The organism is Croceicoccus pelagius (genome assembly GCF_001661915.1).
GTDB classification, from domain to species: Bacteria; Pseudomonadota; Alphaproteobacteria; order Sphingomonadales; family Sphingomonadaceae; genus Croceicoccus; species Croceicoccus pelagius.
In genome coordinates, this window is the sequence record NZ_LYWY01000040.1 from 284093 (window position 1) to 339841 (window position 55749).

A 55749-nucleotide genomic window follows, 5' to 3' on the forward strand; every position below is an offset into this window, starting at 1 on the left:
AATTGTTGCCATCTGTCCGCGCCTTCGCCGCCGAACAGGGCGCCAATCCGCTGACTGTGGCCAAGGCCTACCAGCAGTTCCAGGACGATGGTCTTCTGGAGGTCCGCCGCGGGATCGGTATCGCGGTCGTGCCGGGTGCGCGATCGCGCCTGGTGAAGGCAGAGAGGGACCAGTTCCTGACCGAAGAATGGCCTGCGGTCGCCGAACGGATCCGCTTGCTCGACCTCGATCTCGACATGCTGATGGCGCGTTCGGAATGACCGGTCTGTATCGGACAGCACCGCAAACTGTCCCGAAATCTTATCATATGTAATAGATATTGCGACTTTCCCGCCGGGATGGCACACTTATTCAAGTGGTTGCGGGCAGGGGATGATCTTTTTTCCGGCTTCGCAGTCGCTGACCTCCCGTGGTGAAGGGGTGCCACGGGTTCTGGCAATGTTACCGCCTTTGCCGGCGGTATCTGTCGCAAGGGGGTCGCGAACTCTTCGACAGGCGGGGTAGACATGATTAGATCGGAACTCATCGAAGCGCTTGCGCAGGAAAATCCCGAACTTCGGCCCGAAGAGGTCGAGGCCGTGGTCACCTGCTTCTTCGACACGATCGCCGAACGGCTGGCCAGTGGCGGCCGGGTGGAACTTCGTGGTTTCGGTGCCTTCTCCACGCGCGAACGCGCCGCCCGCACGGGCCGCAACCCGCGCACCGGCGAGACCGTCGAGGTGCCCGGCAAGCGCGTGCCTTACTTCAAGGCCGGCAAGGACATGCGCGACCGCCTTAACGCGGACTGATCGCTGTTGCCCGCGCAATCGGGCACGTCTTTCACAACCTGCTGAAATCTCGCCATTGCGCGCCGCGGTCGCGCATCCTAACGCTGCGATCGCGTGCGGACGTGGCGGAATGGTAGACGCCGGGGACTTAAAATCCCCTGTACTTTGTACGTGCGGGTTCGAGTCCCGCCGTCCGCACCACGTTTTCCAAGCGTTCCGACCTGTTCCAAAGTTAACGTGTCGCACTGGCGATACGGGAAAACTACTCAGGTCCATCCTGCTGCTTTTCCACGCTAAATTAACGAATTGACTGCATCCTTCCGGGTAACAGGGCCCCGTGAAAAGCGCCGTTTTCGGGCCCCCGAAGACCGCAACTGGCGCGAATGAAAGAGCGGGCAGCGTGAATGACCTGAGTCCTTCGCAATTCAATGGCCATCGCGTCGTTGGTGAACCGTCGGTGCGCGATCCCCAGCGGATACCGATCATCCGGACGGCCAAGCTCGTCTTTTCCGATGCCGAATACCCTTGCGTACTGCGCGACATTTCCGGCAGCGCGCTTCGCGTGAAGCTCTACGGCGCGCCGGTCGAGGAAGGGGCGAGCAGCTTTCATCTCGAATTCGGCGACGGGGACCGGTTCGAGGTGAGCGCGATCTGGGTCAGGGATGACCAGGCCGGACTGTCCTTTGCCAAGGAGAACGACCTGATGGCGCTGATCGGAGAGCATGGCCCATTCCGCAAACGCGCGATCCGCATCTCGGTCGAGCTTCCTTCGTCGATCAAATCGCTGGGCCTCATGATCGACGTGCATATCCGCGACCTGTCGCACGAAGGCGCGCAGATCCTGAGCGAGACGATGTTCTCGATGGACCAGCAGGTCCGCATCCAGATACCCCGCTTGGGCGAAGTCTATGCCAAGGTCCGCTGGCGGCAGCACCCCTCATACGGTCTGGCCTTCGTGGAAACCTTCCGGTTCGACCAGATCGCGGCGGTGGCAAGCGACCTTCAGGCCCTTTCGCGCGAGTGGCGCAAGGAAGGCACGCCTGGCCCGCGACCGGACGACATGGCGGCCTGATTCACGCGGCCTGCCCGCCGCACATTCGAAAAGCTGCAAAAAGAGGCCGCGAAAGCACCGCGTTAACGTCCTCTTAGCCATTTTCCTGCACGAATTGCCTTGGGTCGCCGCTTGGCGACGGAAGTTTTGCACAAGGGGGCACCGTGCAGCAGGGCACCGAAATGAAGCAGGGCAATTCCGAACTGGACGTCGACGTCGTGATCGTCGGCGCGGGACCGGCCGGTCTGACGGCGGGGTACCTGCTGACGAAGGCCGGAAAATCGGTCGCCGTGATCGAGAAAGACGACACCTACGTCGGCGGCATCAGTCGCACGGTCGAGCACGAAGGCTATCGTTTCGACATCGGCGGGCACCGCTTCTTTTCGAAGTCCAAGGCGGTGGTCGACCTGTGGAACGAGATCCTGCCCGACGACTTCATCTCGCGCCCACGGATGAGCCGCATCTACTACGAGGGCAAGTTCTACTCCTACCCGCTGCGCGCTTTCGAGGCGCTGCGCAATCTCGGCATCTGGCGTTCGACCGTCTGCATGGCGAGCTTTGCCAAGGCGCAGATCTTCCCGCGCAAGCAGATCAAGAGCTTCGAGGACTGGACCGTGAACCAGTTCGGTGAAAAACTGTTCTCGATCTTCTTCAAGACCTACACCGAGAAGGTCTGGGGCATGCCGTGCGATGAAATGAGCGCGGACTGGGCCGCCCAGCGCATCAAGGGCCTTTCGCTCTGGGGCGCGGTGACCGACGGGCTCAAGCGTTCGCTCGGCCTCAACAAGCGTCCGAACGACGGGATGCAGGCCAAGACCCTGCTTGAGGAATTCCGCTATCCGCGCCTTGGCCCCGGCATGATGTGGGAAGCAGCCCGCGACAAGGTTCGCGAAGGCGGCAACCAGGTCCTGATGGGCCACGCCCTGCGCCAGCTCGCCGCCGACAGCAAGGGCGGCTGGCGCCTCAGTGCGACGCTGGCCGACGGCAGCGAACGGGTGATCCGCGCCCGCCACGCGATTTCCAGCGCCCCGATGCGCGAACTGGCGGCGCGCCTTGCCCCGGTTCCGGCCTCGGTCCTAGACGCCAGCGGGCTGAAGTACCGCGACTTCCTCACCGTGGCGCTGAAGGTCAAGTCGAAGGACCTGTTCCCAGACAACTGGATCTACATCCACGACAGCAAGGTTCAGGTCGGCCGTATTCAGAATTTCCGTTCGTGGTCGCCCGAAATGGTGCCCGACAGCGATGTCGCCTGTGTCGGCCTTGAATATTTCTGCTTCGAAGGCGACGGCCTCTGGGCATCGTCCGACGACGATCTCGTCGCTCTCGCCACGAAGGAAATGGAAATCCTCGGCCTGTGCGATCCGGCGGATGTCATCGGCGGTTCGGTCGTGCGCCAGGAAAAGGCCTACCCCGTCTATGACGAGGACTATGCCGAGCGCGTTAAGGTCATGCGGGAAGAACTGGAAGCCAAGCATCCCACCCTGCACCTTGTCGGACGCAACGGCATGCACCGCTACAACAACCAGGACCACGCGATGATGACCGCGATGCTGACGGTCGAGAATATCATGGCGGGCGAGCGCATCTACGACACGTGGTGCGTGAACGAGGACGCGGAATACCACGAGGCCGGCAACGAGGGCGACGAGATCGAACTGCCCCGCTACTCGGCAGAAGACCGCGCCGCCGCGCTGTCCTCGATGCGCGACGTTCCCGAGCCGGTCGCACCCGAGAAGAAGGACGCGGCATGACCGACGTCGCGGCCATCAGGCGCTTTGTCGCCTACGGCTTTGCCAGCGTCGCGGCGCTGGGCGTGGACCTTGCCTGCTTCTTCGCGCTGATGGCCATGCACGTCGCGGCTCCTGCCGCGGCAGCGGGCGGCTATGCGGCGGGCATCCTTGCCCACTGGTTCGCATCGAGCCGCTTTGTCTTTACCGGCCGCGTCGCCAGCGAAGGCAAGGCCCGCGCGGCCCAGCAAGGCCTGTTCGTTGGCTCCGCGCTTGTCGGCCTCGCGCTTACCTGGGCGATCGTCGCGGCCTGCACCGCGATGGGCATCGATGCGCGCGTCGCCAAGCTGATCGCCATCGGCGCCAGCTTCTTCGCCACCTTCCTTTTGCGCCTGCGCTTCGTGTTCACCGAAGACCAGGCCGCACCTGCCGGCACAAACTGACGCGGCGGTGGAGGGGATCATGATCGGAGAGCGCCGCCGCCACGGATTCGAAAAGGCAATGATTGCCCGGATTACGCTGATCTGGGCGATCGTTTCGGCGCTTCTTCTTGCCACGCAATTTCGCAACATTGCCGCCGTCATCTATCCCGACGGGGACGACATCCTGCGCCTCTTGCAGGTGCGCGACTGGCTGAACGGGCAGACCTGGTTCGATGTCACGCAATATCGCGTCGATCCGCCCGAAGGCACGCCGATGCACTGGACGCGGCTGGTGGATGTTCCGCTGGCTGCGATCATCGTATTGCTGACGCCGGTCATCGGAAACAGCGGTGCGGAAATCGCGGCGTCGGTCATCGTGCCGCTGGCGACGCTCTGGCTCGTGCTCATGCTGATCGGCCGCATCAGCTTCAAGATCTTCGACGAGGAAGCGACAGGGCTCGCCTGCCTCGTCGCCGCGATGTCCACCTCGCTCCTCAACCAGCTTCGCCCGATGCGGATCGACCACCACGGCTGGCAGGTCGTCTGCGCATTGGTCGCGGTCAATGCGCTGATGGCGCGCAATGCGCGGCAGGGCGGCTGGATCGCCGGATTCGCCATGGCGGCGTGGCTGGCGATCAGCCTAGAGGCAATCCCCATGGTCGCCGCCATCATGGCCGTGGGCCTGTGGCGCTGGATGCGCTGCTGGCATGAACGGACTTGGCTCGTCTCGATGCTGCAGTCGATCTTCGTCAGCTCGCTGGTGATCTATCTCGCTACCAAGGGGCTGCCGATGGGTGCTTCGGTCTGCGACGCGATGGCCCCTGCCCCGCTTGCCGCGATGGGCATTCTCGCCATCGGCGCGACGGGTCTCGACCGCGCCACGCACCGTCCGTTCAGCTTTGCGCTGATGGCCTTTGGCGCGCTTGGCGTCGCGGCTGTCGCGGTTGAATTCACACTGGCCCCGCAGTGCACCGGCGGGACATTCGCCGAACTCGATCCGCTGACCCGCTCGCTCTGGCTGGGCAATATCGCGGAAGGCCGTCCGATCTGGGAAGGCAGCATCAGCCTTGCCTTGCTCAAGGTCATTCCGCCGCTGATCGCGCTCGTCACGATGTGGAACCTTATCAGGCGGCACAACGACTGGCTGGGCCGCTGGCACCAGGAATATGCCTTTCTGCTGATCGTCGCGCTGGTCGTCGGCTGCCTTGTTGCACGCACCAGCGTCTATTCCGCCGCGCTCGCCGCCGTGCCGCTGGGCTGGCAGCTCAAAGTCTGGCTACGCTCGATCCGCACACTGAAGGAACCCGGCAAGCAGGCCGCGGCGGCGGCAGGCATCATCACGGCGCTGGCACCGGCGGTACCGATCTCGCTGCTCATGGCTGCTGCGCCGACGCAGGCCTCGACCATCACATCCGCGCCGGTGGTTGCGGTGGCCGACTGCGACATTCGCGCGGCCCTACCCGCGCTGGGCGCAACGCCCGCCCGTATCTTTGCGCCGATCGACCTTGGTCCGCGCATCTTGCTCGACAGCCCGCATTCGGTGCTCGCGACCGCGCATCACCGCGCCGATGTCGCGATTGCCGACACGATGCGCGCTTTCATGGATTCGCCTGACGAGGCCCGCGCCATGCTGGACCGCCGCGGCTATGACTACATGATGCTGTGCACCGGCATGAACGAAGTGAACGCCTATGCGACGATAAAGCCCGACGGCTTCGCCGCCGACTTGCAGAAGGGTGAAATTCCCGATTGGCTCGAACCGGTTGAGAATGAGAGCCAGAACGTCCTCGTCCTGAAAATCAGGGGCTGATCAACCGCGACAGGCGGCGCAGACCCCGCGCAGTTCGACCACGGTTTTCAGCTCCTCGAAACCCGCCGCACCCGCAGCGCCGCGCAGTCCTTCGGTCAGGCGATCGTCGTCGATGTGTTCTGCGATCCCGCACTTGTCGCAGATCAGGAAGATACAGTCGTGCCGGCACCCCGGATGGCGGTTCACCAGATAGGCGTTCGCGCTCTCGATCCGGTTGGCAAGGTTCGTCCGCACGAACAGGTCGAGGATGCGATAGACGCTGTTGGGCGCAACCCGCTTGCCTCGCTGCGCCGACAAGGCATCGGCAATGTCGTAGGCCGAGGCCGGAGCCTCGTTCACGGCCAGCGCATTGAACACGTCGGCGCGCATGTCTGTCCACTGCTCACCCGCATCGGTCAGCGCCCCGCGCGCCGCGCGCACAAGCGCTGCGCCTTCGTGTTCGGCGTGGGAATGGTCGTGCATGTCCGTGCAGGTCATGCCAGCGATATAGGGCCTGCCGGAGCGCAAGTCATCCCGCCCGTCACGCGGGCCGGAGTCACTCCCTGCGGAAACGGCATCAGTTCTTGCGGAAAGTCGCGGTATAATCCGCCGGGAACAGCGTCTTCAGCGCCTCGACCTTCGGGCGGTCCCAGCGGCGGATGTAGCCGTGGTTCGGGTTCTTCGCCATGAAATCCTGGTGATAGGCCTCTGCCCGATAGAAGGTGTCCTGCTTCTCGATCTTCGTGACGATCGGCTTGTCCCACAGCTTCGCCTTGCCCAGCTGCGCGATATAGGCCTTGGCCACCCGCGCCTGTTCCGCGCTGGTGGGGATCAGCGCGCTGCGATACTGGCTACCGTGGTCCGGCCCCTGCCGGTTCAGCGTGGTGGGATCGGCAACGACGGCAAAAAAGATGCGCAGCAATTCGTCATAGCGCACGACGCTGGGATCGTACGTGACCTTCACCGCCTCGGCATGGCCGGTCGAACCAGTCGTGACTCGCTTGTAGCTGGCATCGCGCTTGCTGCCGCCGTGATAGCCGCTGACCGCGCTGGTCACGCCCTTCACGTGGCTGAAAACGCCCTCGACGCCCCAGAAACAGCCACCTGCAAAGATTGCGGTCTTGAGCCCGCCTTCTTCCTTCGCACGGATCACTGCGGCCGGAGTCGCCACCGCCTCTTCGCCCGAGGCAGCAATCGCGGGTTGCTGGCACGCGCTTAACAGAGCGGCGCCAGCGAGCATCAGAAATGTGGAGCGGAAGGTGTTCAGCCCAGGACCGACGCGATGGCCTGCGCTTCGATCGGGAAGCCCGACACCGCGAAAAGCCCGGCTGCACCCAGCGCGAAGCCGATCGCGAAATTGCGGATAAGGCTGCTGTCGATGAGTGGCATGGCTTTGTCTTTCGTGACCGGTGTTTGCGTTTCTGAACTTGGTAAGCACGGTGTTAACCCGGGTCCGCTGAAGAAAGGATGAACTCTACCCCATCCTTTCGTTCAGGAACCTGAACCGGTTACAGCAGCGCCTACGAAAAATCAGTGCCGGAAGTGGCGCATCCCGGTGAAGACCATGGCAAGACCGGCATCGTCGGCGGCCTTGATGACGTCTTCATCGCGGATCGAACCGCCCGGTTGAATCACCGCCGTCGCGCCTGCTTCTGCTGCCGACAGCAGCCCGTCGGCAAACGGGAAGAACGCGTCGGAGGCGACCGCGCTGCCGACCGTCTTCGCCTCTGACCAGCCATAAGTCTCGGCAGCTTCGGCAGCCTTGGCGGCCGCGATGCGCGCCGAATCGCGGCGGTTCATCTGGCCCGCGCCGATACCGGCGGTCTGACCGTCCTTGGCGTAGACGATGGCGTTCGATTTCACGTGGCGGGCAACGGTCCAGGCGAACAGGCAATCCTTCAGCTCCTGTTCGGTCGGGGCGCGCTTGGTTACGACCTTGAGGTCGGCCTCGGTCACGGCGGCGCTGTCGCGGTCCTGAACCAGCAGGCCGCCTGCGATGACGACCTGATTGACGCCGGGACGGCGCGGATCGGGCAGGCCGTCGGACAGGAGCAGGAGGCGCAGGTTCTTCTTCTTGGCGAATATGGCCTTGGCCTCTTCCGTGGCATCGGGGGCGACGACGACTTCGGTGAAGATCTTGGTAATCGCCTCTGCCGTTCCGGCATCGAGCGGGCGGTTAACCGCGACGATACCGCCGAACGCGGAAACCGAATCGCAGGCGAGCGCCTTGTCCCACGCCTCTTCCAGCGAGTTCGCGGTGGCGACGCCGCAGGGGTTGGCGTGCTTGACGATCACCACGGTCGGCGGGCCGTCACGAAATTCGGCACACAGCTCCAGCGCGGCGTTCGCATCGTTGTAATTGTTGTAGGACAGCTCCTTGCCCTGCACCTGCATCGCCTGCGGCAGGCCAGATACGTGGGGACCTTCGGGCAGGTAGAGCGCCGCTTCCTGGTGCGGGTTTTCGCCGTAACGCAGGGTACCCGCGATCTTGCTGGCCATCGTGCGGCGCGGCGGGAATTTCTGGCCCTGGTCGGCATAGGCGAACCACTGGCTGATCGCGCTGTCATAAGCGGCGGTCGCGGCGAAGGCCTTGGCGGCGAGCATCTTGCGGAAATCGTATCCGGTCGCGCCGACGCCTGCGTCCATTTCGGTCACCAGCGCCGGATAATCGGCAGGGTCGGTGACGATGGCGACATATTCGTGGTTCTTCGCGGCAGAGCGCACCATCGACGGGCCGCCGATGTCGATATTCTCGATCACGTCGTCACGGCCAGCGCCGCTCATCACCGTCTGCACGAAGGGGTAGAGGTTGACGATGACGAGATCGATCGCGCCGATGCCGTGCTGTTCCATCGCGGCGGCGTGTTCGGGATTGTCGCGCACCGAAAGAAGCCCGCCGTGGACCATCGGGTGCAACGTCTTCACGCGGCCGTCCATCATCTCGGGGAAACCGGTGATGTCGGACACGTCCTTCACCTCAATGCCCGCTTCGCGAAGGGTGCGCGCAGTGCCGCCGGTCGAGACCAGTTCCACCTTGCGAGCGGCCAGTGCCTGACCCAGTTCGACGAGACCGGTCTTGTCCGACACGGACAGGAGGGCACGGCGAATCGTAACGGGTTTTTCCATGAAGGCGGCCTTTCGCGCAGGAACGGTTGGGAGTTCGCCCGTGCCTCTAGGCCGTGGCCCTGCGGTCCGCAAGCACCCGAGAGGCCGATATCGCGTGCTGGATGGCGGGTTTCAGCCCATCCGCTTGAAGGACCAGAAAACCTTCCCGCCATCGCGCCCGACCGAACCGGTCAGGACAAGCTGGTGAACGCCGCGCGGATGGCCGCCCGCATCGATCCAGAGCGATTCTTCGACCACGAGGCCCGGCGCACCGGTACGGAACTGCCAGTAGGACCCGTCGGGCATGGCGAGTGCAAAGCCCTTGCCCCCTTCGGATTCGAGCTGATGCCCGATCTCTATCCCCTGCCCAAGGTGGAAGCGGATGGCATAGCCGTGATCGCCGCGCTTCGCCTTGCGCCCGCGCGGCAGCAGCGCATCGGCCCCTTCGAGTAGCGTGCCATCGGCAGAAAGGGCAAGCCGGCGTTCGTGAAACAGGCCGTGGCGCGCGACATATCCGTCGTGCGATGCGGTCAGCACCGAGGCGCTGCCGTCCTTCGTGCGTTCGAAGGTCACTGCCTTCACGCCCGAACCCATCTTGCCGTTCGGTTCGACCGGCGTCGAATCGTGTTCGCCCAGCATCAGGGTCGAGTGAGCTGCCGTGCTGCGCAACCCGTCCTCGATCCGGCGCGGGACCGCAGCGCCAGCCAGCGCCGCGCCGCCGCAATTGACGACGATTCGCTGTTCCTTGTGGCTGAATTCGAACGCCAGCGTCGATGCACAGCCGCCATGCGCCTGACGGCCCGAAGGCGGCGGCGCTGCGTCAAACTGCACAACGGACTGACGCAGGGCCAGACGCTGGAACCCCCAGTGCTTTGCATCATGCAGCGGACGCGCGCGCGGGTCCGCTGCCTCTGTCAGCAGGGCCAGGCGGTCCGCCGAAAGCGGCGCGCTGCCCTGCCAACTGCCCAGCGTCCCGTCCGAATGGGTCAACGACAGCAGCGCGGGCATCATCAACGAGAGCATGACCTGAAACTGCGGAGGCGGATCGCGGCGGCAGGCGCGGTAACAGGCCGACAGGCGCAGCAGGATTGCGATCGTCTCGATCTGGTCCACGGGCGAGCGCGAGAGCATCCCGCCATCCTCGCCCACCGTATCGCCGAGCGCGGCGATCAGTCCCGCTTCGCCGAACAGGCGGCGCGGCTTGCCATCGGGCAGAAGCAGTCCTGCAGCGGTGATCGCGGCCCATGCGGGGATCACCTCGTGCGCAGCGCCGCCGCGCGGAGCCTGCTTGTCGAGCCAGAGCGCGGTCTTCGACAGATGGCGTAGAACTCTGGCGCGGAAGGAACGATCATTGCCCGACAGGATCAACGGCGCATGGATCAGCCAGTTGAGAACCCGCAGACCGACATGGCCGACACTCCACGCGGGGCCGGCCCCGATCTCGGCATTGGCCAGCATCCAGCGGCGCATGATGTCGTCCGCGACCGGCGCAACCTTGTCACGCGTGCCCGCCGCCTCGAGATCGGCCAGCCAGGTAAAGCCGTGTACCGTGCGCGCCACCGGTGGGGCATGCGACGCGCTGCCATAGTCGGCAGCCTCGACCCCCAGCCGCTTGCCCGCGATCAGGAAGTGCCCGGCGCGCAAGGCCATGCCCGCCGCACGTTCGCCCGGAAGCGGCTCGTCGACCGTGGCAAGAATGCGCAGGCGCGAGGGCTTATGGAATGGGCGTACAAGGTTGCGCGCCGAAACGCCGCGCGCATAGAGGAACCGCATTGCGCCATCGACGACACCCAGACGCGGTGGCGACAGGTCGGCAAGCTCCGGCTCACCCGAAAGCGTCGGCTCCGGCGTCAGCGGGGCGGGTTCGACCAGCCCGTTCTCGTTATCGCTGCCATTCAAGGGTAAAGCCCGGTTCCGGGGCTCGATCCGGACCGGCTCGTCAGGGAGGCGGGTCGGTTCGAAGCCCATGGAAGCATCAGCCTCCCGCCGCCTTGAGGGCAGCGATGTTCTCAGCGTACTTGTCAGGCCCGCCCTTGAACGTGGCCGATCCGGCGACCAGCACATCGGCCCCGGCATCGACGCAAAGCTTCGCGGTTTCCGCGTTCACGCCGCCGTCGACTTCAAGGTGGATGTCGCGGCCCGTCTTGTCGATCATCTTGCGCATCGCCTCGATCTTGCGAAGCTGCGAGTGGATGAAGCTCTGCCCGCCGAAACCGGGATTGACGCTCATCACCAGGACGAGGTCGATGTCGTCGATCAGGTAGTCGAGCATCTTGGCAGGCGTTGCGGGGTTCAGCGAAATGCCCGCCTTGCAGCCCAGCGCCTTGATCGCCTGCACCGTGCGGTGGACGTGGGGTCCGGCCTCGGGATGAACTGTAATGATGTCCGCGCCTGCCTTGGCGAAGTCTTCGAGGTACAGGTCCACCGGGCTGATCATGAGGTGGACGTCGAAGGTCTTGGCCGTATGCGGACGAAGCGCCTTCACCACGGCGGGGCCGATGGTGATGTTGGGAACGTAGTGGCCGTCCATGACGTCGACATGGATCCAGTCCGCGCCGGCTGCGTCGATGGCGCGCACTTCCTCGCCAAGTGCGGCGAAGTCTGCAGACAGGATGGAGGGCGAGATAAGCGGTGTTGGCATGGACATCGAATTACTCCAGCCGGGCAAAGCGCCACAAGGCGCAATCGCAGCTTTATTCACATAGCTGAACACGGGCAGAGGTTGAAAAGCGCAGTTAACCCGCACTTGTTCCGGATCGTGTCAGTACAAACGCATCCGCTTGAACGCGGCGAAGCGCATGGTTAAGCGCAGATATCCCGCACAAGAAGGCGCGCCCCGGCGCCGGTGACGGGACGGAACCCGAAAAAATGCGCCCAGCCGAAGCCATGTCCTTGATGCAGCGCGAAACCCGCGTCGCGCATGGCGTGGTAGATCCCGTGCTGGGCGGATACGCGGTGGCCGTCGGCCATAACCGGATCGTTGGCGACAGCTTCGTCCTCCGCGAGGAAGGCTTTGCGTGCAGCTATCGCAAGGGCGACTGCATCACGATCCAGATCGACGATCCTGCCAAGAAAGGTCTGCTGGACCTGTTTCTTGCAGGGTCGGTGCATAGCGCAATTGCCGCAATCAACGGCTTCACCGCGCTCCACGCCTCGGCCGTGGAAGTGGACGGCAAGGCCATCGCCTTTACCGGCCCGTCCGGCGCGGGAAAGTCGACCACGGCCGCAGCGCTGCGATCGCGCGGATTGCCCATCGTTGCGGACGATACGCTTGTCGTGGACATGGCCAGCGGCAAGCCGATGTGCCTTCCCGGCCACAAGCGGCTGAAGCTCTGGACCGATTCGGTCGAGATGACGGGAATGCCAGCCTTCGAGCTGGTGTCCGAAGACTACCGCAAGGTCTTCGCCGCCGAAGAGCCGAGCGAGATCGATCACCCTCTTCCGCTCGGCGCGATCGTCGTTGTCGAGGCGGGTGCTGCGCTGGCATTCGAACCTGTGCGCGGCGCAGCGCGGATCGCGCTGCTGGACGACGATCACTATACCTCGCAGCATCGCATCATGGCGCAAGGGCAGGATCGGGCAGGCCGCATGAAGGACCTTGCGCGGCTCGCCTGCGCGGTTCCGGTATTCCGCTTCACGCGTCCTCTGGACCCGGGTTGCTTCGCAAACACTCACGATTTTCTCGTGGGCACGTTATCAGGCATCTTTCGCATGGACAGACAGGGCGCAGATGATCAGCAAGTGTGAAGGCAGTTACGTAGAAACCGAAGTCGACGGGGAAGTCGTCCTCATGAACGTCGATACCGGCACGTTCTTCTCGCTCGAAGGGACGGCGCTCGACGTCTGGAAGGCCATCGACGGCGCGCATGACGAAGCGGGCATCGCGGCCCTTCTCGCGCCGCAATTCGACGAAAGCGAAGCGCAGATCGCACAGCACGTCGGCGAATTCATCGCCTCCTTGGCCGAGGCCGGACTGGTGCAGAAAACCGCACCATGACGCGCGTGCGCCTTCGCGCCTTGGAGGCAATGGCGCTTCTTCTGGCGGCGCGCATGATCGTGCGCTTCGTGCCTTTGCGCAGGCTAGGTCGCATCCTCGGCAAGTCCGAACCTTACGCCCTGCGACAAGACGTGGGTGCCGTTTCAGCAGAAGACGAACTTGCTGCGCGGCAATGTGCCGCCGCTGTCCGGCGGGCAGCATTTCGCCTTCCCGGAACGCTGTGCCTGCCGCAGGCCATCGGACTGCGCTGGATGATGGAACGGCGCGGCATGGACAGCACGGTCGTCGTCGGCATCCGTCCGGCGGGCGAGCGCGGAACCGCGCATGACCTTCACGCGTGGGTCGAATTGAACGGCCAGACAATACTTGGCGACAGCGATGGAATGCACGCCAGTTTATTACAATTCCGTAGTTAATTTCCTGATGGATTGCATTTGGGTGCAACGCAATATAGGCGGGGTTGGAACCATCATGACGGTTAACGGCCAAATCCGTAAAACTATGGCCGAAGTAACGGGAAGCAAAACGGACATGCAGCAGAACGACCGCACTTGGGTCAAGCCTGAACTGAAGTTCGTTGGCACGCTTCGCGATGTCGCAGGCTCGGCCAACCCCGCTGACCAGAGCGGCGGAAACCAGCAAGGCGTCGGCAACAGCAAGAGCTGATCGGGTGCCCTTCGAGGCACTCCGGCACTTCTGATTTCACCATGATCGCGGCAGGTATCGTCTGGGGAGATAATCCTCGGTTCGATCTGTCGCGTTTGTCGTTTGGCGATGCCGCAGCGGCTCGCGGCGACGAAACGCTGTCCCGCATGGGCGACAGCGCGGTCCTTCTGCGTCATCCGCCGCGGCAGGCCCACGGAAAGACCGCACGCACGCAGTCTGGCACCATCGTCGCCTTCAACGGCTGGATCGACAACGCGGACGAGATTTCGCGGGAACTCTCGCTCCCCGCCGACAGCAATGTCGCAGCGCTCTACGGCGCAGCGACCGAGACCTGGGGCATCGCCGCAGAACGCCGCATCGTGGGTGACTATGCCGCGATCATCATTCCTGCCGACGGGGTCATGCGGCTTTCCCGCGCGCCTTGGTCAAAGCACGGGCTTTTCTACACACTCGCCAATAGCTGCGCCGTTGCCGCCTCGGTCCCGCGCGTGCTGTTCGGCCTTGGCCTCGAACGCTCGGTCGATCCGGCGCGCTATGCCGAGCTGCTCTATGGTCTCGCGCCATCGTGGGGTGCACAGACTTATTTCGACGAAGTCAGCCAGGTCGAACAGGGCAGCGTCGTCACGATCGATCGCGGCAGCGTTCAGAAAGTGCAGTGGTATGACCCGCACGCCCTGTCCGCGACGAGGCTTGCGCGCGACGAGGACTACGTCGAACAAGCGAACGCTCTTCTGGCGGATTCGGTGCGCCATGCGCTGGGCCCGGCGGTGAGGCCCGGCATCCTTCTGTCGGGCGGACTCGATTCGCCGCTTGTCGCTGCCGAAATTCTCGACCAGTTACCGGAAGGGCGCCGGCTCAAGAGCTTTACGTTTGTGCCGCTGCAGGAAGGCAACGAGCCTGTCCTGCCCGCGCATTTCCATTCGGACGGGCCAGCGGTCGAGGCATTCGCCGCGCTATATCCGGCGCTCGATCCGCAGTTCATCGACAATCGCGGCATCGCATTCGGGCACATGCTGGACGATACTTTCCGCACAAGCGACGCAGCCTACCCATCGCTGATCGCATCCGAATTCCGTGGGCCGTGGCAGGCGGCATCAGACGCGGGATGCGACTGGCTGTTTACTGCCGACATGGGCAACCAGACATTTAGCTGCGAAGGCAACTGGGCCTTCGTCGAATTCCTGCGCACCGGGCGCTTTGGCGAACTGATGCGCCTCCTGCGCGCGGTGCCGGGCGATGATCGGCCGCTGTGGCGGCGTTTTGCCGCCCGCTCGATCCTGCCGAACCTGCCTGCCGCGATCAGGTCGGCGGTCCGCACACTGGTGCATGGTGATATGGCCCGCCCGCTCGTGCGCAGGGAGGTACGCGAAAGGCTCGACCTCGATGCCCGTTACCGCGCACAATATGGAGAGCGCGAATGGGTGCGGACGCGGCGCGATTTCGTCAGCGATGCCTGGTCGATGACCTCTGGCGGAACCGAGATGACCGCCGCGGCCGAAGACCTCTACGGGTTCCGCTTCCGTACGATTCCACAGTACCGGCCCCTTCTCGAATTCTGCCTGACGATCCCGACTGACCAATACGTGCGCCATGGCGAACAGCGTTACCTCGCCCGCCGTATGGCGATAGGGCGTTTGCCCGAGGCGCAACGCACCAACCGGCGCTATGGCCGCCACGGCGTCGACTGGTTCGAACGCGAAACGCCGCGCCTTGCCCTGATGCGCGAGGAGATCGAGCGTATCGCTGACGATCCGGTGATGAACGCGATCATCGACGTCGAAGGCGCGATGGAATTGCTCGACAACTGGCCCGACCGTCCCGACTACCGCGCCAAGCTCGAGGTATTCATGCCGCTTGCCGCCGCCGTCGTCGCGGGCCGCTTCGCCCGCTATGTCGACGGCCGCAATTGAGCCTGCACGCGCCCCTTGCAGCAGGTGACGCGGGCCGCACAGCCCATTAGGACGGATGCGATGAAGGGCACATCGGTCACTCTCCTGCGCAGCGTAGCCGCGCCCCGCCTGCTGGCGCTGCTCGCGCTCATGCTGGCGAGCGCGCTGACCGAAGGGGCCGGCATCATCGCGCTCGTCCCGATGCTATCGCTGCTGTCGGCGGACGCGGGCAACATTCCCGACTGGGCGCACCCTTTGGCGAGCCACGTCACGCTCAGCGCTCTCCTCGCCTTCTTCGTCGCGCTCGTCGCCTTGCGTGCGGTGCTGCAATATGCGGTGAGCGTGCTGCAGCGCCGGTTACAGCTTGAGGTGGTCGATCACTGGCGTAAGACAGTCTTTTCCGCGCTGGTCAGGGCCGATTGGCGCACGCTTTCGGCGCTGCGCAATTCGGATCACGCCAGCATGGTCGTCATGGGTGTGGACCGGCTCGGCTACGGGTTTGCCAACCTGCTGCTGCTGATTTCCGGCGCGGCGACGCTGGGGGCGATCTGGATCGCCGCGCTCTGGCTTTCGCCGGTGCTGGCGCTGGTCGCGGTGGGCGGCGGGCTGGTCGTCCTTGCCGGGTTCGCCCCGCTACGCCGTCGCGCACACCTTCTCGGCAAGCGGCTGGGCGAGGATTATCGCCGCGTACAGGCCGTGCTGGACGACACGATGCGCGCCATGCGGCTGGTAAAAAGCCACGGCCGCGAGCAGGCTGCGAGCGAGGAGATGACCCGCTCGACCAGCGACTTGCGCGACGCGCAGATCACATTCGAGAAAGCCGCAGGCCGCGCCCGCGTCCTGCTCCACGTGGGTGCGGCGCTCCTGCTGGCGGTGATCGTGGCGCTCGCCTCTTCCCGCGACATCGCCCCTGCCGTGCTCCTCCCGCTGATCGCTCTTTTCGCGCGCTCGGTGCCGCTGCTCGATTCACTGCAGCAGGCGGCCCAGCACTGGGTTCATGCGGTGCCTGCGCTGAAAGATGCCGAAGCGCTTATCGAAACCTTGCGCGAGGCCGAGGAACTGTCCCCGACCGGTTCCGCCCGCCTGCACCCGGCCAGCAGCATTTCCGTCAACGGTGTCGCCGTGCGCCATCCGGGGCGCGAGCAGGCAGCGGTCGAAGGCGTGACGCTTGATCTCGCGGTGGACGCGACAACCGTACTCGTCGGCCCGTCGGGTGCGGGCAAGAGCACGCTTGCCGACATCTTCGGCGGTCTTTTGCAACCGGACGAAGGCGTGGTGGAGATAGACGGCCAGGCTCTCTCTCCCGAAGGACTGATAGGCTGGCGCGCCTCGGTCGCCTATGTCCATCAGGAACCTGTGCTGTTCCACGGAACGGTGCGCGAAAACCTGCTCTGGGCAGAGCCCGAGGCCCGCGAGGATACGCTCGAACAGGCACTGCGTTCGGCAAGCGCGGGGTTCGTGTTCGACCTGCCCTGTGGGCTCGACACGGTGGTCGGCGATGCCGGACGCCAGCTTTCGGGCGGGGAGCGACAGAGGATCGCACTTGCCCGTGCGCTGCTTCGCGATCCGGCGTTGTTGATCCTCGACGAAGCGACAAGCGCGCTCGACTCCGCGAACGAGGCGGCGATCGGCGCCGCAATCGCAGGCATGGCGGGCACGCGCACGATCCTCGTCATCGCGCACCGCGGCAAGCTGGCAGAGACTGCAGACACGCTCGTTCATATGCGGGATGGACGGATCGAAGCGATCGAGAATCGATCGTGAACGAGGCGCTCGACAGGCAGAAGGCGGCGCTCCTCGACCTCATCGGACCGGCGCGAACACCGCCCGAATGGAACGCGCTGGAAGAGGCCGACTGGCAGGCGATCGCCGCCATGGCGCAGCAGCACCGGCTGGAGCCTTGGCTGCACCACCGTTTGCGTACATCAGGGGGGGACTGGCTGGTTCGCGCCGATCTCGCCGGGCAATGGAAAGAGGCCTATCGCACCGCGTCGTTCAGCGCGCTGACCGCGCAGGCCGCGCTCGTCCGGCTTGCCCGCGCCTTTTCCGATGTCCAGGTACCGATGGTGGCTCTGAAAGGCGCGCGGCTGGCCTTCTTCGACTACCCCGAAGCGGCCCTGCGCCCGATGCGCGACATCGATCTTCTGGTCGCGCCCCAAGACCTGCCCCGCGCGCTCGAAGCCATGGCGCAGGCGGGTTGTGACGTGCCGGCCAATCGCGAACGCGCTATCGCCAAGGCACTCGACGGGGACAAGCACCTCGACCCGATCCTGCTGACCGATTGCCAGCGCTACGTCGAACTCCACCATCGCATTGCAGAACCGGGGCTGCCCTCTATCGACACCGCGACGATCCTCGCGAGTGCCAAGGTCGAGCATCTGGCCGGCACGCCGATCGCCTTTCCGGGCGACGTGGAGATGCTCGGTCACCAGGTGCTTCACGCGGCCTACAACCACCGTTTCGACTGCGGCCCGCTCGCGCTGGTGGACATCGCGCAGTTGCTGGCACGCTCACCCGTCGATGCCGTGCGGTTTGCCGCCATAGCGCGGGAAGGCGGGTGGCTTGCCGGAGCACGGCTGGTCGTCGCACTGGTCGACAAGGTCATGGGCCCGACGGGGCTGAACATCGGGCAGCAAAATGTCCCTGCCGAAGTGCTGGCCGAGGGTGAACGCTTGCTGCTGCAAGACTTCGAACAGCGAGCGCAGGTGCTTCTTGCCTCGCAATCCGCGCGCAACGGTTTGTTCGCGACCCTGGCATCGCGCCTCAAGGGGGGCATCAAACGCGAACACGAGGAAGGCTTCGTCCGCTGGCTGGCCAGCCGCACGGTGCGCTCGGTTCGGCAAGGCGGCAACGCCCGCGCCCGTTCCGAAGCCGCATCGGGGGCCATCGTCGCGAGGTGGCTGGAGGAAACGTAACACGGCTGCGAACTCTTGGATTAAGAAGGAATTCAGCGGCTATTCACGGGTCGATAGCTAGTTCGACCTGCAAGACTGCCGGAAAAGCCGCGTTTGCATCAAACCGGCCGGAACGGCTTTCGGGGGCGAATAGTTGGGGTTGAAAGCGTCGCCAGACGCCTCCACCTTTACGCCTTCTCCCCCGCAGACATGAATTATTTACGTATCGGAGATACCGATGAGTGCACTTAAGTTCGGCCCAGGCAAGAAGAGCGTCCTCGCAGCGCCCGTGATGGCAATGGCGGGCCTTGGCGCGCTTGCTGCGGCTCCTGCCCCCGCGATGGCCGCACCGGCCCAGTGCCAGGGCGATCTTTCCGGCGCATCGTGGCTCAATGTCGAGGTCACGGGGGTCAAGAGTTCCTCGGGCCTGATGGCGGTCACAATCTATGCCGACGATTCCAGCCGCTTCCTCGCCAGCAAGGGTTCGCTCGACGTCGTGCGTTTCCCGGCCAAGGAGGGTACGTGGCGCGGCTGTGTGAAGCTGCCGAAGAACGGCGTCTATGCCATCGCGATCTATCACGACGAAGATGGCAGCCGTAAGATCAACCGCAGCGGCTTGGGTCTGCCGACCGAAGGGTTCGGCTTTTCGAACAACCCCAGCACGCTGGCCGGCATTCCCGCCTTCCGCTCGGTCCGCCTCAGCGTGCCGAAGCCGGGCCTGACCACGCGGATCAACATCACTTACCCTTAAGCTTTTCCGCAATAGGGCAATAACATGCGCCCCGGCCGCTCGACATGGCGGCCGGGGCGTTTATCTTGCGCCCTATGAACCGCATCACGAATGACGAACTGACCGCCGCTGCCGAAGCCATCGGGCCAGAGATCACGGCCTTGCGCCGTGCGATCCATGCAGAGCCCGAACTGGGCCTCGAAACCCCGAAGACGATGGCCAAAGTGCGCGAGGCACTGGCCGACCTGCCGCTCGAATGGCGCGAAGGCCCGCAAACGACGGGACAGGTCGCGATTCTGAAAGGCGGCGCGGACGAAGGACGGCGCGTCCTGCTGCGCGGCGACATGGATGCTTTGCCGATGGGCGAGGAAACGGGGCTCGATTTCTCCTCCACCATTCCGGGCCGGATGCATGCCTGCGGGCACGACACGCATACCGCCATGCTGGTCGGCGCGGTGAAGCTTCTGGCCGAACGCGTGAACAGCATCCGGGGCGAAGTCATGTTCATGTTCCAGCCGGGCGAGGAAGGTTTCGGCGGGGGCCGCATGATGATCGAGGACGGGCTGATCGATCCGCTGCCAGAGGCCGCATTTGCCTATCACATCATTCCCAACGCCCCGCACGGGCTGTTCGTGTGCCGCGAAGGCCCGCTAATGGCCGCGTCCGATGCTATCGAGATCCGCGTGAAAGGGCGCGGCGGCCATGCCTCCATGCCGCACTTCTCCGCCGACCCGCTGCCGGTTGCCTGCGAAATCGTGACCGCGTTGCAGGCCATGGTGACGCGGCGCTTCAACGCCGCCGAGCAGGTCGTCGTCACCGTCACCCAGTTCCGCGCCAGCGATGCCGACAACATCATCCCCGACGTCTGCACCTTGCGCGGCACGATCCGCACCCTGTCGCCCGAAACGCGCGAGCGGGTTCACGCGGCCTGCAAGGATCTGGTCGAAGGCATCGCCTCAGCCCACGGCATGGCGGGCGAATTTATTGTCGAGCATGGCTTCCCCGTGACCAACAACGATGCCCGCGCGGTCGCCCTTGCCCGCGAAGTCGTGAAGGATCGCTTTGGCGAGCAAGCCTGGTACGACCTGCCCGATCCGCTGATGACGGCAGAGGACTTCTCATACGTCCTCGACGCTGTGCCGGGCGCGATGATCCTGCTGGGCGTCGCCAAGCCCGATGCAGACTGGCAAAAAGCGCCGGGGCTCCACAGCCCGCGCATGCATGTCGACGAGAGCGTGTTGCCGCGCGGATCAGCACTGCTGGCGGCGCTGGCGATGGAAACGCTGGAGCGGGGATTGCCTGCCTAATCGCTGATCGGACAGGATTAAGGCAGTTTTCCTGAACATCGCTGGACCCTGACCGGCCCCTCCGTTAAGGCGGGCGCACAATGAGTCGCCCCCGCTTTCCCATCCCGATACCCAAGCGCCTGAGCGAGGAAATGGGGGACTGGCGGCGCCGCGTAGCGACCCTGATGGGCGCCGTTGCCATCGGCCTGGTCGCGCTGATCTTCGCCAAGGCCGGCGACATCGCACTAGACCTGTTTCACGCGATGGAAGCCCGCTGGTTCTGGCTACCCGCAATCCTCACACCCGCGATCTTCGTGATCTGCGCCTGGCTCACCCGCTTGCTGGCGGCAGAGGCGGCAGGATCCGGCATCCCGCAAGTCATCGCCGCCGTGCGGGATGAACGCGCGACGGAACGGCTGTTCTCGCTGAAGGCCGGTTTCGCCAAGATTTCGCTAACCGTGCTGGCGCTGCTGGGCGGCGCCTCGGTCGGGCGCGAAGGTCCGACGGTGCAGGTCGGCGCCGCGATCATGACCGCAACCCACCGCCTGACACAGGCCGCGGTGCGCCGCAGCGTCCTGATCGCGGGCGGCGCGGCGGGTGTTTCGGCCGCGTTCAACACGCCGCTTGCCGGGATCGCCTTCGCGATCGAGGAACTGGCCATCGCCTACGAACAGCGCATGGCAGCGCTCGTTATGGGTGCGGTCATCATTGCGGGTATGACCGCGCAGGGCATCGCGGGCGACTACACCTATTTCGGCTCGATCGACGCGACGCTGCCGTTGCACACAGTGCTGATTGCAGCTCCGGTCGCGGGCCTGCTGGGCGGCGCGCTGGGCGGACTGTTCGCGCGCACCCTTATCCGCTCGCGCCAGGTGGCAAGGCAAAGCCACTTGTTCGGCAAGCGTCCGATCCTCCTCGCTTTCGTCTGCGGCGCGGTCGTCGCGGCGGTCGGCATCGCCTCGGGCGGGCTGACATGGGGCACGGGCTACGAACCGGCGAAGATGGCGCTCGAAGGCCAGGTGATGAGCGAGTGGCTCGGCCCTGCGAAATTCGCCGCCACGCTGGCAACGTCGCTCAGCGGGATACCGGGCGGGATCTTCGCGCCTTCGCTGGCCGTCGGTGCAGGCTTCGGGCAGTGGCTGACGTGGCTCTTCCCCGGCGCGACGGCGGGCGCGATCGTCATGCTGGGCATGGTGTCCTACTTCACCGGCGTCGTTCGCGCGCCGCTGACAGCCGTGATCATCCTGACCGAGACGACCGGCAATATCGGCCTCCTGCTGCCTCTGTTCGCCGCGGCGCTCTTTGCCGACTGGGCCGGTGCGATGGTCTGCCGCGAGAGGCTCTACCACGCACTCGCCAAGGATTTCATGCCTCCGCCAGAGGACGACAAGGCCGAGTCCTCCAATTCCGACAAGCCTGTCTGAACGCTTTATCGCGGGCGTAGCCTCGCCTATGCGTGGCAGCCATGAAGGACAAATGGGTCATCGGGATAATCGGCGGGTCGGGTCTCTACGAGATCGACGCGATCGAGGATGCGCAGTGGATCGCGGTGCGATCGCCTTTCGGAACGCCGTCTGACGAAATCCTGTTCGGCAGGATCGGCGAAGTCGAGGTGCGCTTCCTGCCGCGCCATGGCAGGGGCCATCCGATCTCTCCGACCGAATTGAATGCGCGCGCCAATATTGATGCCCTGAAGCGCGCAGGATGTACCGACGTAATCGCGATCAGCGCCATTGGGTCGTTGCGCGAAGAGCTGGAGCCGGGGCGGTTCGTCGTCGTCGACCAGTTCATCGACCGCACCATGAACCGCGCCTCCACCTTCTTCACCAGCGGCATGGTCGCCCATGTCTCGATGGCCGATCCGGTGTGCGAAAGGCTGTCGGGCCTTGTCGGCGCAGCGGTCGAGAAAGCCGGCGGCAAAGTCGCGCATGGCGGCACATACCTCGCGATGGAAGGGCCGCAGTTCTCCAGCCGCGCGGAAAGCCATATGTACCGCCAATGGGGTGCAGACGTCATCGGTATGACCGCCATGCCAGAGGCAAAACTGGCGCGCGAGGCGGAGCTTCCCTACGCGCTTGTCGGCATGGTTACCGACTACGACTGCTGGCGCGAGGACGAAGCGGCGGTCGACGTCGCCACCGTGCTGCGACAAATGCGCGCAAATTCGGAAGTTGCGCGGCGCGCAGTCGTCGAATTGGCGCGATCGCTGCCCGGAGTACGCAGCGCCTCGCCTATCGACACGACGCTCGACACCGCGCTCATCACTGCACCTTCGGCGCGCGATCCGATGCTGCTGGCAAAGCTCGATGCCGTGGCCGGACGCATCCTGAACCGGTCATCGGGCGAGTCATGACAGGAAATGTCATCGTCGTAACGCCATCTTTGCCTGTGTCCGCGTTATATTTGGCGTAGCATCTGGCCGGGGCCCCGTGCGTACGCGCCGGGCGGTATAGGGGGAAAACGCATGGCAGGTGGCCTCGACATCCTGCACATCGAAGACGATTCGCGCACCGCATCGGACCTGCAGCAGCTGGTCCGCGCAACGGGCGACCGCATCACGTGGGAAGCCAACGGCGCAGACGGCCTGCGCCGCGCAGGGATCGGCGACTTCGACGTCATCATCCTCGACCGCATGTTGCCCGACATCGACGGGCTGACCGTGGTGAAGCGGATGCGCGAAAGCGGGATCGGCACGCCGGTCCTGATGCTTTCGGCGCTCGGTCGCACGATCGACCGGGCCGAGGGTCTGGACGCAGGCGCGGACGACTATCTGGCGAAGCCTTTCGAGGCGACCGAGCTGCTCGCCCGCCTTCGCGCCCTGCACCGCCGCGCCGCCGGTCATGCCCATAGCGCGGTCATCATCCACGGTGCTTTCGAGTGCCACGTAAAGGCCCGCACCGCCTTTCGCGGGTCCAAGCACCTTGCGCTCAGCCCCAAGGAATTCGAGCTTTTCCGCTACCTGATGGAAAACGCAGGCGAAGTCGTGACGCGCGAAATGCTGCTGCGTGACGTCTGGAAAATGAGCTTCGATCCGCAGACCAATGTCGTCGACGTCAACATCGGCCGCCTTCGCCGCAAGCTGGAGGACGGTTTCAACTCGCCCGCGCTGGAAACCATCTGGGGGACCGGCTATCGCCTGCTCGACGGCAAGTGATCGCGCCTGATGCGCGCGGCTTGCCGAGAACGGGGGCATAGCGCGGCGTGACACAGGTCAGACTGCTCGATTCGATTTTCACCAGGCTCGTCGCCTGGTCCATCGCGGTCTGCATCGTCGTCGTGCTGGTGCTGGGCGCGCTGGTCGGTGCGAAGTTCGAACAACTGTCGACCGCAACCCAGGAAGCGGCCGTCAACGCCGACGTGACGACACTGGCCGAGGCATACCGGGAGGACGGTGTCACCGGCCTTGCCCGCCGCATCAACGAACGCCTCGCCTTCAGCGCGCCTGCGGGCACGGCGCCGTACTACCTGCTGGTCGACAACGACGGCGCGATCATCACCGGCAACCTGCGCGGCTGGCCAGAGGGCTTTGACGTAGGGACAGAGCCCAGATCGATCGCCCTTCCGGATGGCACGCGCGTCTATGCTCGCGCGATGATGCTGGCCGAGGGCAAGCTGTTCGTGTCGCGCGAATCCAGCCTCGATGAGATGATCCTCAACGAGATCGGCTTTGCCTTCGTCGCAGGCGGCCTTTTCGTCGTCTTTGCGGTCGGCGTTGCCGGACGGCTGACGACGGTGCGCCTTTCGCGCCGCGTCGGCCGCGTCATCCAGGCCTTTCAGAACCCGGACGAGAAACGGCTGGAACAGCTGGCGAAAGACCGCGACGCCGAGGACGAGATCGGCGAACTGACACGGCAGACGAGCGAGACGCTGAACCGCCTCAACCATCTCGTCGATTCTCAGCGCGAGACGACCGACCTCATCGCGCACGAGATGCGCACCCCGCTGATGCATCTCGACAGCCGCATCCTGAAATCGCTGAAGACCGCACCTGACGATGCCACGGCGCAGGGGTTGAGCGAGGCACGCAGCGACATCCGCGGGGTCATTACCATGCTCGAATCGCTGCTAGACATCTCGCACAGCGAAGCACACCGCGGCGACCCGCGCGGGCTGCATCCCGTGGACCTTTCGGACCTGCTCGAACACGTCGCCGAAATCTATGAAGGCAGCGCCGAAGAAACCGGCCACCACTTCGAATGGGAAATCGCGCCGGGGGTGACCTTTCTTGGCGAGGAAATGCAGCTCACGCGCCTTGTCACCAACCTGCTCGACAACGCGTTCAAGTACGTGCCCAAGGGCGGAACCGTCATACTGACGCTGGCAGAAGGGCCGCTGATCACCGTCTCGGACTCCGGTCCCGGCATTCCCTATGAAGACCGCGACGCAATTTTCGACCGTTTTCGCAGAGCCAAGGGCAACGACGGCAGCAGCGGCGGCTCGGGCCTTGGCCTCGCGCTCGCCCGCGCCATTGCGCGCCGACACGGGCTCGACATCCGGCTCAAGCCGACGATGCGCGGCGCAACGTTCGAAGTCGGGCGCGAGAAGGCGAAAGCCGAAGAATCGGCCTGATCAGATCGGAAGCCGCGTCGTCCACTTGATGCGGCGCATGGCGAAGCTGGAATTGACCGAGGCGACGCCCGGCATGTGGACGAGCACTTTCTTCAGGAACCGCTCGTATTCCTCGATCGATCCGGCAACCACGCGCAGCAGGTAGTCGCTGTCCCCGCCGACGAGGAAGCACTCCACGATCTGCGGGTGGCTGTCGACCGCGCCGGCAAAGGCTTCCAACGTATCTTCATCGTGCCGCGTGATGCGAACGTTGGCGAAGACATCGACGCCAAGCCCGACCTTGCGCTGATCGAGCACGATCTCGCGGCTGGCGATCACGCCATCTTCTTCCAGCTTCTTGAGCCGCCGCCAGCAGGGCGTGTGGGACAGGCCCACTTTATCGGCCAGCGCATTGATCGAAAGTTCGGGTTCGGCCTGCATGGTGCGCAGGATCTTCCAGTCGGTATCGTCCATGCCATTTCGCATTTGCATCAAATAGTGAAATAGCTTTTACGCCAGAGAGCCGGAAAAGGAAAATTTTTCCTAACAGGGCGTGCGCGGCGGCAGATTCAGGGAAAACATTCCTCTCAAACTGCGTTAGACTGACGAGAGCGGCCCGCGAACATGCCGCAAGAGGATGCACGTGTGACGAAATCGAACCTTCCCCGCCTAGAGCTTCACATTCCGGAGCCGCCTTCCCGTCCCGATACGGAAGTCAGCTTCGCGCACGTCAATCGCGGCGAGGCTGGCGCGGTGCGCCGCCCCGACATTGCCGAGCACGAAAGCAACATGCGCGACCTGCCGTACGAGCTGATCCGCGTGCTAGACGACGACGACAGGGCCGTCGGTCCCTGGGACCCGAAGCTTGCGCCCGAAACGCTGATCAAGGGCCTGCGCGCCATGGTCCTGACCCGCGCGTTCGACGACCGGCTGTTCCGCGCCCATCGCCAGGGCAAGACCAGCTTCTACATGAAGTCCACCGGCGAGGAGGCGATCTCTGCCGCGCAATCTATGGCGCTGGACAAGGGGGACATGTTCTTTCCCACCTATCGCGCGATGGCTTGGCTTCACGCGCGCAACTATCCGCTCACCACGCTGTGCAACCAGATCTTCTCGAATGCGGAAGACCCGCTGGCGGGCAAGCAGCTGCCGATCCTGCACTCTGCGCGTGAGTACGATTTCTACTCGATCTCGGGCAACCTGGGCGTTCGTTTCGTCCATGCCGTGGGCTGGGCGATGGCGTCGGCCTACAAGAACGACACCAAGATTTCCCTCGCTTATGTCGGTGACGGCACGACTGCGGAAGGCGACTTCCACGAAGCGATGACCTTCGCCGCCGCCTACCGCGCGCCGACGATCCTGTGCGTTACGAACAACCAGTACGCGATTTCCAGCTTCGCCGGTTTCGCAGCGCCCGAACGTCTGCCGTTTGCGGCCAAGGCGCTGGCCTATGGCTTCCCCGGCATCAAGGTCGACGGCAACGATTTCCTTGCCGTCTGGGGCGCGACGCAGTGGGCGGCAGAACGTGCCCGCACCAACAACGGCCCGACCCTGATCGAGTTCTACACCTACCGCGCCGAAGGGCACTCCACCTCCGACGATCCCAGCGCATATCGCCCCAAGGACGAAGCGAAGCACTGGCCGCTGGGGGATCCGGTCGAGCGCCTGAAGGACCACCTGATCGCGCTGGGCGCATGGGACGAGGAGCGTCACGCCGCGCTGGAAGCCGAACTGAAGGAAAAGGTGAAGATCGCCGTGAAGGAAGCCGAGGCCATCGGCACTCTGGGCCAGTCGAAGCCCCCGATCGAGGAAATGTTCGAGGACGTCTTCGCCGAAAAGGACTGGAGGCTGAAAGAACAGCTGCGCGAGCTCAAGCGCCGCCGTGCCGGGGATTCTGCGGCAGGAGAAGGCGCATGACCGAAACGAAGCGCATGAACATGATCCAGGCGCTCAACAGCGCGCTGGACGTGAAGATGGGTCAGGACGAGGACGTTCTCGTCTTCGGCGAAGACGTCGGCTATTTCGGCGGCGTCTTCCGCGTTACCGAAGGGCTTCAGGCCAAGCACGGCCTGAAACGCTGTTTCGACGCGCCGCTGACCGAAGGCGGCATCATCGGCAGCGCCATCGGCATGGCGGCGTACGGCCTGAAGCCGGTGCCCGAGATCCAGTTCGCCGACTACATCCTGCCCGCTTACGACCAGCTCGTGTCCGAAGCCGCGCGCCTGCGTTACCGTTCAAACGGCGAGTTTTCGGCCCCCGTCACCGTACGCACTCCCTATGGCGGCGGCATCTTCGGCGGTCAGACCCACTCGCAGAGCCCCGAGGCGATCTTCGCCCACGTCACGGGCCTCAAGACGGTGATCCCGTCGAACCCCTATGACGCCAAGGGCCTGCTCATCGCCTCGATCGAGTGCGAGGATCCGGTCATTTTCCTTGAGCCCAAGCGCCTCTACAACGGCCCCTTTTATGGCCGCCCGGACGAGGAGCTGAAGACCTGGGCCAATTCGGGCCTTGCCACAGCGGACGTCCCCGTCGGGCATTACGAAGTCCCGCTGGGCCGCGCGTCGCTGGTGCGCGAAGGCAGCGAAGTCACCGTACTTGCCTATGGCACGATGGTTCACGTTGCAGAGGCCGGTATCGCCGATGCCGGTGTCGATGCCGAACTGATCGACCTTCGCTCCATCGTCCCGCTCGACATCGATGCGATCACCGCCTCGGTACGCAAGACGGGCCGCTGCGTCATCCTGCACGAGGCATCGCGCTTCGGCGGCTTCGGCGGCGAGCTTTCCGCGCTCGTCCAGGAACGCTGCTTCGACTACCTGCGCGCGCCGATCGAACGTGTCGCGGGCTACGACATGCCCTACCCTCACGCTTTCGAATGGGATTATTTCCCCGGGCCGATCCGGCTTGCCGAGGCGATAAAAGCAGCCGTGGAGTATCGCTGATGGGTACGTATAAGTTCCGCCTGCCCGACATCGGCGAAGGCGTCGCAGAGGCCGAGATCACCGCATGGCACGTCAAGGTCGGCGACACGATCGAGGAGGACGACGCGCTGTGCGACGTGATGACCGACAAGGCCACCGTCGACATGACGAGCCCCGTCGGCGGCACGATTCTGGCGATTCACGGCGAAGTAGGCGAGATGAAGGCCGTCGGTTCGGTCCTCGTAGAGCTTGAGGTCGAAGGTGCCGGAAACGATGGGGGCAATTCGGCCGACGAAGTCCCCGCCCCCGCAACGGCCCCGAACGAGGCGCCCGAAGGCCCCACCCCACCGCCTGCCGAGGACAAGCCCGCCGCTCCCAAGCCCGCCACGGCTCCGAAGCCTGCCCCGGCACCGGTTGCCAAGCGCCCCGCCCCTGCGCCGACGACGGAGGTCGATCACGCCGGCTTCCCGCTTGCTGCCCCCGCAACGCGTCGCCGCGCCGCCAAGCTGGGTATCGACCTGTCGAAAGTCCCAGGCACGGGCCGCAATGGCCGCGTCACGCCCGAAGATATCGAGAACTATCTTGGCGGCGGCGACCCGCGCTTCGCGACGCGCGGCGGTGTCGAGGAGATCAAGATCATCGGCCTTCGCCGCAAGATTGCGGAGCGCATGGAGGAGACGTGGTGCCGTATCCCACACATCACTTATGTCGAGGAATTCGACGTCACCGCGCTGGAAGACCTGCGTGCCGTGCTCAACGCATCGCGCGGGGAGGGCCAGCCCAAGCTGACCTTCCTGCCCTTCCTCGTGCGCGCCATCGTGAAGACGGTCCCCGACTTCCCGCACATCAACGCGCACTACGACGACGATTCAGGCGTGCTGCGCCAGCACGGCGCGGTCCATGTCGGCATCGCGACCGCCACCCCTGCGGGCCTGATGGTCCCCGTCGTCCGCCATGCCGAACAGATGGACGCATGGACCACGGCGGACGAGATCACGCGCCTGTCAAAAGCCGCACGCGATGGCGGGGCCAGCCGAGAGGAGCTGTCCGGCTCCACCATCACGATCACGTCGCTCGGCCCCATCGGCGGTGTCGCCACCACCCCGATCATCAATCGCCCTGAAACGGCCATAGTCGGCCCGAACAAGATCGTGGAGCGCCTGGAACGCCGCAATGGCGAGATCGTGACGCGAATGATCATGCCGGTCTCGTCCAGCTTCGATCACCGCATCGTCGACGGATACGAAGCCGCCCAATTCATGCAGGCCCTGAAACGCCTGATCGAGAACCCGGCGCTTCTCTACATGGACTGAACCTTGCGGGCGGGCCGCACTGGCCCGCCCTTTCGCGCTTGCGGCTTTCCAAACCGGCACGCCCGCGCTAGGGGCCGTGGCTTCCAGTCAAAGGGAGCCGCGTACCGAACATGTCCGCCACGAACCTTATCCTCGTCCGCCACGGCCAGTCGCAGTGGAACCTGGAGAACCGTTTTACCGGATGGTGGGACGTGGACCTCACCGAAAAGGGCGAGGCCGAAGCCAAGGCCGCAGGTGAACTTCTGGCCGCCAAGGGCATGCTTCCCGACGTCGCCTTCACCTCGTTCCAGACGCGCGCGATCCGCACGCTGCACTTTGCACTGCACGCCGCGAACCGGCTGTGGATTCCCGAAACGAAGGACTGGCGCCTGAACGAGCGTCACTATGGCGGCCTCACCGGTCTCGACAAGCAGGAGACCCGCGACAAGCACGGTGACGACCAGGTGCACATCTGGCGCCGCAGCTTCGACACGCCGCCGCCCGCCATGGAAAAGGGCAGCACTTTCGACCTGTCGGCCGACCCGCGCTATGCCGGGATCGACGTGCCGATGGCCGAGAGCCTGAAGGACACGATCATCCGCGTGCTTCCCTATTACGAGGCAGAGATCGAGCCGGTCCTCGCCTCGGGCAAGACGGTCATCGTCTCGGCCCACGGCAACTCGCTGCGCGCGCTGGTGAAGCACCTGTCGGGCATTTCCGACGACGACATCACCGGCCTCGAGATTCCGACCGGCCAGCCGATCGTCTATCCGTTCGAAGGCGGCAAGCCTTCGGGCGAGCGTTACTACCTCTCGGACGCGTAAGGAGCGATTGATGAGCGCACTTGTCGCGATCGTCATGGGCAGCCAGTCCGACTGGTCCACCATGCGCCATGCCAAGGATGTCCTTGCCGATCTGGGCGTGGAAACCGACTGCCGCATCGTGTCGGCGCATCGCACGCCCGAACGCATGTTCGATTTCGCCAAGGGCGCAGCGGATGAAGGCTTCAAGGTCATCATTGCGGGCGCAGGCGGTGCGGCGCACCTGCCCGGCATGATCGCATCGATGACGCACTTGCCGGTGCTGGGCGTGCCGGTGAAGTCCAAGGCGCTGTCGGGCAACGATTCGCTGCTTTCCATCGTCCAGATGCCGGGCGGGGTTCCGGTCGGCACGCTGGCCATCGGCGATGCCGGCGCGAAGAACGCAGGGCTTCTGGCCGCATCCATCCTTGCCACCAACGACGATACGCTTGCCGACCGACTGAAGGCGTGGCGCGCCGCGCAAAGCGCAAGTGTGGCCGAACGCCCCTCTGACGAGGCCTGAGGAAGACGTAAGATGAGCGACTTGCCGGTCATCCCCCCGGGCAGCACGATCGGTATTCTGGGCGGCGGACAGCTGGGCAGGATGCTGGCAATGGCCGCGGCGCAACTGGGCTATCGCTGCCACATCTACGCGCCTGAAGATCACTGCGTCGCTGCCGAAGTTTCCGCCGCCTTCACGCAGGCATCGTATGAGGACGAGGCTGCGCTGGCCGCATTCGCCGCCGATTGCGACGTCGTGACTTACGAGTTCGAGAACGTCCCCGTCGCGCCGCTGGCCGCGCTTGGCGACGTGCCACTTCGCGCCCCCGCCCGCGCGCTGGAAATCGCGCAGGACCGGCTCGCCGAAAAGGACTTCGTCTCCGAACTCGGTGGAAGTCCTGCGCCCTATTTCACGCTGGAGGACGAGGCCGGCCTTTGCGCCGCGATCGAGAAGATCGGCACGCCCGGCATCCTCAAGACCCGCCGCGACGGTTACGACGGCAAGGGCCAGTGGCGCATCAAGCGGCCAAGCGATGCCGACGAACTCACCGTACCGCCGCTGCCGCTGATCTACGAAGGCTTCGTGAAATTCGAGGCGGAGTTTTCCGTCATTCTCGTGCGCGCGCTCGACGGTCACATCCGCTTCTGGGACAGCGCGCAGAACGACCATTCCGGCGGCATCCTGTCGCGCTCCACCATCCCGGCCAGCGACACCGTGCTTGCCCAGGTACCCGAGGCCCGCAAGCTTGCCGCCAAGGTCGCGCAAGCATTGGACTATGTCGGTGCCCTCACGCTCGAATTCTTCGCGACAGCGGACGGTCCGGTCTTCAACGAGATGGCGCCCCGCGTGCACAATTCGGGCCACTGGACCATCGAAGGCGCGACCACCAGCCAGTTCGAGAACCACATCCGCGCCATCTGCGGACTGCCGCTGGGCGACTGCGGATTGCGCGTTCCGGGCGCGGTAATGGACAATCTCATCGGCACGACGGCGGAAGAATGCCTTCCCGTGCTTGACGACCCGAGCGCACACCTGCACCTCTACGGCAAAGGAGAGGCGCGCGAGGGGCGCAAGATGGGTCACGTGACCCGCCTTATCCTGCATGAGGGAACCGAATGAAGGGGCCGGAACTGTTCATCGTTGTCGCGCGGGCCGGAAACGGCACGATCGGCGCCGACAATCGCCTGCCCTGGCACATTCCGGCCGATCTTGCCCATTTCAAGCGCCTGACGATGGGATCGCCCATGATCATGGGGCGAAAGACATTCGAATCGCTGCCCGGCACGCTGCCGGGCCGCCGCCACATCGTGCTGACCCGCGATCCCGAATGGATGCCGTCCAAAAGCGACGACAACGACGACGAGGATGACGACATCGAAGTCGCCAACAGCCTCGACGATGCCATCCACCGTGCCAACGGCGCGCGTATCGCGGTGATCGGCGGTGCGGCCGTCTTTGCAGAGGCGCTGCCCCGCGCCCGCCGGATCGAATTGACCGAGATCCACCGCGACTACGACGGCGATGTCGCCATGCCCGCGATCGATCCCGCCGAATGGGAGGAGATCGCGCGCGAGGATCATCCCGAAAACGGAAAGCATCCCGCCTTCAGCTTCGTAACCCTGCGCCGCAAGGGTTGAGAGCCGCGCCGCACCGGGCCTAAGGCCAAGCCAACGATGATTCGCCTCACCTCTCTCGACCCCGTGCCCAAAGCCTTGCGCGGTGCCGTTCTGGCGCTGGGCAATTTCGATGGCGTGCACCGCGGACACCAGGCGGTGATCGGCAGGGCGGTCGACATTGGCCACCAGCAGAGCCGACCGGTCATCGTCGCGACGTTCGATCCGCACCCCGTCCGCTTTTTCAAGCCCGACGTGGCGCCGTTCCGCCTGACGACACTGGACCAGCGCGAAACGCTGTTCGAAGGACTGGGCGCGGATGCCATGATGGTCTTCGAATTCGGCGCGAAGCTTGCGGGTACGACGGCGCAGGAATTCGTGACCGACCTTCTGGTCCGCGATCTCGGCATCGCCGCTGTCGTCACCGGCAGCGACTTCACCTTCGGCAAGGGCAAACAGGGCAATGTCGCTCTGCTGAAATTGCTCGGAGCCGAAGTCGGGATCGAGGCGCACGCCGTCTCCCCCGTCGCGCAAGGGGACGGCATCGTCTCCTCCAGCCGTATCCGCGATGCGCTTTGGTCCGGCGATCCGCAGCAGGCCGCCGCCCTGCTCACGCGCCCGTTCGCGATTCGCGGAATGGTGCAGCATGGCGACAAGGTGGGCCGCACGATCGGCTATCCCACCGCGAATATCGATCTGGGCAGTTATATCCGCCCCAAATACGGGATCTACGCCGTCACCGGGCTGTTGCCCGACGGGCGCGTGCTGAAGGGCGCGGCAAACCTTGGCATTCGGCCCACATTCGATCCGCCCAAGGAACTGCTTGAGCCCTATTTCTTCGACTTTTCCGAGAATCTCTACGGGCAGGAGATCGAGGTCGCCTTCCACCACTTCATCCGGCCCGAGGCGAAGTTCGACGGTCTCGACGCGCTTGTCGCGCAGATGGAGAAGGATTGCGACGAGGCGCGCAGGCTGCTCGGCGCATAAGACATGCTTTATCCGCGCGCCGCTTTGTTCTAGGTGCGCGCGCTATGACTGAAAAGCGCGACTACAAGGACACGGTTTTCCTGCCGAAGACCGATTTTCCCATGAAGGCCGGACTCCCCCAGAAGGAACCGGGCATTCTGGCGCGCTGGCAGGAGATTAACCTCTACGAAAAACTGCGCGAGGCGCGCAGCGGGCGTGAGAAGTTCATCCTGCACGACGGCCCCCCGTACGCGAACGGCGACATGCACATCGGCCACGCGCTGAACCATGTGCTCAAGGACATGGTGGTTCGCACGCAGAGCCTGTTGGGCAAGAACGCGCCCTACGTTCCGGGCTGGGACTGCCACGGCCTTCCGATCGAGTGGAAGGTGGAAGAGCAGTACCGCAAGAAGAAGAAGAACAAGGACGAGGTTCCGGCAAAGGAATTCCGCGCCGAATGCCGCGCCTATGCGCAGCACTGGGTCGATACCCAGCGCGAGCAGCTGAAGCGGCTTGGCATCAACGGCGACTGGGACAACCCGTACCTGACGATGCAGTTCGAGAGCGAGGCGACGATCGTTGCCGAACTGCTGAAGTTTGCGACAAGCGGCCAGCTCTATCGCGGCGCGAAGCCGGTAATGTGGTCGCCGGTCGAAAAGACCGCGCTGGCCGAGGCCGAGGTCGAGTACGAGGACATCACCTCGACCCAGATCGACGTGGCGTTCGAGATCACGGAATCGCCGATTCCCGAACTGGTCGGCGCGCACGCGGTGATCTGGACGACGACGCCGTGGACAATCCCGGTGAACCAGGCGCTCGCCTATGGGCCGGATGTTGAGTATGTGTTGGCAACGATCGAATATGATTTCACGTCATCAATGCCCGAACCGGCCGACGCAATAGCCGCTGAGCTTATTGCCCAAATCAAAGCCGCCTCTAAGGGCTCAAGAGCGCACGCAGTGATAGCGGCTGACTTGGTCGAGCAGTTTCGAAGCCGACACGCCGGTTATGTCCAGTCGCAGGTCGCGGCGCGTAAAATGCCCCCTGGAACGAGCTTCTCGATCACGACTGGGCAAATATTCAAAGGCTCCGACCTAGCTGGCACCGTCGCCCGTCACCCGATGCACAAGCTCGGCGGGTTCTACGCCGCGCCGCGTCCGTTGCTGCCCGGCGATTTCGTCACCACCGATTCCGGCACCGGCCTCGTCCACATGGCACCCGATCATGGCGAGGACGACTTCGACCTTTGCAAGGCTCACGGCATCGAGCCCAAGTTCGTGGTCGAGGGCGATGGCAAGTACCGCGAGGACTGGCTCTGGCTCGGCGGGCAGGGATCGGTCATCAACCCCAAGTTCAACGCGCCCGACGGCCCGATCCTCACCGACCTCAAGGAAGTCGGCGCTCTCCTCAGCGCGTCCACCGACTATCAACACTCTTATCCACATAGCTGGCGTTCAAAGGCCAAGGTCATCTTCCGCTGCACGCCGCAGTGGTTCGTGCCGATGGATATGCCGAACGCGGTAGAGCACATCGACAACCGCGCCGAGGGTCGCTGGGAAAACGAAGGCGGCGCGCAGGAGCCGAAGCTGACGCTGCGCCAAGCGGCGATGCAGGCCATCGCCGACACCCGCTTCGTGCCCGCCAAGGGCCGCAACCGCATCGGTTCGATGGTCGAAGGCCGTCCCGACTGGGTCCTGTCGCGCCAGCGGGCGTGGGGCGTGCCGATCACGCTGTTCGTCGATCGCAAGACCGGCCAGTACCTAAACGATCCGGCGGTCAACGCGCGCATCGTCGAATCCATCCGCACGCACGGCGTGGACGGGTGGGACGAGGAATATGCCGCCGACATCCTCGGCCCCGATTACGATCTGGATGATTACGAGCGGGTCACCGACATTCTCGACGTCTGGTTCGATTCGGGTTCGACCCATGCCTTCGTGCTGGAATCGGGTCGCTGGCCCGATCTGCAGTGGCCTGCCGATCTTTACCTCGAAGGGTCCGACCAGCATCGCGGATGGTTCCAGTCGAGCCTGCTGGAATCCTGCGGCACGCGGGGCCGTGCGCCTTACAAGGCCGTCCTCACCCATGGCTTCACCATGGACGGCAAGGGCGAGAAGATGTCGAAGTCGAAGGGCAACACGATCAGCCCGCTCGATACGATGCGCGACTTCGGCGCGGACATCATCCGGCTCTGGGCACTGTCGGTCGACTATACCGAGGATCACCGCATCGGCCCCGAAATCCTGAAGGGCGTTGCCGACAATTACCGCAAGCTGCGCAACACTTTCCGCTACCTGCTGGGCGCGCTGGACGGCTTTACCGAGGCCGAGCGTCTGCCGGTCGCCGAAATGCCGGAGCTGGAGCGGTACGGGCTGTCCCTGCTTGGCGAGCTTGATGCCAAGCTGAAGGTCTGCGTCGACGATTTCGACTTCAACACCTACACCCGCGCGCTGTCAGATTTCTGCAACGAGGACCTGTCCGCGTTCTTCTTCGACATCCGCAAGGACAGCCTCTACTGCGACGCGCCCACCGACACGGGCCGCCGCGCCTATCGCACCGTCCTCGACACGCTGTTCCACGCGCTGGTCCGCTATGCCGCGCCGGTGCTGGTGTTCACGGCAGAAGAAGTGTGGGGCACGCGCTATCCCGACGGGGATTCGGTCCACCTGCTCGAATGGCCGGAAGTTCCGGCGGCAGATGCCAACAACGACCGCTGGGACGCCCTGCGCGCCCTGCGCGAACGCGTGACCGAGGCGATCGAGCCGTTCCGCCGCGAAAAGACCATCCGCTCCAGCCTGCAAGCCGAAGTCGAAGTGCCGGCAAGCGCCGTGCCCGAAGGCTTCAGCGACGAGGATCTGGCTGATCTGTTCATCACCGCGACAGTCACGCGCGGGCAAGGCGACGGGGTGATCGTGAAGCCCACCGACATGGCCAAGTGCGGCCGCTGCTGGCGCCATCTTCCCGAAGTGGAGGAAGACGGCGACGTGTGCGACCGCTGCGAAACCGTCGTCGAAGGCATGGAAGCGGCCTGATGGGTCTGTTCACGCCGAAACGGGTGCAGGGCCTGATCATCGCCGCCGTCGTGATGATCGTGGACCAGTTCGTGAAGTGGTTCGTCCTTGCCGTGCTGGAACTGCGCCATGTCGGCGTTGTCGACCTGCTGCCGTTCTTCGACCTGCGCTATGCCGAAAACCGCGGCATTTCGTACGGGTTGCTAACGGCGGACAGCCTTGAAGGGCGGATCGGCCTGTTCCTGCTGACCGGTATCATCGCGCTGGGCGTGCTGATCTGGATGTTCCGTGAGAACAAGATGGGCGATATCCTTGCGCTGGCACTGGTGCTGGGCGGCGCGCTGGGCAATATCATCGACCGGGTGCGGTTCACTTACGTAGTGGACTACGCCGACTTTCATCTGGGGACATGGCGACCTTTCGCCGTGTTCAACGTTGCCGATGCGGCGATCTCTGCGGGCGTCGTTTTGCTGCTTGCCCGTTCGCTGTTCATACGCGAAAAGCCTCTTCGCGACGAAGGCAAAGACTATCAGGCCGGTCCGGCCACGGAGAACAAATGATGCGTCTGAAATCCGCCATGCTCGTTCTGGCTTCCTCGGCGATGCTGGCCGGGTGCACCAGCGGGCTCAACATCTTTGGCCGCGACCGCCCCGACGAAATGGCCGTGTCGCGTCAGGCACCGCTCGCCGTTCCGCCCGATTTCGCGCTGACCCCGCCGGAACCGGGCGCTCCGCGCCCGCAGGAACCGACTGCCAGCCAGCAGGCACTGGAAGCCCTGTTCGGCGGCCCCGCTGCGCGTAGCGGCGTGGAAACCAGCGCGGTGATGAAGGCCGGCACGGCAGAAGCGGGCATCCGCACCGCCGTCGGCGATCCCGACACGCACACCGTCGACAAGGGTGTCGTCACCCGCGACATCGTGGCCGCGCCCGAAGGTGATGGCCGCAACGCACAGGCCGTGATCCCGGGCTGATCGCCCCGGCTCACCCGCCACAGATCCCGAAAATTCAGGCGGCGTCCGGGTCAGTCTCGGACGCCGCTTTTTCACGCATGGCCAGAAGCTTGTCGATGCGCCGGCCATCCATGTCGACGATCTCGATCCGCCAGCCCTGGTCGATGAAGTACTCTCCCTCCACCGGCAGTTTTTTCAGCACCCAGAGGACATAGCCCGCCGCCGTCGCGAATTCGCGCGTCTCTGGCATCTCGATGCCGAGGCCTTCGGTAAGGCGGTCCACCGGAAGCGCGCCCGACAAAAGCAGCGACCCGTCCTCTCGCTCCACGATCAGGGGATCGTCGCCATCGTCGCTATGCGCGGCGAACTGACCGACCAGCGCATCGAGCAGGTCTGCAGGCGTCACGATCCCTTCGAAGTGGCCGTATTCGTCGTGGACCAGCGCCATCGCCACGTCTCCGCCCCGCATGATTCGCAATGCGTCCAGCGCGTCGATCTGGTCGGGGATAATCTCGGCCTTCTTCATCAGGCGCGTCACGCTGGGCTTGCGCCCCTTCATCAGCGCGGCAAGCAGTTCGCGCACCTTGACCACACCAATGATGTTCTCGACCGAGCCGTGCCCCACCGGCAGTAGCGAGTGCGGCGAGGACGCGATGACCTTGCGGATATCGGCCTCGCTTGCGCGGCGTTCGATCCAGTCGATCTCGGTGCGCGGTGTCATAAGCTCGCGCACGGGCCGCTCGGCCAGCTTGAGCACTTCGGCCATGATCGTGCGTTCGGCTTCCTCGATCGCGCCGGACCGCGTCGCCTCTGTCATGATGAGCTTCAATTCTTCGGCCGTCATGCCCGCATCGCCGGTCTTGCGGATGCCGATCAGGCGGAGCAGCAGGCTCGTGCTCTTGTCCAGCAGCCAGACGAGCGGTGCCGCCGCCTTCGACAGCATCTTCATCGGCGGCGCGGCGATCAGCGCGATTTTCTCACGCGAACGCAGCGCGATCTGTTTGGGCGCCAGCTCGCCCGCGACAAGAGAGAAATAGGTCGTCAGGACGATGACCAGCGCGAAGCCTGCCGTCTGAGCGGTATCTTCCTCAAGTCCGAGCAGAGCCAGCCGTTGCCCCACCGGTTCGCCAAGGCTGGCACCTGAATAGGCACCCGCGATGATGCCGATGAGCGTGATGCCGATCTGCACGGTCGAGAGAAACTTGCCGCTGTCCGCGATGAGTTCGAGTGCGACCTTTGCCCTTTTCGAACCGTCCTCCGCCATGTGGCGCAGGCGTGCGGGGCGCGAGGAGACGATCGCAAGTTCCGAAAGCGAGAACAATCCGTTCAGAAGGATCAGGCCCGCGATGATAAGAACGTCGGTCCAGGGAAATGGGGACAAGTTCAGTCGCCTCGCCCGTAGATGTTTGTCATAGCCCGGCCAGATAGCGGCAACCGGTCCGTTCTAGCAAGAGATCGCTCGCGCCCGATGGTGCGCGGTCAAATCACTGTCCTCAAAGGTTCATCCGGAACAACGATGCCATGTCGTGCGTTTGACACCCCGAACGCCGGAAAAGGTGCAATCGCGCATGTCCGGTCAAAGAACAACTACGGAGGAAGAACCTCATGGCACGTCGCCGCTATCTTACTGCTGCAATCGCAACCGTCTCGCTGCTGGGCGTATCGGCCTGTGTCACCGACCCGAACACGGGTGAAAAGAAGGTGTCTCGCACCGTCCTCGGCACTGCTGGCGGCGCGGCCGCGGGCTACCTGCTGGGCGGCATCATCGGCGGCAAGACCGCCCGTATCGTCGGCGCTGGCGTCGGCGGCGTGGCCGGCGGTGTCGTCGGCTACAAGATGGACCAGCAGATCAAGGAACTGAAGGAACAGACCGCAGGTTCGGGCATCGATGTCACCGACGAAGGCGACTACATCAAGGTCAACCTGCCCGACGGCGTGACTTTCGCCACCGACAGCGCGACGATCTCGCCCGCTTTCAAGTCGGTCCTCGACGATATCGCGGCTTCGCTGATCCAGTATCCGGACAGCCTCGTCGACGTCTACGGCTTTACCGACAGCACCGGTTCGGAAGCCTACAACCTCCAGCTTTCGGAACGCCGCGCGAAGGCGGTTGCCGACTACCTGATCTACAAGGGCGTTCCGGCGGCTCGTCTTGCCACCAAGGGCTTCGGTGAAGATCCGAACTACTTCGTGGCCAGCAACGATACTGCCGAAGGCCGCGCGATGAACCGCCGCGTCGAGATCAAGATCGTTCCGATCACTCAGGAAGATGTCCAGGCCGCGCAGGGCAACTAAGCCCCGAGGCACTCGGACCAGAGGATTTCCGGCGACGGCCGGAAAGAACGGGTCAGGCGGACAACCGTCTGGCCCGTTCGCTTATCCGCTCGATCGCCGCGCCATGTATCGCAGGCGCGCTGACCAGCAGGCCGAAGGCACGCGGATCGCGCTTGTTATAGGCTAGCGCCCTGCCGAACGCGTCGGTTACGGCCGCACCTGCCTCGCGCGCGATCAAACCGGCGGCACCGATATCCCATTCGTAACCCCAGCGAAGCGTCGCCAGCAGGTCCGCCTCGTCCGCCGCGACCATCGCGATGCGTAAGGCGATGGAGTTGGGCTTGTCGACGCAAGTGAGGTCGACATCCTCTTTCGGCAATACGTCGGCAGGCGTTCGCGCACCGGCAAGTTCGGTTCGCTGACTGGCGACAAGCCGCTGGCCGTTTCGGAAAGAGCCCTGCCCCGCCTGCGCCGTCCAGTATTCGCCACGCGCCGGCGCGTTCAGCCCCGCGATGAGCGGGCGGTTCGCACTGACCAGCGCAACCGAGACCGACCAGCCGGTGCGCCCGCGAATGAAATCGCGCGTCCCGTCGATCGGGTCGACCAGCCAGATCAGCCCGCCTTCAAGCCGGTCGGGCGCATCGACAGTCTCTTCCGACAACCACCCGGCAGAAGGCAGAAGGTCGGTCAGCGCGTCTTTCAGATAGCTGTTCACGGCAAGGTCGGCGGCACAGACCGGGCTGTTGTCCTCCTTGTGCCATGTCTCGGGCTCGTGACCCATGCCGGGCCACTGGGCCAATGCGATTCGCCCGGCCTCGGCCATGATCGAGTCGAATCTTGCGCCGTTCAGCATGATTCCGGTCCGCTGTTGCAAATGATTTGCAAAGTCAAAGATAAACTGGCGGAATGTTCAGTTTCCGTCCGTCAAGCGGGACATGTAGACGATTGCAGCCCTTTTCAACAGGCCTCCGCTATGCTTTACGCACGTGCGAAACGGGCGCACAGGCCCGGCAGACAACAAGGATAGGCGATGAACATTCACGAATATCAGGCGAAGGAACTGCTCGCGAAGTTCGGAGTGGGCGTTCCGGCCGGCCACGCCGCACTCACCGTTGAGGAAGCTGTCGAGGCTGCGAAGAAGCTGCCCGGGCCGCTCTATGTCGTGAAGGCGCAGATCCATGCAGGTGGCCGCGGCAAGGGCAAGTTCAAGGAACTCGGTCCTGACGCCAAGGGCGGTGTCCGTCTCGCCAAGACCCTCGACGACGTCAAGAAGGACGCCGAGGAAATGCTCGGCAACACGCTCGTCACCGTTCAGACGGGTGATGCCGGCAAGCAGGTCAACCGCCTTTATGTCACCGACGGCGTCGACATCGCCGAGGAATACTACCTCTCGATGCTCGTCGATCGCGCCACCGGCCGCGTCGCCCTGATCGTGTCGACCGAAGGCGGCATGGACATCGAGGAAGTCGCGCACTCGACGCCCGAGAAGATCACCACGATCACCATCGACCCGGCCGAAGGCTTCATGCCGCACCACGGCCGCGCGGTCGCTTTCGCTCTCAAGCTCGACGGCGAACTGAACAAGCAGGCGCAGAAGCTGTCGAAGCAGCTCTACGAAGCGTTCATGGCGCTCGACTGCGAAATGCTTGAAATCAACCCGCTGGTGGAAACCAAGGACGGCAACCTGCTCGTCCTCGACACCAAGATGAGCTTCGACGGCAACGCCCTGTTCCGTCACAAAGACGTCGCTGCCCTGCGTGACGAGACCGAGGAAGACCCGGCCGAAGTCGAAGCCAGCGAATACGACCTTGCCTACATCAAGCTCGACGGCAACATCGGCTGCATGGTCAATGGCGCGGGTCTTGCCATGGCGACGATGGACATCATCAAGCTCAACGGCGCGTTCCCGGCCAACTTCCTCGACGTCGGCGGCGGCGCCACGACCGAGAAGGTGACCGCGGCCTTCAAGATCATTCTGTCGGATCCAGCTGTCGAGGGCATCCTCGTCAATATCTTCGGCGGCATCATGAAGTGCGACATCATCGCCGACGGCATCGTCGCCGCGGCCAAGGAAGTGAACCTGTCGGTTCCCCTCGTCGTCCGCCTCGAAGGCACCAACGTTGAAAAGGGCAAGGAAATCCTGGCCAACTCCGGCCTCCCGATCGTCCCCGCCGACGATCTGGGCGATGCGGCGAAGAAGATCGTGGCACAGGTCAAGGAAGCGGCCTGAACCTGATACGAAAGGGGCCGGCGCCGCGAGGTGCCGGCCATTTTTTCTATGTGCGCGTCAACAGGGATGATGCGCACCTGCGGGGCGGCAGCACGCTAATCAGCGGCCTTGGCCCTGCCAAAAACCTCAGCTCGCCGTAGGGACCTTGACCTCCCTATCGCGTATCCCCACAGCACTTGTGCAAATTATTCGCACTCCGGTCAGGCACGCCGCAAGGCAGAGCGCCAGACCGACCTTGCAGAGAGAGGACCACTCTTATGAAAGCCCTCGTACCCGTGAAGCGGGTGATTGATTACAACGTGAAGCCGCGCGTGAAGGCGGATGGCACGGGTGTCGATCTCGCCAACGTGAAGATGAGCATGAACCCGTTTGACGAGATCGCTGTCGAAGAAGCGATCCGTCTGAAGGAAGCGGGCAAGATCGAAGAGATCGTCGCCGTTTCGGTCGGCCCGGCAAAGGCGCAGGAAACGCTGCGTACCGCGCTTGCCATGGGCGCCGACAGCGCGATTCTCGTCGAAACCGACGAAGACGTCGAACCGCTGGCGGTTGCCAAGATCCTGAAGGCCGTTGCGGCAGAGATCGAACCCGGTCTCGTGATCCTGGGCAAGCAGGCCATCGACGACGACAGCAACCAGACCGGCCAGATGCTGGCGGCGCTGATGGACCTGCCGCAGGGCACGTTCGCATCGAAGGTCGTGGTCGAAGGCGATCACGTCACCGTGACCCGCGAAGTCGACGGCGGCCTTGAAACCGTGAAGCTTAGCTTGCCTGCCATCGTCACCACCGACCTTCGCCTGAACGAGCCGCGCTATGCTTCGCTGCCGAACATCATGAAGGCGAAGAAGAAGCCGCTCGAGACCAAGACGCCTGCCGATTACGGTATCGACATCACGCCGCGCCTGAAGACGACGAACGTCTCCGAACCGCCGGTCCGCCAGGCGGGTGTAAAGGTCGCCGACGTTGATGAACTGGTTGCCAAACTCAAGGCCATGGGAGTCGCATGATGAAGACGCTCGTCTGGGTCGAACACGACAATTCGAACATGGCGGATGCCACGCTTGCCGCCGTCACTGCCGCATCGAAGCTGGGTGAAGTCCACCTGCTCGTCGCGGGCTCGGGCTGCCGCGCGGTGGCCGAACAGGCCGCTGGCATCGCAGGCGTGGGCAAGGTCCACCTTGCCGACGATGCCGTCTATGCCAACGCGCTGGCCGAAAACGTCGCGCCGCTCGTCGTCGGGCTGATGGCCGATCACGACGCCTTCGTCTGCCCGGCCACCACGAACGGCAAGAACATCGCCCCGCGCGTTGCGGCCCTGCTCGACGTGATGCAGATCTCCGACATTCTCTCGGTCGAGGGTGAGAAGACCTTCACGCGTCCGATCTATGCCGGCAACGCCATCGCGACGGTCGAATCGACCGATGCCAAGCTGGTCATCACCGTGCGCGGCACCGCGTTCGACAAGGCCGAGCCCACAGGCGGTTCGGCTGCGATCGAGGACGTCGCCAGCACGGGTGATGCGGGCAAGTCGAGCTTCGTCGGCGCCGAAATCGCCGAGAGCGAGCGTCCCGAACTCACCAGCGCGAAGATCATCGTGTCGGGCGGTCGCGCTCTCAAGGACAGCGAGACGTTCGAGCAGGTCATCATGCCGCTTGCCGACAAGCTTGGCGCGGGCGTTGGCGCATCGCGCGCCGCGGTCGATGCGGGTTATGTCCCCAACGACTACCAGGTCGGCCAGACCGGCAAGATCGTGGCACCGGAAGTCTACATCGCCATCGGCATCTCTGGCGCGATCCAGCACCTTGCCGGCATGAAGGATTCCAAGACCATCATCGCCATCAACAAGGACGAGGACGCACCGATCTTCCAGGTCGCCGACATCGGCCTCGTCGCAGACCTCTACAAGGCCGTGCCCGAGCTTACCGAAAAACTGTGAGCCTTTCGGATATGCGAACAAGCGGAAGGGCGGCGCTGCACCAGCGCCGCCCTTTCTTTTTGTGCGCAGCATGTGCGCTTCTCAGGTCCGACCTTGGACTTGTCACGCGTTGAGCCTATCTCTGACCTAATCATCCGCGCGTTTTCTGCGCAAAGACCCCCTTGGGAGATATATGACCGAACGCAAGGAACCGCCGCACGAGCCCGGCAAGCCCGGCCCGCACGGCAAACCCGAACCTGCCGACCGCGCGCTGACACCGCGCAAGTTCTACAAGGCCGAACAGGAAGCCGCCTTTTCCGAGGGTTCGCCCACGCATACGCCGCAGACGAGCCACCCGGCCTATCGCCTGGCGTTCCGCGACACCGATTTCCTGCTGCGCGACGATCTTCGCCCCGTCCGGTTCCAGCTCGAACTGCTGAAGGCGGAAACGATGCTGGAAGAAGCCGGCGTCGGATCGATGTTCGTCATCTACGGTTCGGCCCGGATCCCCTCGCCTGAAACGGCAGAAGAACTGCTGGCCAAGGCGGACACCGATCCGCGCGGGCGTAGTGTAATCGAAAGCCTTGTCGCCAAGACGAAGTATTACGAGGAAGCACGCAAGCTTGCCTACATGGCAAGCGCGGCGGCCATCGTCGAAAACGGCGAACGCCAGTTCGTCGTGTGCTCGGGCGGCGGCCCTTCGATCATGGAAGCGGCCAATCGCGGAGCACATGAAGCAGGCGCCGAAAGCGTCGGCCTCAACATCGTTCTGCCGCACGAGCAGGCACCGAACGAGTTCGTCACGCCGCGCCTGTCGCTGCAGTTCCACTACTTTGCGCTGCGCAAGATGCACTTTCTTATGCGCGCGCGTGCGCTGGCCGTCTTCCCCGGCGGTTTCGGTACGTTCGACGAGTTTTTCGAGACGCTCACCCTTGTCCAGACCGGCAAGATGAAGCCGATCCCGATCTTCCTGTTCGGGCGCGAGTTCTGGGAAAAGGTCGTGAACTTCGAGGCTCTGGCCGACGAAGGCGTGATCAGCCACGAGGATCTGAAGCTCTTCCGCATCGTCGACACTGCCGACGAGGCTTGGGATCGGATCGTGAAGTTCTACAAGCTTAACCCGGCCGCCAAAATCGCCTGAAGATCAACGCACGGCCTGATGGCCGAGCGGGCCGTGCCCGGCACCGAAACCGGGCGCGGCCTTCAGCGCGGCGCGCACAAAAGCCCGGGCCTGTTCGATGGCAGGCACCATGCCCAGACCTGCGCCGAGCCCGCACGCAATGGCGCTCGCTGTCGTGCAGCCGGTTCCGTGCGTATGCCGCGTTTCGATACGCGGCGCCGCCCAGTCGAGCACGTCCTCGCCGGGTCGATAGAGCCGGTCGGTCACCGTATCGCCCGGCGCATCGCCGCCCTTGGCAAGGAACGTGATACCGCGCTCCTGCAAGGCCTTCACGCCGCCCAGCGCGTCAAGCTCGGGGACGTTGGGCGTAGTGATCGCGGCCGTGGCCATCAACCGCTCGAACGCCGCGATCGTGTCGGCATCGGCGAGCACCGATCCGCTGGTCGAGACCATGACGGGATCGAAAACGATGGGCGCATGGACGCCTTCCAGCAGGTCCGCGACGGCATGGGCGACAGCGGGTGAGCCGAGCATCCCGATCTTTACCGCATCCACGCCGATGTCGTCGATACAGCTTTGCGCCTGCGCCACGACCATCTCGGGCGAAAGCACCTCGACCGCCTGAACGCCCGTCGTGTTCTGCGCGGTGATCGCGGTGATCGCGGTCATCGCATAGCCGCCCAACATCGTGATCGTCTTGATGTCGGCCTGGATGCCTGCGCCGCCGGAACTGTCAGACCCTGCGAGAACCAGTACGCGAGAGGGTGTCTTCACCCTTGCGCGTCCTTCATCTTCGCGGCCTTCAGCTGGTTCGAAGCCGACCGCGTCGGCCTGTCGACCAGTTCGCCGCCGCACTTGGGGCAAAGGTCGTCGAGTTCGTCGGCGCACTCTGCACAATACGTGCATTCGAAACTGCAGATGAAGGCGCCGGGCGCTTCTGCCGGAAGGTCGGCTTCGCAGCGTTCGCAGTGGGGTCGCATCTCGAGCATCAGGAACTGGCCCCTTTCACCGCGTCGCAGATCGCATCGACGACCTGTTCGACTTCGGCGGCATCATCGCCCTCCGCCATGACGCGCACGACAGGCTCGGTCCCCGACTTGCGAATGACCACACGGCCCTTGCCGGCCAGCACGCCTTCGCCGTTCGCGATCGCGTCCTTCACGTGCGGGGTCTCCAGCGGATTGCCGGTGTAGCGCACGTTCTTCAGGATCTGCGGCACGGGATCGAACAGGTGGAGCAGCTCGCTCGCCTTCTTGCCCGACTGGACCAGAGCGGCCAGCACCTGCAGCGCCGCAACGGTGCCGTCGCCCGTCGTCGCATGGTCGAGCAGGATCATATGGCCCGACTGCTCTCCGCCCACGTTGAAATCGCCTGCGCGCATCGCCTCCAGCACGTAACGGTCGCCGACGGCGGTCCGCACGAGGCTCAGCCCTTCACCTTCAAGGAAGCGTTCAAGCCCAAGGTTGCTCATGACCGTCGCGACAACGCCGCCACCCTTGAGACGGCCCTGCCGGTTCCAGTCCCGCCCGATCAGCGCCATGATCTGGTCGCCGTCGACGGTCTTGCCCTTTTCGTCCACCACGATCAGGCGGTCCGCATCACCGTCGAGCGCGATGCCGATATCGGCCTGTTCCTCGACAACGCGCTTCTTGATAGCGTCGACCGCGGTCGAACCGACGTCGCGGTTGATGTTGAGACCGTCGGGCGACACGCCCATCTCGATCACTTCGGCGCCCAGTTCCCACAGTGCAGGCGGCGTCACGTCATAGGCCGCGCCATTCGCACAATCGATCACGATTTTGAGGCCGTCGAGCCGGACCGTGTTCGGCAGCGAGCCCTTCACCGCATGGATATAACGGCCCCGCGCGTCATCGATGCGGCGTGCCCGACCGATGTCCTGCGGGGGTACCAGCAGCTGTTCCTGGTCGATCATCATCTCGACCGCCAGTTCGTCTTCGTCCGAAAGTTTGAAGCCGTCGGGGCCGAACAGCTTGATGCCGTTGTCCTCGAACGGGTTGTGGCTGGCAGAGATCATGACGCCCAGATCGGCACGCATCGAACGGGCGAGCAGCGCGACCGCAGGGGTCGGCATCGGGCCCAGCAGCACGACGTCCATCCCCACGCTGGTGAAACCTGCCACCATCGCGCTTTCCATCATGTAGCCCGACAGGCGCGTGTCCTTGCCGATCACGACGCGGTGCTTGTGCCCGCCGCGCAGGAAATAAGTGCCCGCGGCCTGGCCGACCTTCATCGCCATCGACGCGGTCATGTTGCCGGAATTGGTGCGCCCCCTGATCCCGTCGGTGCCGAAATACTTGCGTCCCAAGTCTCGTCCTTCTTCTTGTCGTGATGGAGAGCCAATGAGCGAGGCCTTCTGGCAGTTCCCCGCCCGTCATGGCACCCCCGATGCCGCGCGTGAAGGCGCATGGTACACGTCCGAGCGCGAAATATACGCGAAACTGCAACTTGAACCTGCGCAATGCGTTTACACATATGAACACGAGACAACCAAACGCGACCGTCCAAGGAGTTTAAAGATGGCCATTGCCTTTCCCGACCTGCCCTATGCCCACGATGCGCTGAGCCCGGCGATCGGTTCGGAAACGCTGCAGACCCACCACGGCAAGCACCACAAGGCTTATGTCGACAAGACGAACGCCGCGATCGAAGGCACCGACCTTGCGGACGCTTCGCTGGAATCGATCATCGCCAAGGCTGATGAAACCGGCAACGCGGGCCTGTTCAACAATTCGGCGCAGAGCTGGAACCACGCCTTCTACTGGCACTCGATGGCTCCGACGAGCGAAGGCCCGAGCGGCGATCTGCTCGACGCGATCAACGCCGCATTCGGCTCGGTCGATGCACTCGTCGAAAAGCTGCAGTCGGCAGGTGCCGGCCACTTCGCATCGGGCTGGGTCTGGCTGGCGGCCGACTCGGACGGCAAGCTCTCGGTTGAGGAAACGCACGATGCCGGTACGCTTGCAATCGGCGGAAAGAACCCGCTCCTCACGCTCGATGTGTGGGAACACGCCTATTACCTCGACCACAAGAACGTGCGCCCCGACTATCTGAAGGCCGTCAGCACCGGCCACATCAACTGGGACTTCGCGGCAGAGAACTACAAGCGTGGTTCGATCTGGTCGTACCCCTCGGCCTGAGGCGGGAATACCTGAACGAGCGAAAGGCCGGGATCGTCTCCCGGCCTTTTTCTTTTGCATCGATGGCGTGCGTCAGGCGCTGGTTTCTTCGCCCTCGCCTCGTCGGAGGAACAGCGGTTCGCCGAACAGGAAGCCGATGATGTTGGGATGGCCGAGATGCTCGAACAGGGCCATCAGCGTGATGAGGATTGGCATCGACAGCACCGCGCCCAATACGCCCCAGACCCACGTGAAATAGCTGATCCCGATAAGGATCACGACAGGGTTCATCGTGAAGCGCGCACCAAGGATCGCGGGCGTCACGGCATTGGCCTCGATCGTGTGCAGGCCGAGATAGGCCGCCGCCGGGACCAGCCCGATCAGGATAGTGTCGGCCGTGCCCATGCCGACCAACAGCAGGATCGCCGTCATCGCGAAAGGCCCGATATAGGGCAGGAAATTGAGCAGCGCGGCAAGCCCGCCCCACATGATCGGCGCGTCGAGCCCGATGGCCCATGCACCCAGCGCCGCGACGACTCCGACACCCAGATTGATGAGACCGACCGTCAGGATATAGCTCGCCACGCGGTCCTGCACTTCGCGAAGCGCACGCGCCGCCTTCAGCGATGCCCCGAATTCCGCACGTTCAAGCAGCAAGCGGTGCCGCATCCGCACCCGAGCCTCGATCATGAAGAACGCCATCAGGATCGTGAGCAGCGTTTCGATGATGACGGTCGGGGTCGCAAGCGCCACCCGCTCGATCATCGAAGGCGTTGCGACGACCACTTCGCGGCCCTGCTTCGGTCCGCCGAGTTCGCCAAACCGCTTGCCGAGGTCGTTGATCCAGTCGAGTTGGCCCCTGACCTGCCCGAACGACTTGTCGATCGAAGCGAGCATCTGCGGCACCTGATCGAACAGGTCGGCAGCTGGCTGCAGGATAGCGGTCGCGGCAAGCACCAGTACGCCGATGAAGATCAGCACCGCCAGAAGCGATGCGATCACGTTGGGAATGCCGATGGCGTTGATCTTGTCAGCTAGCGGCGAGAGCAGGATCGTCAAAACCACCGCCGTCACCAGCGGCAGGAATACGATCGATCCGATCGACAATACGAAAGGAAGTGCCAGGAAAAGGCCCAGCCCGATCATCAGCAGCAATGCGGAAGCCAGTCGCCCCAGATCGAGATCGGCACCAAGGATTCGGTCGCCAAGTTCCGGCCCGGCAGCAGCATTGCCGGCCAGCCGCTCAAGCCGCTGGGCGTTGGTTTCTTCCCTGTCCTGATCCCGATCCTGATCGTCGTCCGCCATAGCAGCCCCCCGGCCGCCTCTAGCGGTTTATATTGCCTTGAGGCTCGGCCATATCGTCGAGCTCTCCCATGATGGCACGGTGTGCCACAGCGTCATCTACCGAACGCTGCGGGATGTCGCCATCCTCCAACATCGACGTAAGCGCAGCGCGGGCGCGACCCACGCGGCTCTTGATGGTGCCAACGGCGCAGTCGCAGATTTCTGCCGCCTCTTCATAACTGAAGCCGCCTGCGCCCACGAGCAGCAAAGCCTCACGCCGTTCGGGCGGAAGGGTCAGCAACGCGCGGTGCATGTCGGACAGGTGCAGCGGGCCTTCCTGTGCCGCAGGTGCGGTCAGGATGCGTTCGGCCACGGTCTCGTCATAATCGGCACGAAAGCGATTGCGTCGCATGTCGGTGAGGTATGCGTTGCGCAGGATCACGAAAGTCCATGCCCGCATCGAAGTGCCGGGCTGGAAACGCTCCTGCGCGGCCCACGCCTTCATCAAGGCTTCCTGCACGAGATCGTCGGCCACGTCGGGCCGGCCGCACAGGCCGCGGGCAAATGCACGCAAGTGAGGAATAACTTCGGTCAGCTCTTTCTTGAATTCGGCCGCGCGTACGCGTTCCTCGGCCTCAGAGCGCTCGGGCACCGCAGCGGGCTGCGCCTCGCTAGTCGCGTTCTTGGCCATTACTCCTCCGAGTCGAACTTGGAGAGGAGATCGTTGAAACTGTCCGGAAGCGGTTCCTCCACTACCGAGTCGTAGAGCTGCCGAAGACCCGACGCCCAATCCGGGCGTTTTTCGGGCTTTTTCTGCCGCTCTGTCTCGTCGTCCTTTTTCTTCACGTCCCTCATTCGCTTTTCAGTCATCTCAAGCACTGCGACCCCTTGCCGATGTTCAAAGCCAAAAGCCGATCCGGCAACAGCTGCCCGCTGACGTTTCAGAAATATATCAAACACACAGGCGGGAACGAAACGGCATGCGATTGGTTCCCGCGAATGGATGTAATAATAAAAGAGGCCGGATTTGCCTGTTTGCTCGCCGATGCTGCCAGATGGTTTCCCGCGTGAACACGACAGCATCGAATTCCTCGCCCCGGTAGGATCGTGATCTGAGCAAAACGTGGAAATACGGCCTAACCCCCTGAAAAGCGACGCCCATGTCAAGGAGCGACGCGGACGGCGTGCCGATCCGCGACTTGGCCGCGTGCTGCGTGGGTTCGCGCATTTTCCGCGCGCGCTACCGATCGGTATCTTCGTCGCCATCGCGCTACTGACAGGCGTAGGCGTCTGGGCGATCGAGATGGCGCAGAAGGATTCGCGCCGTACCGAACTGAGCCAGATCGCAACCGGCGCCAGCGCCGCGCTCGAACGGCGCGCCAATGCCAATGCCGCATACCTGCGTTCGGGCGCGGCGCTATTGGCGACGCAGGATGACGTTCCGCCCTCGCTGTTCCGCACGTTCGTCGGTCAACTGCGGCTCGACGCCAACTTCCGCGGCGCCGAAGGTATCGGCTGGGCCGCGCGTGTAGATAGCGACGAAATCCCCGAGTTCGAAGCGAAACAGGTCGAACTGGGCTCGATCGGCTTTGCCGTGCACCCCCTGCCCCGTCCGGACCAAGCTTATGCCGTGCCGGTCACCAATCTCCAGCCGCTGACCGACCGGAACCGCCGCGCGATCGGTTTCAACATGTTCTCCGAACGCACGCGGCGCATCGCCATGCTGGAGGCGGAACGTCTTGCCCGCCCCACCGCTTCGGGCCGCGTCGTGCTGGTGCAGGAAGGTTCGCAGGATACCGCGCCCGGTTTCCTGATGTACATGCCGGTCTTCAAGATCGATCCCGCCGGCGGGCGCCGCCTGGAGGGCTATGTCTATAGTCCGTTCAACGCACAGGACTTCGTGGAATCGGCGCTGGAAGGCGAACTGCCCAACCGTGCGCGCATCGGCCTCTATGACGGCCCCATTGCGCCCGACAACCTGCTTGCCGAACTTTCGACCGGCGAGACTGGCGGCGAGAGCCTGACGCGCCAGATCGCCATCGGGAACCGGACTTTCACGATGGAAGTCCACTCGCTGAAAAGCTCGATGCTGAGCGATGTCGCCGTGATCGTTCTGCTGTCCGGCCTCGTCGTCGCCACCCTTGCGCTCGCCATTGCATGGCTGCTGACGCGGCAGGCAGCAGAGGCGCGGCAGGTCATCGGCATTCTCGAAGAACAGGCCGCGATCCGCAATTCGCTGACCCGTGAGCTTAATCACCGCGTCAAGAACACGCTCGCCAATGTTCTCTCTATCGTTTCGCTGACCCGCAGGCGCGCGACTTCGCTCGACGCGTTCGCCACTTCGCTCGACGGCCGGATCCGCGCGCTATCGGCAACGCACGACCTTCTAACGCAATCGGAATGGGGCACGACGCCGGTGAAGTCGGTGGTCGAGGTTGAAATGGCCCCATATGCGTTGGGCCGCGACTCGACCGTGGAGATGGATGGACCCGATGTCGAGCTTGCTCCGAACGATGCGCTTTCGCTTGGTCTTGCCATCCACGAACTCGCGACCAATGCGGCCAAGTTCGGCGCGCTCAGCGTGCCGGGTGGCAAAGTCACGGTCGACTGGGACCTCGTCTCGGACTCGCTCGTGCGCGTACGCTGGAAGGAAAGTGGCGGCCCGCCGGTCTCGGAAACGCGCCCGCGCGGATTCGGCACCGAGCTGATCGAAAAGATTGTCGCGCACGAATTGCGAAATCCGGTCGATCTCGTCTTCGAAAGCACAGGCGTGCGCTGCACGATGCTGATCCCGGTCCGCACCCGCAGCGAGTTCATGATCCGCGCCAAGCAGGTCGGCAAAACGAACTGATCGATGGCGGGCGTTGCGGCGGTAACGTCCAACTACCGTGCTCCCCGGACACGAAAAGGCCCGCTGCTCATGCTTGAGCGGCGGGCCTTTCGTTCGGCAATTGCGGCGCGTCTTAGGGGAGCGGGCGGCTCGATCCGAAGAATAGCGCCTGGCTGATCGCGGCGCGCACCGTCGATTCCTGGAACGGCTTAGTGACGAGATAGGTCGGCTCTGGCCGGTCACCCGTCAGCAAGCGTTCGGGATAGGCGGTGATGAAGATCACCGGCACCGAACCGATCGACAGGATATCGTCCACCGCGTCGAGGCCCGACGAACCGTCGGCCAGCTGGATGTCGGCCAGCACCAGGCCCGGCATCTTGTCGGCAATGACGTCCTGCGCCTGCGTGCGCGTGGCGGCGGTGCCGCAGATGTCGTGGCCGAGCGAGCGGACGAGGTCTTCGAGCTGCATCGAGATCAGCGGCTCGTCTTCGATGATGAGGACGTTCGTCGTCGATTCCCTGTCGATCTCCGACACCGCTTCCTGAACGAGGTTTTCGACCTCTTCTTCAGTGAGGTCCATGATCTCGGCCGCCTGCGCGATCGAGAAATCCTCCAGTGTGGTGAGGAGAAGCGCCTGACGGTTCATCGGCGTGATGGCCGACAGACGTTCCTGCGCAGCCGCCTCGTGGTCGATGATACCGGAATCGGTATCGGCCACTTCAAGGAAAGCGCTGGACCAGAGCTTGTTGAAAGCGCGGTAGAGGGGCACGCGTCCCCCTTCACCGAGGCTGGCCTTCAGTTCCGGATCGGCAAGAACCGCCTCCAGAGTGGCGCGTACGAAAGCGTCGCCGGTGCTTTGCGAGCCCGAAAGCGCGCGAGCGTAGCGACGAAGATATGGTAGATTGGCGGCAACCTTGGCCCCGAGAGACATGCAAGCCCTTCCCGTAATTTGGATCGACAGCCGTAACGTGCGCGCGCGAGGTCTGTTCCCGAAAAAATTGTCGAATCGTTCACGCCGTTGCAATTGCGTGTCTTTCGAGGCACGGAATGGACGGTCGCGGTGCGTAGGGGCATGACGGGGAACGACATGAATTCGGGTTCGCAGCACTTCACCTGCACGCAGTGTCCACTGCTCTCCTGTCCCGGTCTGCGCGAGCAGGAGAAGGATCGCCTCGCGCTCATCCAGGAGTTCAAGCATGGCGAGCTCGGGGTCGACCGCGGCGAGCAAGTGCTGGTCCAGGACACGAAGAGCGAGCATCTCTACACGGTCCTGAAGGGCGTCCTGATCCGCTTCCGCCTGATGGACGACGGGCGACGTCAGATCATCAACTTCCTCTTCCCCGGCGACCTGATCGGCCTTCAGGCGACGCTGGACGAACCGATGACACACGGGGTCGAGGCGCTGACCGACGCCCGGCTCTGCGTGTTCCCGCGTGCCGACTTCCGCCATTTCGTCAGCCAGTTCCCCGATCTCAATTACGACATAGTCTGGCTCGCCGCGAAGGAAGAGGCAGCACTCGAGGAACACCTCGTCGCTTTGGGACAGCGCAATGCGCGCGAACGTATCGCCTATCTCGCGATGTTCCTTATCGAGCGGGCCGAGCAGACCTGCCTGACGAGCGGTCCGCACAAGATGTCGCTGGCTGTCACGCAGGGCCAGATCGCGGACATGCTTGGCCTGTCGCTGGTACACACCAACCGCTCGCTCCAGTCATTGCGGAAGGACGGGCTGGTGCGCTGGACCCTGACCGAGATCGAAATCCCCGACATGGACGCGGTGCGCGATCTTGTGCAGGTGGAGAGAGCAAACCCCAAAAAGCGGCCTTTCATCTGATTTTTCTTTCATAAAATCAGCGGTTTACTGACTTTCTCAAAAAGAATTCAGATTCTTTTCGCGTCCGCTGGAACCTCTTTTCGGGACGAGCATTTTCTTATTGTCACCGCCGAGACCCCCCCTCCCGTCCAAGCGGCCGGTGATACGATCCCGAAAGGCCTTCGCTCCCTAACAGGGGGAGCGGAGGCCTTTTTTTGTCCTCCGCCTATGCGGCATCGTTACTTGTAAACGAAAAAGGACAGCCGGGCGGCAGGCCTTATGAAGCGTCGCGCAAAGCGGCGATCAGTCGGAGGAGATCGCACCCTTGAGGCGTGAAAACAGGCCGGTGCGGCGGCTGTCCGAGACGGCATCGATCAACGTCTCGGGCGCGTAGGGCTTGGTCAAGACCTTGCCCAGTTCCTTGATATCGGAAGGGATAGCCTCGGGATTGCCGGTCGAAAAGACGATACGCGGCGGGCGGGGCCCAAGTTCGTTGACCAGTTCTGCCACGGCCCAGCCATCGTCGCGGTCGACGAGGTGAACGTCGAGCACGATCACGTCGGGCTTCTGTTTTTCAAGGGCGGCCAGTGCCTGCTTCGTACTGGAGCAGACCGTCACCGACGGAGAGCCCGCTTCGATCAGGATATCCTCGATCGACATTGCCAGGATCGGGTCGTCTTCCACGACAAGAGCCGTACCGATATTACGATCGGTTCCCTTCGGCTTCGGCTGTGTGGACATGACTTTGCGACTTCCCTGATCGGGCGTTCATTCGCCCTATCCTGCTAACGCCGGTATGGCAGCCGAAGTTCCCGCTTTGTCGCCGCTATTGCGAAAAGAAGTCGGACGGCCTCTCAGAGCGTTTTCGAATAGATCGTGTACTCGCGGTTCACGTCGGCATCGATGGCCTCGGCAATCGCGTTCATTCCCTGATTGTCGTCCAGGATCCAGCCGATCTCACCGCGTTTCGCGTTGTAATCCTGGACCGCTGCGCGGCGGATATATTCGATCATCATGAAGGCCAGCTGGCTGGCAAGGCGGGAGCTTTGCAGGTGCTTGCGAACGCCCATCAACGGCACGCGCATGTCCGCGTTCTTCGGCTTGCGGATCCAGTTCAGCAGCTTGATGAAGCCGAAGGGGAACAGCTTTCCGTTGATCGCCTTGATCGGCTGGTTCACGTCGGGAAGCGTCATCATGAAAGCCACCGGCTCACCGTCATATTCGGCGATCATGATGAGGTCCGCGCGCACCAGCGGCTTCAATTTCTTGCCGGTGTGCTCGACCTCGCGGTCGGTGATCGGCACGAAGCCCCAGTTGCCCGACCAGGCATCGTTCAGGATTTCGAGGATGATTGCCGCTTCCTCGTCGAACTTCGATTTGTCGACGCGGCGGACCTTGATGCGGTCGTTCTTCTCGCCAGAGGAGATGATGCGCTGGATCAGCTTGGGAAAATCCTGCGTTACGTCGAGGTCGAAGGTTCGCAGCACTTTCGCGGGGGTATAGCCCATCGCCTCGACCCACGGCTGGTACTTTGCCGGATGGTGGCCCATCATAACCGTCGGTGAATGATCGTGACCCAGCGTCAGCAGGCCCGGTTCTTCCCAGATCGACAGCGAGATCGGCGCAAGGATACGGGTCATGCCCTTTTCGCGCAGCCACGCCTCGGCGCGCAGGATCAGCGCCTGTGCGACGGACTCGTCCTCGGCATCCATCAGGCCCCAGTTGCCTGTGCCCGGCCCCATACCCTGTTCGGGCGGCATGGTATGGGCCAGCTTGTCGAAATGGGCAGAGATGCGGCCGACCGGCTTTCCATCGCGCCTGGCGATGAATAGCTGGACTTCGGCATGATCGAAGAAGGGGTTCTTCTTCGGGTCGACGACTTCCGCAGCCTCGGCCCGGAGCGGCGGGACCCACTGGGGATCGTCGCGGTTCAGCGCATAGCCGACGTCCAGAAAGACCTTGCGACCGGCGCCGTCGACGACCGGCTCGACGACGATGCCGTTACCCTGTCCCCCCATGTTCGTTTTCCTGCTTCAGGCCGCGGTCTTGTCGCGGTTCGGGTCGAACCCTTCCTTGCCCATCGCACGGCGGCGCGGGTGGCCCGACGCGATGCCGCCCGACAGGTCCTTCACCCAAGGCCACTGCTTGGCGACTTCCTCGTCATAGCCGAGGTTGAACACGGTCGCGGAACGCTTCGGGCGGTCCTTCTTCTCGTAGTACG

The 55749-nt window shown here is 63.9% G+C and carries 57 protein-coding genes and 1 tRNA gene (2 of these 58 only partly in view); 39 read left to right on the plus strand and 19 right to left on the minus strand.

What is annotated here, in order from left to right; genetic code table 11:
- From A9D15_RS15555 to A9D15_RS15585, 7 genes are all read left to right on the plus strand, one after another.
- A protein-coding gene (locus tag A9D15_RS15555; RefSeq protein ID WP_066766712.1) for a GntR family transcriptional regulator crosses the window boundary here: on the plus strand, positions 1-260 show its 3' portion. 100 nt of this gene lie to the left of the window's left edge; only the last 260 of its 360 coding nucleotides appear in the window; the start codon falls outside the window, past its left edge; it ends in the stop codon at positions 258-260.
- A gap of 246 nt (positions 261-506) precedes the next feature.
- Complete coding sequence (locus A9D15_RS15560) at positions 507-788, plus strand: integration host factor subunit beta (protein ID WP_066766713.1); 282 nt, start codon at positions 507-509, stop codon at positions 786-788.
- A gap of 95 nt (positions 789-883) precedes the next feature.
- Positions 884-968: transfer RNA gene (locus A9D15_RS15565), tRNA-Leu, on the plus strand.
- Positions 969-1167: 199 nt separating this feature from the next.
- Entirely contained in the window at positions 1168-1839 is a 672-nt protein-coding gene (locus tag A9D15_RS15570; RefSeq protein WP_156521821.1) for a PilZ domain-containing protein, read from the plus strand.
- Positions 1840-2000: 161 nt separating this feature from the next.
- Complete coding sequence (locus A9D15_RS15575; protein ID WP_066766998.1) at positions 2001-3569, plus strand: NAD(P)/FAD-dependent oxidoreductase; 1569 nt, start codon at positions 2001-2003, stop codon at positions 3567-3569.
- Positions 3566-3988: a GtrA family protein gene (locus tag A9D15_RS15580; RefSeq protein WP_066766715.1), complete on the plus strand. Its 423-nt coding sequence runs from the start codon at positions 3566-3568 to the stop codon at positions 3986-3988. Before A9D15_RS15575 ends, A9D15_RS15580 begins: the two co-directional genes overlap by 4 nt.
- A 19-nt stretch (positions 3989-4007) precedes the next feature.
- Positions 4008-5777 carry a hypothetical protein gene (locus A9D15_RS15585; protein WP_066766716.1) on the plus strand — a complete coding sequence of 590 codons (1770 nt, stop codon included), beginning with the start codon at positions 4008-4010 and terminating at the stop codon, positions 5775-5777.
- On the opposite strand, the gene A9D15_RS15590 is transcribed toward A9D15_RS15585, so the two are convergent.
- The 6 genes from A9D15_RS15590 to rpe form a co-directional block, all read right to left on the minus strand.
- Positions 5778-6239: a Fur family transcriptional regulator gene (locus A9D15_RS15590; protein ID WP_066767001.1), complete on the minus strand. Its 462-nt coding sequence runs from the start codon at positions 6237-6239 to the stop codon at positions 5778-5780.
- Between the two features lie 94 nt (positions 6240-6333).
- Entirely contained in the window at positions 6334-6996 is a 663-nt protein-coding gene (msrA, locus tag A9D15_RS15595; RefSeq protein ID WP_066766719.1) for a peptide-methionine (S)-S-oxide reductase MsrA, read from the minus strand.
- 23 nt (positions 6997-7019) lie between these two features.
- Entirely contained in the window at positions 7020-7145 is a 126-nt protein-coding gene (locus tag A9D15_RS17085; protein WP_268237080.1) for a hypothetical protein, read from the minus strand.
- A 141-nt stretch (positions 7146-7286) separates the two neighbouring features.
- Positions 7287-8882, minus strand: a complete 1596-nt coding sequence (gene purH, locus A9D15_RS15600) for a bifunctional phosphoribosylaminoimidazolecarboxamide formyltransferase/IMP cyclohydrolase (RefSeq protein WP_066766721.1) — start codon at positions 8880-8882, stop codon at positions 7287-7289.
- 111 nt (positions 8883-8993) lie between these two features.
- Positions 8994-10760: a heparinase II/III family protein gene (locus A9D15_RS15605; RefSeq protein ID WP_229660330.1), complete on the minus strand. Its 1767-nt coding sequence runs from the start codon at positions 10758-10760 to the stop codon at positions 8994-8996.
- A 76-nt stretch (positions 10761-10836) separates the two neighbouring features.
- Positions 10837-11502, minus strand: coding sequence for a ribulose-phosphate 3-epimerase (gene rpe, locus A9D15_RS15610; RefSeq protein ID WP_066767004.1), 666 nt, complete (start codon positions 11500-11502; stop codon positions 10837-10839).
- A 254-nt stretch (positions 11503-11756) separates the two neighbouring features.
- On the opposite strand from rpe, the gene A9D15_RS15615 reads away from it, so the two are divergent.
- From A9D15_RS15615 to A9D15_RS15670, 13 genes are all read left to right on the plus strand, one after another.
- On the plus strand, positions 11757-12608 hold the full coding sequence (locus A9D15_RS15615) for a hypothetical protein (protein WP_172807543.1): 852 nt from the start codon (positions 11757-11759) through the stop codon (positions 12606-12608).
- Positions 12592-12858, plus strand: a complete 267-nt coding sequence (locus A9D15_RS15620) for a PqqD family protein (protein ID WP_066766727.1) — start codon at positions 12592-12594, stop codon at positions 12856-12858. The genes A9D15_RS15615 and A9D15_RS15620 overlap by 17 nt, the downstream gene beginning before the upstream one ends.
- Positions 12855-13274: a lasso peptide biosynthesis B2 protein gene (locus A9D15_RS15625; protein WP_066766729.1), complete on the plus strand. Its 420-nt coding sequence runs from the start codon at positions 12855-12857 to the stop codon at positions 13272-13274. The genes A9D15_RS15620 and A9D15_RS15625 overlap by 4 nt, the downstream gene beginning before the upstream one ends.
- A gap of 55 nt (positions 13275-13329) precedes the next feature.
- Positions 13330-13524, plus strand: coding sequence for a hypothetical protein (locus A9D15_RS16670; RefSeq protein WP_156521823.1), 195 nt, complete (start codon positions 13330-13332; stop codon positions 13522-13524).
- A 41-nt stretch (positions 13525-13565) separates the two neighbouring features.
- Positions 13566-15434, plus strand: a complete 1869-nt coding sequence (locus A9D15_RS15630; protein WP_066766732.1) for an asparagine synthase-related protein — start codon at positions 13566-13568, stop codon at positions 15432-15434.
- A 60-nt stretch (positions 15435-15494) separates the two neighbouring features.
- Entirely contained in the window at positions 15495-17177 is a 1683-nt protein-coding gene (locus A9D15_RS15635) for an ABC transporter ATP-binding protein (RefSeq protein ID WP_066766735.1), read from the plus strand.
- Positions 17174-18328, plus strand: a complete 1155-nt coding sequence (locus tag A9D15_RS15640) for a nucleotidyltransferase domain-containing protein (protein WP_066766737.1) — start codon at positions 17174-17176, stop codon at positions 18326-18328. Before A9D15_RS15635 ends, A9D15_RS15640 begins: the two co-directional genes overlap by 4 nt.
- A 217-nt stretch (positions 18329-18545) precedes the next feature.
- Positions 18546-19058 (plus strand): DUF2141 domain-containing protein, encoded by a 513-nt coding sequence (locus tag A9D15_RS15645; protein WP_066766740.1) that lies wholly within the window; start codon positions 18546-18548, stop codon positions 19056-19058.
- A gap of 83 nt (positions 19059-19141) precedes the next feature.
- A complete protein-coding gene (locus A9D15_RS15650; RefSeq protein ID WP_425304730.1) occupies positions 19142-20344 on the plus strand; it encodes a M20 metallopeptidase family protein in 1203 nt (400 codons plus the stop codon).
- 80 nt (positions 20345-20424) lie between these two features.
- Positions 20425-21747, plus strand: coding sequence for a chloride channel protein (locus A9D15_RS15655; protein WP_066766745.1), 1323 nt, complete (start codon positions 20425-20427; stop codon positions 21745-21747).
- A 41-nt stretch (positions 21748-21788) separates the two neighbouring features.
- On the plus strand, positions 21789-22676 hold the full coding sequence (locus tag A9D15_RS15660) for an S-methyl-5'-thioadenosine phosphorylase (protein ID WP_066766747.1): 888 nt from the start codon (positions 21789-21791) through the stop codon (positions 22674-22676).
- 111 nt (positions 22677-22787) lie between these two features.
- Positions 22788-23477 carry a response regulator transcription factor gene (locus A9D15_RS15665; RefSeq protein WP_066766750.1) on the plus strand — a complete coding sequence of 230 codons (690 nt, stop codon included), beginning with the start codon at positions 22788-22790 and terminating at the stop codon, positions 23475-23477.
- 47 nt (positions 23478-23524) lie between these two features.
- The gene (locus A9D15_RS15670; RefSeq protein ID WP_066766753.1) at positions 23525-24892 is read left to right on the plus strand and encodes a sensor histidine kinase; all 1368 of its coding nucleotides are present in this window, start codon (positions 23525-23527) and stop codon (positions 24890-24892) included.
- On the opposite strand, the gene A9D15_RS15675 is transcribed toward A9D15_RS15670, so the two are convergent.
- Entirely contained in the window at positions 24893-25345 is a 453-nt protein-coding gene (locus tag A9D15_RS15675) for an Lrp/AsnC family transcriptional regulator (RefSeq protein WP_156521824.1), read from the minus strand.
- A gap of 150 nt (positions 25346-25495) precedes the next feature.
- Between A9D15_RS15675 and A9D15_RS15680 the strand changes: the two genes are divergently transcribed.
- The 11 genes from A9D15_RS15680 (at position 25496) to A9D15_RS15730 (ending at position 36949) form a co-directional block, all read left to right on the plus strand.
- Positions 25496-26788 carry a thiamine pyrophosphate-dependent enzyme gene (locus A9D15_RS15680; RefSeq protein ID WP_066766756.1) on the plus strand — a complete coding sequence of 431 codons (1293 nt, stop codon included), beginning with the start codon at positions 25496-25498 and terminating at the stop codon, positions 26786-26788.
- Positions 26785-27816 (plus strand): alpha-ketoacid dehydrogenase subunit beta, encoded by a 1032-nt coding sequence (locus A9D15_RS15685; RefSeq protein WP_066766758.1) that lies wholly within the window; start codon positions 26785-26787, stop codon positions 27814-27816. The genes A9D15_RS15680 and A9D15_RS15685 overlap by 4 nt, the downstream gene beginning before the upstream one ends.
- Positions 27816-29108 carry a dihydrolipoamide acetyltransferase family protein gene (locus A9D15_RS15690; RefSeq protein WP_066766760.1) on the plus strand — a complete coding sequence of 431 codons (1293 nt, stop codon included), beginning with the start codon at positions 27816-27818 and terminating at the stop codon, positions 29106-29108. Before A9D15_RS15685 ends, A9D15_RS15690 begins: the two co-directional genes overlap by 1 nt.
- Positions 29109-29218: 110 nt before the next feature.
- On the plus strand, positions 29219-29911 hold the full coding sequence (gene gpmA / locus A9D15_RS15695; RefSeq protein ID WP_066766762.1) for a 2,3-diphosphoglycerate-dependent phosphoglycerate mutase: 693 nt from the start codon (positions 29219-29221) through the stop codon (positions 29909-29911).
- 10 nt (positions 29912-29921) lie between these two features.
- Complete coding sequence (purE, locus tag A9D15_RS15700; protein WP_066766764.1) at positions 29922-30410, plus strand: 5-(carboxyamino)imidazole ribonucleotide mutase; 489 nt, start codon at positions 29922-29924, stop codon at positions 30408-30410.
- 12 nt (positions 30411-30422) lie between these two features.
- Positions 30423-31508 (plus strand): 5-(carboxyamino)imidazole ribonucleotide synthase, encoded by a 1086-nt coding sequence (locus A9D15_RS15705; RefSeq protein ID WP_066766772.1) that lies wholly within the window; start codon positions 30423-30425, stop codon positions 31506-31508.
- Positions 31505-32026, plus strand: a complete 522-nt coding sequence (locus A9D15_RS15710) for a dihydrofolate reductase (protein ID WP_066766774.1) — start codon at positions 31505-31507, stop codon at positions 32024-32026. Before A9D15_RS15705 ends, A9D15_RS15710 begins: the two co-directional genes overlap by 4 nt.
- A 36-nt stretch (positions 32027-32062) precedes the next feature.
- Entirely contained in the window at positions 32063-32989 is a 927-nt protein-coding gene (locus A9D15_RS15715; protein ID WP_066766775.1) for a bifunctional riboflavin kinase/FAD synthetase, read from the plus strand.
- 44 nt (positions 32990-33033) lie between these two features.
- Positions 33034-36000: an isoleucine--tRNA ligase gene (gene ileS, locus A9D15_RS15720; RefSeq protein ID WP_066766777.1), complete on the plus strand. Its 2967-nt coding sequence runs from the start codon at positions 33034-33036 to the stop codon at positions 35998-36000.
- On the plus strand, positions 36000-36539 hold the full coding sequence (gene lspA / locus A9D15_RS15725; RefSeq protein ID WP_066766780.1) for a signal peptidase II: 540 nt from the start codon (positions 36000-36002) through the stop codon (positions 36537-36539). The genes ileS and lspA overlap by 1 nt, the downstream gene beginning before the upstream one ends.
- A complete protein-coding gene (locus A9D15_RS15730) occupies positions 36539-36949 on the plus strand; it encodes a DUF3035 domain-containing protein (RefSeq protein WP_082924550.1) in 411 nt (136 codons plus the stop codon). Before lspA ends, A9D15_RS15730 begins: the two co-directional genes overlap by 1 nt.
- 34 nt (positions 36950-36983) lie before the next feature.
- On the opposite strand, the gene A9D15_RS15735 is transcribed toward A9D15_RS15730, so the two are convergent.
- Positions 36984-38309: a hemolysin family protein gene (locus A9D15_RS15735; protein WP_066766785.1), complete on the minus strand. Its 1326-nt coding sequence runs from the start codon at positions 38307-38309 to the stop codon at positions 36984-36986.
- A gap of 224 nt (positions 38310-38533) precedes the next feature.
- Here A9D15_RS15735 and A9D15_RS15740 point away from each other — a divergent pair, with 224 nt between their 5' ends.
- Positions 38534-39223 carry a YiaD family glycine zipper/OmpA-like lipoprotein gene (locus A9D15_RS15740; RefSeq protein WP_066766787.1) on the plus strand — a complete coding sequence of 230 codons (690 nt, stop codon included), beginning with the start codon at positions 38534-38536 and terminating at the stop codon, positions 39221-39223.
- 52 nt (positions 39224-39275) lie between these two features.
- Here the strand turns inward: A9D15_RS15740 and A9D15_RS15745 are convergent, their stop codons facing one another.
- Complete coding sequence (locus tag A9D15_RS15745) at positions 39276-40055, minus strand: 3'(2'),5'-bisphosphate nucleotidase CysQ (RefSeq protein WP_066766790.1); 780 nt, start codon at positions 40053-40055, stop codon at positions 39276-39278.
- A 177-nt stretch (positions 40056-40232) separates the two neighbouring features.
- Here A9D15_RS15745 and sucC point away from each other — a divergent pair, with 177 nt between their 5' ends.
- The 4 genes from sucC (at position 40233) to A9D15_RS15765 (ending at position 44485) form a co-directional block, all read left to right on the plus strand.
- On the plus strand, positions 40233-41432 hold the full coding sequence (sucC, locus tag A9D15_RS15750; RefSeq protein WP_066766792.1) for an ADP-forming succinate--CoA ligase subunit beta: 1200 nt from the start codon (positions 40233-40235) through the stop codon (positions 41430-41432).
- A 257-nt stretch (positions 41433-41689) separates the two neighbouring features.
- Positions 41690-42436, plus strand: a complete 747-nt coding sequence (locus A9D15_RS15755) for an electron transfer flavoprotein subunit beta/FixA family protein (protein WP_066766795.1) — start codon at positions 41690-41692, stop codon at positions 42434-42436.
- Positions 42436-43365 (plus strand): electron transfer flavoprotein subunit alpha/FixB family protein, encoded by a 930-nt coding sequence (locus A9D15_RS15760; RefSeq protein ID WP_066767006.1) that lies wholly within the window; start codon positions 42436-42438, stop codon positions 43363-43365. Before A9D15_RS15755 ends, A9D15_RS15760 begins: the two co-directional genes overlap by 1 nt.
- A 172-nt stretch (positions 43366-43537) precedes the next feature.
- Positions 43538-44485 carry an LOG family protein gene (locus tag A9D15_RS15765; RefSeq protein ID WP_082924533.1) on the plus strand — a complete coding sequence of 316 codons (948 nt, stop codon included), beginning with the start codon at positions 43538-43540 and terminating at the stop codon, positions 44483-44485.
- Positions 44486-44488: 3 nt separating this feature from the next.
- On the opposite strand, the gene thiD is transcribed toward A9D15_RS15765, so the two are convergent.
- Genes thiD through glmM form a run of 3 tightly spaced genes read right to left on the minus strand, consistent with a single transcriptional unit; the run spans position 44489 to position 46790 of the window.
- Positions 44489-45238: a bifunctional hydroxymethylpyrimidine kinase/phosphomethylpyrimidine kinase gene (gene thiD, locus A9D15_RS15770; RefSeq protein WP_066766798.1), complete on the minus strand. Its 750-nt coding sequence runs from the start codon at positions 45236-45238 to the stop codon at positions 44489-44491.
- Entirely contained in the window at positions 45235-45453 is a 219-nt protein-coding gene (locus A9D15_RS15775) for a DUF1272 domain-containing protein (protein WP_066766801.1), read from the minus strand. The genes thiD and A9D15_RS15775 overlap by 4 nt, the downstream gene beginning before the upstream one ends.
- Entirely contained in the window at positions 45453-46790 is a 1338-nt protein-coding gene (gene glmM / locus A9D15_RS15780; RefSeq protein WP_066766803.1) for a phosphoglucosamine mutase, read from the minus strand. The genes A9D15_RS15775 and glmM overlap by 1 nt, the downstream gene beginning before the upstream one ends.
- A gap of 211 nt (positions 46791-47001) precedes the next feature.
- Between glmM and A9D15_RS15785 the strand changes: the two genes are divergently transcribed.
- On the plus strand, positions 47002-47622 hold the full coding sequence (locus tag A9D15_RS15785) for a superoxide dismutase (protein ID WP_066767012.1): 621 nt from the start codon (positions 47002-47004) through the stop codon (positions 47620-47622).
- A 72-nt stretch (positions 47623-47694) separates the two neighbouring features.
- Here the strand turns inward: A9D15_RS15785 and A9D15_RS15790 are convergent, their stop codons facing one another.
- The 3 genes from A9D15_RS15790 to A9D15_RS17025 are packed head-to-tail and all read right to left on the minus strand — an operon-like array spanning position 47695 to position 49968.
- Positions 47695-48906, minus strand: a complete 1212-nt coding sequence (locus A9D15_RS15790) for an AI-2E family transporter (RefSeq protein ID WP_066766805.1) — start codon at positions 48904-48906, stop codon at positions 47695-47697.
- A 19-nt stretch (positions 48907-48925) separates the two neighbouring features.
- Positions 48926-49576 carry a sigma-70 family RNA polymerase sigma factor gene (locus tag A9D15_RS15795; RefSeq protein ID WP_082924534.1) on the minus strand — a complete coding sequence of 217 codons (651 nt, stop codon included), beginning with the start codon at positions 49574-49576 and terminating at the stop codon, positions 48926-48928.
- A complete protein-coding gene (locus A9D15_RS17025; RefSeq protein WP_156521826.1) occupies positions 49576-49968 on the minus strand; it encodes a NepR family anti-sigma factor in 393 nt (130 codons plus the stop codon). The genes A9D15_RS15795 and A9D15_RS17025 overlap by 1 nt, the downstream gene beginning before the upstream one ends.
- A gap of 40 nt (positions 49969-50008) precedes the next feature.
- Here A9D15_RS17025 and A9D15_RS15805 point away from each other — a divergent pair, with 40 nt between their 5' ends.
- A complete protein-coding gene (locus tag A9D15_RS15805) occupies positions 50009-51736 on the plus strand; it encodes a CHASE domain-containing protein (RefSeq protein WP_229660329.1) in 1728 nt (575 codons plus the stop codon).
- 112 nt (positions 51737-51848) lie between these two features.
- Here the strand turns inward: A9D15_RS15805 and A9D15_RS15810 are convergent, their stop codons facing one another.
- A complete protein-coding gene (locus A9D15_RS15810; protein ID WP_066766819.1) occupies positions 51849-52646 on the minus strand; it encodes a response regulator in 798 nt (265 codons plus the stop codon).
- Positions 52647-52787: 141 nt separating this feature from the next.
- On the opposite strand from A9D15_RS15810, the gene A9D15_RS15815 reads away from it, so the two are divergent.
- Complete coding sequence (locus tag A9D15_RS15815; RefSeq protein WP_066766821.1) at positions 52788-53549, plus strand: Crp/Fnr family transcriptional regulator; 762 nt, start codon at positions 52788-52790, stop codon at positions 53547-53549.
- Positions 53550-53831: 282 nt separating this feature from the next.
- Here the strand turns inward: A9D15_RS15815 and A9D15_RS15820 are convergent, their stop codons facing one another.
- From A9D15_RS15820 to A9D15_RS15830, 3 genes are all read right to left on the minus strand, one after another.
- The gene (locus A9D15_RS15820; RefSeq protein ID WP_066766823.1) at positions 53832-54269 is read right to left on the minus strand and encodes a response regulator; all 438 of its coding nucleotides are present in this window, start codon (positions 54267-54269) and stop codon (positions 53832-53834) included.
- Positions 54270-54382: 113 nt separating this feature from the next.
- Positions 54383-55546, minus strand: a complete 1164-nt coding sequence (locus A9D15_RS15825) for a GNAT family protein (protein ID WP_066766825.1) — start codon at positions 55544-55546, stop codon at positions 54383-54385.
- 15 nt (positions 55547-55561) lie between these two features.
- Positions 55562-55749, minus strand: partial view of a sterol desaturase family protein gene (locus tag A9D15_RS15830; RefSeq protein WP_172807548.1) — the final stretch only. Its footprint extends 637 nt past the window's final position; only the last 188 of its 825 coding nucleotides appear in the window; the start codon falls outside the window, past its right edge — the gene reads right to left on this strand; the stop codon is at positions 55562-55564.

Coding starts and splice junctions, on each gene's coding strand:
- A9D15_RS15795 (WP_082924534.1), bottom strand. CDS start 49,576: ATGGCCAAGAACGCGACTAGCGAGGCGCAGCCCGCTGCGGTGCCCGAG.
- purE (WP_066766764.1), top strand. CDS start 29,922: ATGAGCGCACTTGTCGCGATCGTCATGGGCAGCCAGTCCGACTGGTCC.
- A9D15_RS15630 (WP_066766732.1), top strand. CDS start 13,566: ATGATCGCGGCAGGTATCGTCTGGGGAGATAATCCTCGGTTCGATCTG.
- A9D15_RS15590 (WP_066767001.1), bottom strand. CDS start 6,239: ATGCACGACCATTCCCACGCCGAACACGAAGGCGCAGCGCTTGTGCGC.
- purH (WP_066766721.1), bottom strand. CDS start 8,882: ATGGAAAAACCCGTTACGATTCGCCGTGCCCTCCTGTCCGTGTCGGAC.
- A9D15_RS15660 (WP_066766747.1), top strand. CDS start 21,789: ATGAAGGACAAATGGGTCATCGGGATAATCGGCGGGTCGGGTCTCTAC.
- gpmA (WP_066766762.1), top strand. CDS start 29,219: ATGTCCGCCACGAACCTTATCCTCGTCCGCCACGGCCAGTCGCAGTGG.
- A9D15_RS15765 (WP_082924533.1), top strand. CDS start 43,538: ATGACCGAACGCAAGGAACCGCCGCACGAGCCCGGCAAGCCCGGCCCG.
- A9D15_RS17085 (WP_268237080.1), bottom strand. CDS start 7,145: ATGCCACTCATCGACAGCAGCCTTATCCGCAATTTCGCGATCGGCTTC.
- sucC (WP_066766792.1), top strand. CDS start 40,233: ATGAACATTCACGAATATCAGGCGAAGGAACTGCTCGCGAAGTTCGGA.
- A9D15_RS15675 (WP_156521824.1), bottom strand. CDS start 25,345: ATGGACGATACCGACTGGAAGATCCTGCGCACCATGCAGGCCGAACCC.
- A9D15_RS15715 (WP_066766775.1), top strand. CDS start 32,063: ATGATTCGCCTCACCTCTCTCGACCCCGTGCCCAAAGCCTTGCGCGGT.
- A9D15_RS15825 (WP_066766825.1), bottom strand. CDS start 55,546: ATGGGGGGACAGGGTAACGGCATCGTCGTCGAGCCGGTCGTCGACGGC.
- lspA (WP_066766780.1), top strand. CDS start 36,000: ATGGGTCTGTTCACGCCGAAACGGGTGCAGGGCCTGATCATCGCCGCC.
- A9D15_RS15680 (WP_066766756.1), top strand. CDS start 25,496: ATGCCGCAAGAGGATGCACGTGTGACGAAATCGAACCTTCCCCGCCTA.
- A9D15_RS15760 (WP_066767006.1), top strand. CDS start 42,436: ATGAAGACGCTCGTCTGGGTCGAACACGACAATTCGAACATGGCGGAT.
- msrA (WP_066766719.1), bottom strand. CDS start 6,996: ATGCTCGCTGGCGCCGCTCTGTTAAGCGCGTGCCAGCAACCCGCGATT.
- A9D15_RS15790 (WP_066766805.1), bottom strand. CDS start 48,906: ATGGCGGACGACGATCAGGATCGGGATCAGGACAGGGAAGAAACCAAC.
- A9D15_RS15690 (WP_066766760.1), top strand. CDS start 27,816: ATGGGTACGTATAAGTTCCGCCTGCCCGACATCGGCGAAGGCGTCGCA.
- A9D15_RS15580 (WP_066766715.1), top strand. CDS start 3,566: ATGACCGACGTCGCGGCCATCAGGCGCTTTGTCGCCTACGGCTTTGCC.
- A9D15_RS15740 (WP_066766787.1), top strand. CDS start 38,534: ATGGCACGTCGCCGCTATCTTACTGCTGCAATCGCAACCGTCTCGCTG.
- A9D15_RS15705 (WP_066766772.1), top strand. CDS start 30,423: ATGAGCGACTTGCCGGTCATCCCCCCGGGCAGCACGATCGGTATTCTG.
- A9D15_RS15665 (WP_066766750.1), top strand. CDS start 22,788: ATGGCAGGTGGCCTCGACATCCTGCACATCGAAGACGATTCGCGCACC.
- A9D15_RS15655 (WP_066766745.1), top strand. CDS start 20,425: ATGAGTCGCCCCCGCTTTCCCATCCCGATACCCAAGCGCCTGAGCGAG.
- A9D15_RS15755 (WP_066766795.1), top strand. CDS start 41,690: ATGAAAGCCCTCGTACCCGTGAAGCGGGTGATTGATTACAACGTGAAG.
- A9D15_RS15810 (WP_066766819.1), bottom strand. CDS start 52,646: ATGTCTCTCGGGGCCAAGGTTGCCGCCAATCTACCATATCTTCGTCGC.
- A9D15_RS16670 (WP_156521823.1), top strand. CDS start 13,330: ATGACGGTTAACGGCCAAATCCGTAAAACTATGGCCGAAGTAACGGGA.
- A9D15_RS15645 (WP_066766740.1), top strand. CDS start 18,546: ATGAGTGCACTTAAGTTCGGCCCAGGCAAGAAGAGCGTCCTCGCAGCG.
- A9D15_RS15775 (WP_066766801.1), bottom strand. CDS start 45,453: ATGCTCGAGATGCGACCCCACTGCGAACGCTGCGAAGCCGACCTTCCG.
- A9D15_RS15585 (WP_066766716.1), top strand. CDS start 4,008: ATGATCGGAGAGCGCCGCCGCCACGGATTCGAAAAGGCAATGATTGCC.
- A9D15_RS15635 (WP_066766735.1), top strand. CDS start 15,495: ATGAAGGGCACATCGGTCACTCTCCTGCGCAGCGTAGCCGCGCCCCGC.
- A9D15_RS15575 (WP_066766998.1), top strand. CDS start 2,001: ATGAAGCAGGGCAATTCCGAACTGGACGTCGACGTCGTGATCGTCGGC.
- A9D15_RS15710 (WP_066766774.1), top strand. CDS start 31,505: ATGAAGGGGCCGGAACTGTTCATCGTTGTCGCGCGGGCCGGAAACGGC.
- A9D15_RS15625 (WP_066766729.1), top strand. CDS start 12,855: ATGACGCGCGTGCGCCTTCGCGCCTTGGAGGCAATGGCGCTTCTTCTG.
- A9D15_RS15685 (WP_066766758.1), top strand. CDS start 26,785: ATGACCGAAACGAAGCGCATGAACATGATCCAGGCGCTCAACAGCGCG.
- A9D15_RS15785 (WP_066767012.1), top strand. CDS start 47,002: ATGGCCATTGCCTTTCCCGACCTGCCCTATGCCCACGATGCGCTGAGC.
- rpe (WP_066767004.1), bottom strand. CDS start 11,502: ATGCCAACACCGCTTATCTCGCCCTCCATCCTGTCTGCAGACTTCGCC.
- A9D15_RS15745 (WP_066766790.1), bottom strand. CDS start 40,055: ATGCTGAACGGCGCAAGATTCGACTCGATCATGGCCGAGGCCGGGCGA.
- A9D15_RS15730 (WP_082924550.1), top strand. CDS start 36,539: ATGCGTCTGAAATCCGCCATGCTCGTTCTGGCTTCCTCGGCGATGCTG.
- A9D15_RS15560 (WP_066766713.1), top strand. CDS start 507: ATGATTAGATCGGAACTCATCGAAGCGCTTGCGCAGGAAAATCCCGAA.
- A9D15_RS15615 (WP_172807543.1), top strand. CDS start 11,757: ATGCAGCGCGAAACCCGCGTCGCGCATGGCGTGGTAGATCCCGTGCTG.
- ileS (WP_066766777.1), top strand. CDS start 33,034: ATGACTGAAAAGCGCGACTACAAGGACACGGTTTTCCTGCCGAAGACC.
- A9D15_RS15820 (WP_066766823.1), bottom strand. CDS start 54,269: ATGTCCACACAGCCGAAGCCGAAGGGAACCGATCGTAATATCGGTACG.
- A9D15_RS15815 (WP_066766821.1), top strand. CDS start 52,788: ATGACGGGGAACGACATGAATTCGGGTTCGCAGCACTTCACCTGCACG.
- A9D15_RS15620 (WP_066766727.1), top strand. CDS start 12,592: ATGATCAGCAAGTGTGAAGGCAGTTACGTAGAAACCGAAGTCGACGGG.
- A9D15_RS17025 (WP_156521826.1), bottom strand. CDS start 49,968: ATGCTGTCGTGTTCACGCGGGAAACCATCTGGCAGCATCGGCGAGCAA.